Origin of the sequence: Micromonospora sp. NPDC049282 (assembly GCF_043197045.1) — a bacterium.
GTDB lineage: Bacteria > Actinomycetota > Actinomycetes > Mycobacteriales > Micromonosporaceae > Micromonospora.
On sequence record NZ_JBICSL010000028.1, the window covers coordinates 1 to 54,394 of the forward strand.

The 54,394-nt window shown below is 73.8% G+C and carries 59 protein-coding genes and 2 pseudogenes (1 of these 61 cut by a window edge); 26 read left to right on the top strand and 35 right to left on the bottom strand.

Annotation, left to right across the window (positions count from 1 at the left end):
- The 4 genes and pseudogenes from ACGFI2_RS29075 to ACGFI2_RS29090 form a co-directional block, all read right to left on the bottom strand.
- Nucleotides 1–196: pseudogene (locus ACGFI2_RS29075) on the bottom strand (RNA polymerase sigma factor SigF); the annotation flags it as partial.
- A 153-nt stretch (nucleotides 197–349) separates the two neighbouring features.
- The gene (locus ACGFI2_RS29080; protein WP_393522953.1) at nucleotides 350–1,000 is read right to left on the bottom strand and encodes a GerMN domain-containing protein; all 651 of its coding nucleotides are present in this window, start codon (nucleotides 998–1,000) and stop codon (nucleotides 350–352) included.
- Nucleotides 997–2,346, bottom strand: a complete 1,350-nt coding sequence (locus tag ACGFI2_RS29085) for a sensor histidine kinase (RefSeq protein WP_393522956.1) — start codon at nucleotides 2,344–2,346, stop codon at nucleotides 997–999. The genes ACGFI2_RS29080 and ACGFI2_RS29085 overlap by 4 nt, the downstream gene beginning before the upstream one ends.
- Entirely contained in the window at nucleotides 2,343–3,017 is a 675-nt protein-coding gene (locus ACGFI2_RS29090; protein ID WP_393522959.1) for a response regulator transcription factor, read from the bottom strand. Before ACGFI2_RS29090 ends, ACGFI2_RS29085 begins: the two co-directional genes overlap by 4 nt.
- Before the next feature lie 150 nt (nucleotides 3,018–3,167).
- On the opposite strand from ACGFI2_RS29090, the gene ACGFI2_RS29095 reads away from it, so the two are divergent.
- The 5 genes from ACGFI2_RS29095 to ACGFI2_RS29115 all read left to right on the top strand — a co-directional run bounded on the left by ACGFI2_RS29095 (nucleotide 3,168) and on the right by ACGFI2_RS29115 (nucleotide 6,301).
- Nucleotides 3,168–3,539: an STAS domain-containing protein gene (locus ACGFI2_RS29095; RefSeq protein ID WP_393522962.1), complete on the top strand. Its 372-nt coding sequence runs from the start codon at nucleotides 3,168–3,170 to the stop codon at nucleotides 3,537–3,539.
- A 9-nt stretch (nucleotides 3,540–3,548) separates the two neighbouring features.
- The gene (locus ACGFI2_RS29100; protein WP_393522965.1) at nucleotides 3,549–3,863 is read left to right on the top strand and encodes a GlsB/YeaQ/YmgE family stress response membrane protein; all 315 of its coding nucleotides are present in this window, start codon (nucleotides 3,549–3,551) and stop codon (nucleotides 3,861–3,863) included.
- Nucleotides 3,860–4,396, top strand: a complete 537-nt coding sequence (locus tag ACGFI2_RS29105) for an STAS domain-containing protein (protein ID WP_393522968.1) — start codon at nucleotides 3,860–3,862, stop codon at nucleotides 4,394–4,396. Before ACGFI2_RS29100 ends, ACGFI2_RS29105 begins: the two co-directional genes overlap by 4 nt.
- A gap of 23 nt (nucleotides 4,397–4,419) precedes the next feature.
- Nucleotides 4,420–4,707 (top strand): BON domain-containing protein, encoded by a 288-nt coding sequence (locus ACGFI2_RS29110; RefSeq protein WP_393522971.1) that lies wholly within the window; start codon nucleotides 4,420–4,422, stop codon nucleotides 4,705–4,707.
- A gap of 142 nt (nucleotides 4,708–4,849) precedes the next feature.
- Nucleotides 4,850–6,301, top strand: a complete 1,452-nt coding sequence (locus ACGFI2_RS29115) for a cellulase family glycosylhydrolase (protein ID WP_393522973.1) — start codon at nucleotides 4,850–4,852, stop codon at nucleotides 6,299–6,301.
- 56 nt (nucleotides 6,302–6,357) lie between these two features.
- On the opposite strand, the gene ACGFI2_RS29120 is transcribed toward ACGFI2_RS29115, so the two are convergent.
- Nucleotides 6,358–7,260: a diiron oxygenase gene (locus tag ACGFI2_RS29120; protein WP_393522976.1), complete on the bottom strand. Its 903-nt coding sequence runs from the start codon at nucleotides 7,258–7,260 to the stop codon at nucleotides 6,358–6,360.
- 48 nt (nucleotides 7,261–7,308) lie between these two features.
- On the opposite strand from ACGFI2_RS29120, the gene ACGFI2_RS29125 reads away from it, so the two are divergent.
- From ACGFI2_RS29125 to ACGFI2_RS29140, 4 genes are all read left to right on the top strand, one after another.
- A complete protein-coding gene (locus ACGFI2_RS29125) occupies nucleotides 7,309–8,025 on the top strand; it encodes a TetR family transcriptional regulator (protein WP_393522978.1) in 717 nt (238 codons plus the stop codon).
- Complete coding sequence (locus tag ACGFI2_RS29130; protein ID WP_393522981.1) at nucleotides 8,022–8,279, top strand: DUF4873 domain-containing protein; 258 nt, start codon at nucleotides 8,022–8,024, stop codon at nucleotides 8,277–8,279. Before ACGFI2_RS29125 ends, ACGFI2_RS29130 begins: the two co-directional genes overlap by 4 nt.
- 60 nt (nucleotides 8,280–8,339) lie before the next feature.
- Entirely contained in the window at nucleotides 8,340–8,972 is a 633-nt protein-coding gene (locus tag ACGFI2_RS29135; protein ID WP_393522984.1) for a YdcF family protein, read from the top strand.
- An 83-nt stretch (nucleotides 8,973–9,055) separates the two neighbouring features.
- The gene (locus ACGFI2_RS29140; protein ID WP_393522987.1) at nucleotides 9,056–9,877 is read left to right on the top strand and encodes a glycosyltransferase family 2 protein; all 822 of its coding nucleotides are present in this window, start codon (nucleotides 9,056–9,058) and stop codon (nucleotides 9,875–9,877) included.
- Here the strand turns inward: ACGFI2_RS29140 and ACGFI2_RS29145 are convergent.
- Both ACGFI2_RS29145 and ACGFI2_RS29150 read right to left on the bottom strand, forming a co-directional pair.
- Entirely contained in the window at nucleotides 9,776–12,361 is a 2,586-nt protein-coding gene (locus ACGFI2_RS29145; RefSeq protein ID WP_393522990.1) for a discoidin domain-containing protein, read from the bottom strand. The genes ACGFI2_RS29140 and ACGFI2_RS29145 overlap by 102 nt on opposite strands.
- Before the next feature lie 237 nt (nucleotides 12,362–12,598).
- A complete protein-coding gene (locus ACGFI2_RS29150; protein ID WP_393522992.1) occupies nucleotides 12,599–13,513 on the bottom strand; it encodes a winged helix-turn-helix transcriptional regulator in 915 nt (304 codons plus the stop codon).
- 70 nt (nucleotides 13,514–13,583) lie between these two features.
- On the opposite strand from ACGFI2_RS29150, the pseudogene ACGFI2_RS29155 reads away from it, so the two are divergent.
- Nucleotides 13,584–13,804: pseudogene (locus tag ACGFI2_RS29155) on the top strand (MFS transporter); the annotation flags it as partial.
- Between the two features lie 100 nt (nucleotides 13,805–13,904).
- Here the strand turns inward: ACGFI2_RS29155 and ACGFI2_RS29160 are convergent.
- Entirely contained in the window at nucleotides 13,905–14,978 is a 1,074-nt protein-coding gene (locus ACGFI2_RS29160; RefSeq protein WP_393522995.1) for a DUF4037 domain-containing protein, read from the bottom strand.
- A 99-nt stretch (nucleotides 14,979–15,077) separates the two neighbouring features.
- On the opposite strand from ACGFI2_RS29160, the gene ACGFI2_RS29165 reads away from it, so the two are divergent.
- Nucleotides 15,078–16,001: a 5'-3' exonuclease H3TH domain-containing protein gene (locus ACGFI2_RS29165; RefSeq protein ID WP_393522998.1), complete on the top strand. Its 924-nt coding sequence runs from the start codon at nucleotides 15,078–15,080 to the stop codon at nucleotides 15,999–16,001.
- Between the two features lie 471 nt (nucleotides 16,002–16,472).
- Here ACGFI2_RS29165 and ACGFI2_RS29170 read toward each other — a convergent pair whose 3' ends face one another.
- Nucleotides 16,473–17,411, bottom strand: coding sequence for an MHYT domain-containing protein (locus ACGFI2_RS29170; protein WP_393523001.1), 939 nt, complete (start codon nucleotides 17,409–17,411; stop codon nucleotides 16,473–16,475).
- Nucleotides 17,412–17,577: 166 nt separating this feature from the next.
- Entirely contained in the window at nucleotides 17,578–20,370 is a 2,793-nt protein-coding gene (locus tag ACGFI2_RS29175) for a DEAD/DEAH box helicase (RefSeq protein WP_393523004.1), read from the bottom strand.
- Between the two features lie 86 nt (nucleotides 20,371–20,456).
- Between ACGFI2_RS29175 and ACGFI2_RS29180 the strand changes: the two genes are divergently transcribed.
- Nucleotides 20,457–21,221 (top strand): HAD family hydrolase, encoded by a 765-nt coding sequence (locus ACGFI2_RS29180; protein WP_393523007.1) that lies wholly within the window; start codon nucleotides 20,457–20,459, stop codon nucleotides 21,219–21,221.
- A 27-nt stretch (nucleotides 21,222–21,248) separates the two neighbouring features.
- Complete coding sequence (locus ACGFI2_RS29185; protein ID WP_393523009.1) at nucleotides 21,249–22,178, top strand: DMT family transporter; 930 nt, start codon at nucleotides 21,249–21,251, stop codon at nucleotides 22,176–22,178.
- Here ACGFI2_RS29185 and ACGFI2_RS29190 read toward each other — a convergent pair.
- Complete coding sequence (locus ACGFI2_RS29190) at nucleotides 22,141–23,067, bottom strand: diacylglycerol kinase (protein WP_393523118.1); 927 nt, start codon at nucleotides 23,065–23,067, stop codon at nucleotides 22,141–22,143. The two genes, ACGFI2_RS29185 and ACGFI2_RS29190, sit on opposite strands and share 38 nt — an antisense overlap.
- Nucleotides 23,068–23,162: 95 nt before the next feature.
- Here ACGFI2_RS29190 and ACGFI2_RS29195 point away from each other — a divergent pair, with 95 nt between their 5' ends.
- Nucleotides 23,163–23,909 (top strand): hypothetical protein, encoded by a 747-nt coding sequence (locus tag ACGFI2_RS29195; RefSeq protein WP_393523012.1) that lies wholly within the window; start codon nucleotides 23,163–23,165, stop codon nucleotides 23,907–23,909.
- 58 nt (nucleotides 23,910–23,967) lie between these two features.
- On the opposite strand, the gene ACGFI2_RS29200 is transcribed toward ACGFI2_RS29195, so the two are convergent.
- Both ACGFI2_RS29200 and ACGFI2_RS29205 read right to left on the bottom strand, forming a co-directional pair.
- Complete coding sequence (locus ACGFI2_RS29200) at nucleotides 23,968–24,459, bottom strand: fasciclin domain-containing protein (RefSeq protein WP_393523120.1); 492 nt, start codon at nucleotides 24,457–24,459, stop codon at nucleotides 23,968–23,970.
- Complete coding sequence (locus tag ACGFI2_RS29205; RefSeq protein WP_393523014.1) at nucleotides 24,396–25,094, bottom strand: hypothetical protein; 699 nt, start codon at nucleotides 25,092–25,094, stop codon at nucleotides 24,396–24,398. Before ACGFI2_RS29205 ends, ACGFI2_RS29200 begins: the two co-directional genes overlap by 64 nt.
- Nucleotides 25,095–25,239: 145 nt before the next feature.
- Here ACGFI2_RS29205 and ACGFI2_RS29210 point away from each other — a divergent pair, with 145 nt between their 5' ends.
- Nucleotides 25,240–26,124 (top strand): ABC transporter substrate-binding protein, encoded by an 885-nt coding sequence (locus ACGFI2_RS29210; protein WP_393523016.1) that lies wholly within the window; start codon nucleotides 25,240–25,242, stop codon nucleotides 26,122–26,124.
- A 168-nt stretch (nucleotides 26,125–26,292) separates the two neighbouring features.
- On the opposite strand, the gene tatC is transcribed toward ACGFI2_RS29210, so the two are convergent.
- From tatC to ACGFI2_RS29235, 5 genes are all read right to left on the bottom strand, one after another.
- Complete coding sequence (gene tatC / locus ACGFI2_RS29215; RefSeq protein ID WP_393523019.1) at nucleotides 26,293–27,246, bottom strand: twin-arginine translocase subunit TatC; 954 nt, start codon at nucleotides 27,244–27,246, stop codon at nucleotides 26,293–26,295.
- A gap of 20 nt (nucleotides 27,247–27,266) precedes the next feature.
- A complete protein-coding gene (gene tatA / locus ACGFI2_RS29220; RefSeq protein ID WP_393523021.1) occupies nucleotides 27,267–27,626 on the bottom strand; it encodes a Sec-independent protein translocase subunit TatA in 360 nt (119 codons plus the stop codon).
- A gap of 185 nt (nucleotides 27,627–27,811) precedes the next feature.
- Nucleotides 27,812–28,060 carry a hypothetical protein gene (locus tag ACGFI2_RS29225; protein ID WP_393523024.1) on the bottom strand — a complete coding sequence of 83 codons (249 nt, stop codon included), beginning with the start codon at nucleotides 28,058–28,060 and terminating at the stop codon, nucleotides 27,812–27,814.
- Nucleotides 28,061–28,070: 10 nt separating this feature from the next.
- Nucleotides 28,071–29,078 (bottom strand): helix-turn-helix transcriptional regulator, encoded by a 1,008-nt coding sequence (locus ACGFI2_RS29230; protein WP_393523027.1) that lies wholly within the window; start codon nucleotides 29,076–29,078, stop codon nucleotides 28,071–28,073.
- On the bottom strand, nucleotides 29,075–30,073 hold the full coding sequence (locus ACGFI2_RS29235; protein WP_393523030.1) for a helix-turn-helix transcriptional regulator: 999 nt from the start codon (nucleotides 30,071–30,073) through the stop codon (nucleotides 29,075–29,077). The genes ACGFI2_RS29230 and ACGFI2_RS29235 overlap by 4 nt, the downstream gene beginning before the upstream one ends.
- 105 nt (nucleotides 30,074–30,178) lie before the next feature.
- On the opposite strand from ACGFI2_RS29235, the gene ACGFI2_RS29240 reads away from it, so the two are divergent.
- On the top strand, nucleotides 30,179–31,168 hold the full coding sequence (locus ACGFI2_RS29240; RefSeq protein ID WP_393523033.1) for a cation diffusion facilitator family transporter: 990 nt from the start codon (nucleotides 30,179–30,181) through the stop codon (nucleotides 31,166–31,168).
- A 43-nt stretch (nucleotides 31,169–31,211) separates the two neighbouring features.
- Nucleotides 31,212–32,297, top strand: coding sequence for a DUF3866 family protein (locus ACGFI2_RS29245; protein WP_393523035.1), 1,086 nt, complete (start codon nucleotides 31,212–31,214; stop codon nucleotides 32,295–32,297).
- Nucleotides 32,298–32,318: 21 nt separating this feature from the next.
- Here ACGFI2_RS29245 and ACGFI2_RS29250 read toward each other — a convergent pair whose 3' ends face one another.
- The 9 genes from ACGFI2_RS29250 to arc form a co-directional block, all read right to left on the bottom strand.
- Nucleotides 32,319–32,543: a hypothetical protein gene (locus ACGFI2_RS29250; RefSeq protein ID WP_393523037.1), complete on the bottom strand. Its 225-nt coding sequence runs from the start codon at nucleotides 32,541–32,543 to the stop codon at nucleotides 32,319–32,321.
- Nucleotides 32,544–32,603: 60 nt separating this feature from the next.
- A complete protein-coding gene (pafA, locus tag ACGFI2_RS29255) occupies nucleotides 32,604–33,962 on the bottom strand; it encodes a Pup--protein ligase (protein ID WP_393523040.1) in 1,359 nt (452 codons plus the stop codon).
- 124 nt (nucleotides 33,963–34,086) lie between these two features.
- A complete protein-coding gene (gene prcA, locus ACGFI2_RS29260; protein WP_393523042.1) occupies nucleotides 34,087–34,920 on the bottom strand; it encodes a proteasome subunit alpha in 834 nt (277 codons plus the stop codon).
- Nucleotides 34,921–34,983: 63 nt separating this feature from the next.
- A complete protein-coding gene (gene prcB / locus ACGFI2_RS29265; protein WP_393523044.1) occupies nucleotides 34,984–35,823 on the bottom strand; it encodes a proteasome subunit beta in 840 nt (279 codons plus the stop codon).
- A complete protein-coding gene (locus ACGFI2_RS29270; protein WP_393523046.1) occupies nucleotides 35,742–35,924 on the bottom strand; it encodes an endonuclease domain-containing protein in 183 nt (60 codons plus the stop codon). The genes prcB and ACGFI2_RS29270 overlap by 82 nt, the downstream gene beginning before the upstream one ends.
- Before the next feature lie 83 nt (nucleotides 35,925–36,007).
- Nucleotides 36,008–36,214: a ubiquitin-like protein Pup gene (locus tag ACGFI2_RS29275; protein WP_393523049.1), complete on the bottom strand. Its 207-nt coding sequence runs from the start codon at nucleotides 36,212–36,214 to the stop codon at nucleotides 36,008–36,010.
- A gap of 107 nt (nucleotides 36,215–36,321) precedes the next feature.
- Nucleotides 36,322–37,839 (bottom strand): depupylase/deamidase Dop, encoded by a 1,518-nt coding sequence (gene dop / locus ACGFI2_RS29280; RefSeq protein WP_393523052.1) that lies wholly within the window; start codon nucleotides 37,837–37,839, stop codon nucleotides 36,322–36,324.
- A gap of 158 nt (nucleotides 37,840–37,997) precedes the next feature.
- Nucleotides 37,998–38,777 (bottom strand): hypothetical protein, encoded by a 780-nt coding sequence (locus ACGFI2_RS29285; protein ID WP_393523055.1) that lies wholly within the window; start codon nucleotides 38,775–38,777, stop codon nucleotides 37,998–38,000.
- 94 nt (nucleotides 38,778–38,871) lie between these two features.
- Nucleotides 38,872–40,653, bottom strand: a complete 1,782-nt coding sequence (gene arc / locus ACGFI2_RS29290) for a proteasome ATPase (RefSeq protein ID WP_393523057.1) — start codon at nucleotides 40,651–40,653, stop codon at nucleotides 38,872–38,874.
- A 177-nt stretch (nucleotides 40,654–40,830) separates the two neighbouring features.
- Here arc and ACGFI2_RS29295 point away from each other — a divergent pair, with 177 nt between their 5' ends.
- A complete protein-coding gene (locus ACGFI2_RS29295; protein WP_091058143.1) occupies nucleotides 40,831–41,124 on the top strand; it encodes a ferredoxin in 294 nt (97 codons plus the stop codon).
- 54 nt (nucleotides 41,125–41,178) lie between these two features.
- Here the strand turns inward: ACGFI2_RS29295 and ACGFI2_RS29300 are convergent, their stop codons facing one another.
- The 3 genes from ACGFI2_RS29300 to ACGFI2_RS29310 form a co-directional block, all read right to left on the bottom strand.
- Entirely contained in the window at nucleotides 41,179–41,751 is a 573-nt protein-coding gene (locus ACGFI2_RS29300; RefSeq protein WP_393523059.1) for a hypothetical protein, read from the bottom strand.
- Between the two features lie 152 nt (nucleotides 41,752–41,903).
- The gene (locus ACGFI2_RS29305; protein WP_393523062.1) at nucleotides 41,904–42,848 is read right to left on the bottom strand and encodes a tRNA (adenine-N1)-methyltransferase; all 945 of its coding nucleotides are present in this window, start codon (nucleotides 42,846–42,848) and stop codon (nucleotides 41,904–41,906) included.
- Nucleotides 42,845–43,996 (bottom strand): M50 family metallopeptidase, encoded by a 1,152-nt coding sequence (locus tag ACGFI2_RS29310; RefSeq protein ID WP_393523123.1) that lies wholly within the window; start codon nucleotides 43,994–43,996, stop codon nucleotides 42,845–42,847. The genes ACGFI2_RS29305 and ACGFI2_RS29310 overlap by 4 nt, the downstream gene beginning before the upstream one ends.
- Nucleotides 43,997–44,068: 72 nt before the next feature.
- Here ACGFI2_RS29310 and ACGFI2_RS29315 point away from each other — a divergent pair, with 72 nt between their 5' ends.
- The 5 genes from ACGFI2_RS29315 to ACGFI2_RS29335 all read left to right on the top strand — a co-directional run bounded on the left by ACGFI2_RS29315 (nucleotide 44,069) and on the right by ACGFI2_RS29335 (nucleotide 50,228).
- Nucleotides 44,069–44,986, top strand: a complete 918-nt coding sequence (locus tag ACGFI2_RS29315; RefSeq protein WP_393523065.1) for a RecB family exonuclease — start codon at nucleotides 44,069–44,071, stop codon at nucleotides 44,984–44,986.
- Between the two features lie 78 nt (nucleotides 44,987–45,064).
- On the top strand, nucleotides 45,065–45,946 hold the full coding sequence (locus ACGFI2_RS29320; protein WP_393523067.1) for a sensor histidine kinase: 882 nt from the start codon (nucleotides 45,065–45,067) through the stop codon (nucleotides 45,944–45,946).
- Nucleotides 45,947–45,971: 25 nt separating this feature from the next.
- Complete coding sequence (locus ACGFI2_RS29325; protein WP_393523069.1) at nucleotides 45,972–46,655, top strand: response regulator; 684 nt, start codon at nucleotides 45,972–45,974, stop codon at nucleotides 46,653–46,655.
- Between the two features lie 256 nt (nucleotides 46,656–46,911).
- The gene (locus tag ACGFI2_RS29330) at nucleotides 46,912–47,679 is read left to right on the top strand and encodes an ABC transporter ATP-binding protein (RefSeq protein WP_393523072.1); all 768 of its coding nucleotides are present in this window, start codon (nucleotides 46,912–46,914) and stop codon (nucleotides 47,677–47,679) included.
- Complete coding sequence (locus tag ACGFI2_RS29335; RefSeq protein ID WP_393523074.1) at nucleotides 47,679–50,228, top strand: ABC transporter permease; 2,550 nt, start codon at nucleotides 47,679–47,681, stop codon at nucleotides 50,226–50,228. Before ACGFI2_RS29330 ends, ACGFI2_RS29335 begins: the two co-directional genes overlap by 1 nt.
- A gap of 54 nt (nucleotides 50,229–50,282) precedes the next feature.
- Here the strand turns inward: ACGFI2_RS29335 and ACGFI2_RS29340 are convergent, their stop codons facing one another.
- From ACGFI2_RS29340 to ACGFI2_RS29350, 3 genes are all read right to left on the bottom strand, one after another.
- Nucleotides 50,283–50,918: an HAD family hydrolase gene (locus ACGFI2_RS29340; RefSeq protein WP_393523076.1), complete on the bottom strand. Its 636-nt coding sequence runs from the start codon at nucleotides 50,916–50,918 to the stop codon at nucleotides 50,283–50,285.
- Between the two features lie 115 nt (nucleotides 50,919–51,033).
- On the bottom strand, nucleotides 51,034–51,783 hold the full coding sequence (locus ACGFI2_RS29345; protein WP_393523078.1) for a neutral zinc metallopeptidase: 750 nt from the start codon (nucleotides 51,781–51,783) through the stop codon (nucleotides 51,034–51,036).
- A gap of 83 nt (nucleotides 51,784–51,866) precedes the next feature.
- Nucleotides 51,867–52,184, bottom strand: coding sequence for a hypothetical protein (locus tag ACGFI2_RS29350; protein WP_393523081.1), 318 nt, complete (start codon nucleotides 52,182–52,184; stop codon nucleotides 51,867–51,869).
- A 55-nt stretch (nucleotides 52,185–52,239) separates the two neighbouring features.
- Here ACGFI2_RS29350 and ACGFI2_RS29355 point away from each other — a divergent pair, with 55 nt between their 5' ends.
- Nucleotides 52,240–52,656 carry a hypothetical protein gene (locus ACGFI2_RS29355; RefSeq protein WP_393523083.1) on the top strand — a complete coding sequence of 139 codons (417 nt, stop codon included), beginning with the start codon at nucleotides 52,240–52,242 and terminating at the stop codon, nucleotides 52,654–52,656.
- Between the two features lie 9 nt (nucleotides 52,657–52,665).
- On the opposite strand, the gene ACGFI2_RS29360 is transcribed toward ACGFI2_RS29355, so the two are convergent.
- On the bottom strand, nucleotides 52,666–52,872 hold the full coding sequence (locus ACGFI2_RS29360; RefSeq protein ID WP_393523086.1) for a hypothetical protein: 207 nt from the start codon (nucleotides 52,870–52,872) through the stop codon (nucleotides 52,666–52,668).
- Between the two features lie 54 nt (nucleotides 52,873–52,926).
- On the opposite strand from ACGFI2_RS29360, the gene ACGFI2_RS29365 reads away from it, so the two are divergent.
- Nucleotides 52,927–53,496 carry a hypothetical protein gene (locus ACGFI2_RS29365; RefSeq protein ID WP_393523089.1) on the top strand — a complete coding sequence of 190 codons (570 nt, stop codon included), beginning with the start codon at nucleotides 52,927–52,929 and terminating at the stop codon, nucleotides 53,494–53,496.
- A gap of 9 nt (nucleotides 53,497–53,505) precedes the next feature.
- Here ACGFI2_RS29365 and ACGFI2_RS29370 read toward each other — a convergent pair whose 3' ends face one another.
- Nucleotides 53,506–53,685, bottom strand: coding sequence for a hypothetical protein (locus tag ACGFI2_RS29370; RefSeq protein WP_393523091.1), 180 nt, complete (start codon nucleotides 53,683–53,685; stop codon nucleotides 53,506–53,508).
- A gap of 274 nt (nucleotides 53,686–53,959) precedes the next feature.
- Here ACGFI2_RS29370 and ACGFI2_RS29375 point away from each other — a divergent pair, with 274 nt between their 5' ends.
- On the top strand, nucleotides 53,960–54,394 hold the 5' portion of the coding sequence (locus ACGFI2_RS29375) for an HNH endonuclease family protein (RefSeq protein WP_393523093.1). It continues 225 nt past the right edge of the window; the window shows 435 of its 660 coding nt (coding positions 1–435); its start codon is at nucleotides 53,960–53,962; its stop codon lies beyond the right edge, outside the window.

The following is a 54,394-nucleotide window of genomic DNA, read 5'->3' on the forward strand; positions in this document are numbered from 1 at the left end:
CGCTGTAGCGGGCGGCCAGGTGGTTGGCCAGCGGCAGCCACGCCTCGATGACCTGGTTGCGCAGGGCGGCCCGCCGGGGGTGGCCCGCCGGCAGTGCGGCAAGCGCCGCGATCAGCTCGCCGGCGCGGTTCTCCTCACCGGTCTGCGGCGCGCGGTGCACCTCGGTGACGGACGGTGCCATGGTCATCGTGGTCATGCTGCCCTTCCTGTCCTCGGAGAACGGGGTGGACTCCCACACCGGTCGTGCGAGCAACACTAGACCAAAGTTCATCGGCAAATCAACCGAACGGCCGATGGATGTTTAGTTTCATATTCGGACATAACCCCCGGCGCGGCGCGGAGATCCCGGTCAACGGAGCATCAGCGGCCGGTAGTCGGCGGCGGTCAGCGGCAGCGCCGAGACACTCCCGTCGGCGCGCGGCACCTCCAACGGCTGCCCGTCGCGCCGGAACGCCACGCTGTACACGTCCGGCCGCTGGGTGAGGCTGCACACGATCTGACCGAAGGCGAGCACCTCGTCGTTGCGGCCGGCGTCCTGCCCGGCCTGCCGCACGTCGATGGTGGCGACGGTGCCGGACAGCGTCGCCCCGGCCACCACCACGCTGCCCGGCAGCGCGGTGGCCAGCCCGCTCCGCCGCTCCGCGCGGTCCGGCCCGGCCAGCAGGTGCTGCAGGTGCGTGTCCACCCCCGGCAGGCCGTCGACCCGGCGGTTGACCACCGCCAGCCCTTCGTCCCGCACGAAACAGAACGGTTCCCCCGCCCGACCGTCCGGGTCCGCGGTCGACGTGCCCGCCGGCGTCGGGAACCGGCCTGGCGGCTCGCGCACCAGCCGGGGCTCGTCGTCCACCGGGACGCCGCAGCCGGCCAGCAGGACGACCGCGAGCAGCGCCGGAACCAGTCGCCGGACCCGGGGTCCACGCGTGGCGGACCGGCCGGGAACCAGTCGCCGAACGTCGCGGACCGCCCCCGGCGGCCGCTCGGGAACCGGCCGCGCGGTCATCGGACCGCCCCCGGCAGCTCGACCCGGAACCGGGCGCCCGGGTTCCGGTCCAGCGCGGCGGCGGTCCCACCGTGCGCCGCGGCGTGCTGGGCCACCAGGGCGAGTCCCAGGCCGGTGCCGTCGGTGCCGGCCCGGGCGTGCGCCGCCCGGCCCCGGACGAACCGGTCGAAGATGGCCTCCCGGTCCGCCGTCGGCACGCCCGGCCCGTCGTCGTCGACCTCCAGCGCACCCACTCCGTCCACCGCGTCGAGCCGGACGGCGACCGGACCGCCGCCGTAGCGCTCGGCGTTCTCCAGCAGGTTCGACAGGACCTGGGCGAGCCGACGTCGGTCGACCCACCACTGGTGCGGAACCCCGCCCCCGACCTCCACCAGGCTCTCCGGCAGCGACCGCTCCCGGCAGGCGGCCCGCGCCAACTCGACCACGTCGACCGTCTCGCGGTGCGCGGGTTGCTCGGTGCGGGCGAGCTGGATCAGATCGTCGACCAGGCGCTGGAAACGGGCCACCTCGTCGGCGACCAGACCCGCCGCGGTCGCGGTCCGCTCGTCCTGGTGTTCCTTCCGGCGGTTCAGCACACTGGCCGCCGCGGCCAGCGTCTGCAGCGGGGAGCGCAGTTCGTGGCTGACGTCGGCGGCGAAGCGCCGGTCCCGGTCGATCCGCTGCACGAGCTTGTCCACCATCTCGTTGAACGAGCTGGACAGCCGGGTGAGATCCGGGTCGGTGGTGGGGTCGAGCCGGGTCGCGAAGTCGCCGGCCGCGATCCGCTCGGCGGCGTCGGCGACCGCGGTGAGCGGTCGCAGGCTGTTGCGGGTGGCGTACCAGCCCAGCGCCGCGCCGGCACCGGCGATCATGATGGCGACCGCGGTCAGCGCCAGCCCGACCACCTGGAACGTGTCCTCCACCTCACGCAGCGAGGTCAGCTCGTAGTAGCCCAGCTCCCCGGGGAGCGGCACGCCGACCAGCAGCGTCGGCTGCCCGTCGAGGCGGATCCGCTGTATGGCGGGCTGCCCCTCGGCGACCACGCGTTGCAGCTCCACCGGCACCGAGCTGGCGCCCACGTCGGCGGTGCGGGCGTACCAGCCGGTGCGCAGGTGCAGCAACGGGCGGCGGGCGCTGCCGGTGTCCAGCGAGCGCAGCACGGCCACCACGTCCGGGGTGCCGGTGTCGAGGCCGGAACGGACCACCGCGGCGTCGTAGTACGCGGCCCGGACCGCGGCGCGCTCACGCTCGTCGAGCAGCGAGCGGCGAGTCAGGTCGTACGAGAAGAGGGCCATCAGCGCGGCCAGCAGCAGGGCCCCGACGGCGAACGCGGCGGTGACCCTGGCACGCAGTCCCGGGCGGCTCATCGTTGCAGCTTGTAACCGAGGCCGCGAAGCGTGACCAGGTGGCGGGGATTGGCCGGATCCGGCTCGATCTTCTGCCGCAAGCGGCCCACGTGCACGTCGACCAGCCGTTCGTCGCCGGTCTCGTAGCCCCACACGCGGCTCAGCAGCTGCTGGCGGGACAGCACCCGGCCGGCGTGCTCGGCCAGCTCGCACAGCAGCCGGAACTCGGTGCGCGTCACCGGCACCGGCTGGCCCGAGCGGCGGACCTCGCCGGCCTCGGCGCTGATCTCCAGATCGCCGAAGAACTGGGCCGGCGCCGGGCCGACCACGGTGCGCACCCGCCGGCGCAGGGCCCGCAGCCGGGCCGACAGCTCCTTGATCGCGACCGGCTTGACCACGTAGTCGTCGGCGCCGGCCTCGAGTGCGGCGACGATGTCATGGGTGTCGTCACGGGCGCTGATCACCACGACCGGGACGTCGTCGTCGCGTCGCAGCTGGCGGATGCAGTCGAAGCCGTTCATACCGGGCAGCATCAGGTCGACGAGCACGTAGTCGGCCGGGCTCTCCCGCTGCCGGCGCAGCCCCTCCTCCGCGGTCGCCGCCCCGTCGGCGTCGTAGCCCTCCTCCTCCAGGGCGAGCTGCAGCGCGAGCCGGATACGGTCGTCGTCCTCGATCACCAGTACGGCCGTCATACGGGCATCATGACCGGCTGGTCACGGGTCGCCCAATCGCGTCGGCCGTTCACGGTTTTTGTCATCGAACCGTCATCCAACCGTCCGGTGACCTCCACGGTCGCCGCAGAGAGTGGGAAGCGCCCCGGAACCCGTCACGGAAGCGACCCGATGACCAGCCTCCTGCCGTCCTCCCCGCCGGACTCCATCGTCCCGCACGTGCGGGTGGAAATCACCGATGAGCTGGACCTCGACGGGCTGTCCGAGGTCGCCCACGTGCTCGACCAGGTCCTCGCGCTGCGCCCCCGCGAGGTGACGATCGACCTCGCCGGGTGCCGCCACGTGGACGCCGCCGCGATCGCGCTGCTGCTGGACGTGCGCCACCGCCTGAGCCGACGTGACGGCACGCTCACCCTGAGCAACCCGCATCCGCGGATCCGGCGCATCCTCGCCACCGCCGGAGTGGACGTCGCCGTTCCCGTCGTCGACTCGCCCCGCGCCGCCGCACGCGGCCGGGCCCGGGTCACGTCCGTCCCGCGCTGAGGAGGAGTGGTGACCGTCAGCACGCTCGTCGGGGCACTCGTCGTCGGGCTCGCGATCGGCGCGGTGGGTCGCCTCGTGATCCCGGGCCGAAAGGCCGCCCCGGTCTGGCTGACCCTCTCGCTCGGCGTGGCCGCCGCCCTGCTCGGGGCGATCGTGACAGGGCTGGTCGACCGCCGCCCGGCGGGCTCGCCGCTGCTGCCCCTGCTGGTGCAGTCCGGCTTCGCCGCCGTGGCGGTCGTCCTGGCGGTGCTCGCCGCCGGGCGGACGGCGGCGGACCCGCAGGCGCCCCAGGACCCGGGCGCCCGGCGGAAGGAGGAGGTGTGACGGTCGTACCGGTGGAACACCTGATGATGCTGATCTGCGACGGCTGCGGCGACAGCGTGACCGGCGCCGGCACCACCCTCCCGGACGCCGAGGTGGTGTGGACGCTGGTGTTCGAGCACGACTGGGTCGGCTCGCCGTTCGCCTCCGGGCCGCACCACTGCCCCCGGTGCAGCGTCCGCGCGGCGGTCGCCGACCACGGCCTGGGCATGGACGACCTGGAGCAGATCGGCGGCCCGAGCGCCGCCCCGGAGGAGGCCTCGGCCGAGGCGGTACGCCGGGCGCTGGCCCACCGGTCCGTGCGGGGCGACCGGGTGCTGGTCGACCTCGCCGGGCTGGAGGTGATCGATTCCGCCGGCCTCGGCCTGCTGGTCCGCGCCCACCAGGAGGCTCGGCGCGACGGTCGGCAGCTCTGCCTGGTGGCGCCGTCGCGGTTCGTGCTCACCGTGTTGCACACCATGCGGCTCGACGGTGTCTTCGGCGTCGTCGACGGCCGCGCCCCGGCGTCGGGTGCCGCGCCCGGCGGGCGGTCATGAACGAAGAAGAAGGAGCCTCCGCAGTGATGATGCCCTGGCCGTACCCCGAGTTCCCGTTCACCGGCGGGCCGGAGCCCGACGACGCGGACGGGCGGCTCTCCTCGCTGGTCGCCCAGCGGCTGAGCGCCGACTGGACCACCCGGCGGCAGCAGATCACGGTGACCGTGCAGAACCGGGTGGTGATCCTCGCCGGGATGGTCGCCGATCCGGAGACCCGCCGGGTCGCCGCCGAGCTGGCCTGGGACGTGCCGGGCGTCTTCGACGTGTGCAACGCGCTGCGGCTGTACGGCGGTCGCCGCACCCGGCGCTGACCTGGCCGGCGGCGGTTGCACGTATCGGCGTCCACCTCTACCCTCGGCGTGGGAGCGCTCCCCAGGGCGCCACGTCGGGCTTTCCGGGCAGGTTCACGACGGGCACCGTCCGATCATCACCCACAAGATGGGACCTTCCCGCATGTTCTCGATCCCTCGCCCGTCCCGGCGGCACCTGCTCGTCGGCGGCGCCGTCGGCGCGCTCGCCCTGGCGGCGACCGCCGTCCTGCCGCCGACGAACGCGATGGCGGCGACCGGCTGCGCCGTCACCTACACCACCAACTCCTGGCAGGGCGGCTTCACCGCCAACCTGACGATCAAGAACCTGGGCGACCCGGTGAGCAACTGGACCCTGGGCTTCACGTTCCCCGACGGGGGCCAGCGGCTGGTGCAGGGCTGGTCGGCCACCTGGCAGCAGAGCGGCTCCGCGGTCACCGGGCGCAGCCTGGACTACAACGGGTCGCTCGGCACCGGGGCCAGCACCACCGTCGGTTTCAACGGGTCGTGGACCGGGTCGAACCCGAACCCGACCTCGTTCACGCTCAACGGCACGGTCTGCACCGGCGGCACCAGCACCTCGCCGCCCAGCACGCCGCCGCCCACCACACCGCCGCCCACCGAGCCCCCGCCGACGACCCCGCCGCCGCCGACCGGCACCACGCCGGTGGCGATCAACGGGCAGCTGCGGGTCTGCGGGGTCAACCTCTGCAACCAGTACGGCCGGCCGATCCAACTGCGCGGCATGAGCACCCACGGGTTGCAGTGGTTCGCCAACTGCTACACCGACACCTCGCTCACCGCGCTGGCCGACGACTGGCGGGCCGACCTGCTGCGCATCTCGATGTACGTGCAGGAGAAGGGCTACGAGACCAACCCGGCCGCCTTCACCAACCAGGTGAACACGCTCGTCGACAAGGCCGAGGCCCGGGGCATGTACGCGTTGATCGACTTCCACACGCTGACGCCCGGCGACCCGATGTACAACCTGGACCGGGCCAAGACCTTCTTCGCGAACGTGGCCTCGCGCAACGCCGCCAAGAAGAACGTGATCTACGAGATCACCAACGAGCCCAACGGGGTGAGCTGGTCGACCATCCGCAACTACGCCGAGCAGGTCATCCCGGTGATCCGGGCCAACGACCCGGACGCCGTGGTCATCGTCGGCACCCGGGGCTGGTCCTCGCTGGGCGTGTCCGAGGGCGGCAACTCCGACGAGATCGTCAACAACCCGGTCCGGGCGGACAACATCATGTACACGTTCCACTTCTACGCCGCGTCCCACCGGGACGACTACCGCAACGAGGTGCAGCGGGCCGCCTCCCGGCTCCCGCTGTTCGTCACCGAGTTCGGCACGGTGACCTACACCGGTGACGGCGCGGTCGACACGGCCAGCAGCAACGCCTGGCTCGACCTGCTCGACCGGCTGAAGATCAGCTACGCGAACTGGACGTTCTCCGACGCGGCCGAGGGCAGCGCGGCGCTGCGGCCGGGCACCTGCGCGGCGGGCGCCTTCACCGGCCCCTCGGTGCTCACCGAGTCCGGCACGTACATGCGTAACCGGATCCGCACCCCCGACAACTTCCCCACCTCCTGACCGGGCGGCCGGCGGCGACCCTCCCCCCTTCGGGTCGCCGCCGGCCCGCCCCCGTCTCAGGACGCGATCAGGCCGGAGCGCCGCCACAGCACGCGGCCGGGGCCGGCGATCAGCCCGAGGTCCGTCAGGTGCTCGGCGATCCGCTGGGCGGACCAGCGCAGGGTTGCCTGCCAGTGCGGGTTGGTCCGGGCCGCGGCCAGGCCGACCGCCGGCGGGATGCCGACCGCCGCGTACGCCCGCGGGTTCACCAGCCGCCGGCTGATCGAGTGCGCGGCCCGGCCGATCACCAACCGCGCGTAGCCCAACGCGACCGGGCCGGCGGCCTCGACCTGACGGGCCAGCTCGTCGCGGGCGAAGCGGACGTGCCGGGCCTCCTCCACCACGTGGATCCGGGACACCATGCGGATCAGCGGCTGCACCGACTCGTCGGCCATGGCCTCGCGCTGGAACGAGTCGAGGATCTCCTCGGCGATCAGGATGGACGCGTACATCTGCGGGCCGGTGGCGGTCGCCTTCAGCCAGCGGCCGAGCAGGTGGTCGACCGGGTCGGCACGGTAGACCGGACAACCCATCGCCTCGATGAGCCGACCGAACATGATGGAGTGCCGGCACTCGTCGGCGACCTCGGTAAGCGCGTACTGGGCGTGCCGGCTGGTCGGGTCCGCGTCGTAGTAGTGCCGGATCAGCATCTGCATCAGGATCGTCTCGAACCACAGCCCGGCGCTGGCCGCGCCGGCCACCTCGTGCTTGGTCAGCTCGATCCGCTGGTCCTCGGTCATCTCCGCCCACAGCGACGTGCCGTAGAGGCTGCTGCGTCGCGGCGGCATCCAGTAGGCGCCCGGTACCGGGGGCGCCGACCAGTCGAGGTCCACCATCGGTTCGTAGCTGGTCCGCACCGAGGCGGTGAGCAGGCGGTCGGCGACCGCCTCGCGGGGGAATCCGGCCGGCGTCCGCTCCATGACCCCTCCAGGTTGACGTAACTTTCAGTAACTGTTACGAGTAGTAGCATGCGACGCACCTCCACCGATGTCAATGGCTCCGACGGCTCGTCGGAGCCGCCCGAGCCCCGGCGCACCGGCCGGCGGGACCGCTGGGCCGATCATCGCGAGCAACGCCGGCAGGAGCTGATCGGCGCCGCCGTGCAGGCGCTGCTGCGATTCGGCCCGGCCGTCGACATGGACCAGGTGGCGGCCACCGCCGGGGTGAGCAAACCCGTGCTCTACCGCTACTTCGCCGACAAGGCGCAGCTCTGGCTGGCGGTCAGCGAGGTGGTCGCGGCGCGCGTGGTGGACGCCATCGCGCCCGCCGTGGCGCAGGTCCGCGAGGAACGGGCGCTGGTCGAGGCGACCATCGACGCCTACCTGAGCGTGGTGGAGTCCGAGCCGACCCTCTACCGCTTCCTCGTGCACGAGGCCGGCCACCCCGGCATCCAGCAGGTGGTCACCGGCACCAGCCGGCAGGTCGCCACCGGGCTGGCCCGGGTGATCGGCGACCGGCTGCGTGCGCTCGGCCTCGACGCCGGGCCGGCCGAGCCGTGGGCGTACGGGCTGGTCGGGTTCGTCCAGGCGGTCGGCGACTGGTGGACCACGCACGGCCAGCCGATCCGCCGCGAGGCGCTCACCGACTACCTGACCACGCTGCTGTGGAGCGGCATCGAGGGGGTCCGGCGCGGCGCCGACCTGCCGCCGGAACTGACCCGCGCGCACGAGCGGATCGAGCGGTGAGCTGGCAGGGCCCGGCCGAGGTGGCCGGCACGCCGGTGCGGCTGCACGCCGCCGGCCGGTGGGAGCCGGTCGACGGCCGCTACCACTGGGCCGGGCGGATCGAGCCGGAACCCCGGGTGGCGCGGCTGCTGCGCGCCGGCCGGCGCGACGTCGAGGTCCGGATCGGCGAGCGGGTCACCCGCGGCCGCCTCACCGAGGTCGACCCGTGGGGCGGCGTGCGGATCACCGGCGTCGGCGTGCCGCCCTGGACGTAAGGCGGGGCCCCCTTGTTAACACCCGTGTGTTGACAAGGGGCCCCGCCTTAACCTGGGGCCATGATCGCCACCGTGCTGCTCGTCTTCGGTCGCGGAGTGGTGGCCGGCGACGGCGGCTACCGGCTCACCGCGGAGAGCGTCGCCCGCACCCGGGCCGCCGTCGCGTACGTCCACGCGCACTCGGCCGACTTCCGGGCCGCGACCGGCGCGCGCGTGGTGTTCACCGGGGGCTGGCCGCACGGGCCGGCCGGGGCGCCCGACCCGCCGGCGGACCACCGCGAGGGCGAGCTGATGCGGGCTCTGGCCCGCGACGCCGGTCTCGACGCGTACGCCCGGCTGGACGCCGAGACCCGTTCCCGCACCACCCTGCAGAACCTCGCGCTCACCGTGCAGGACGGGCTGCTCGACGCGGCCCGGTTCACCCCCGAGCACCCGCTCGGGCTGGTCTCCCACCCGTGGCACCTGCCCCGGATCCGGCTGCTCGCCGGTCGCGTCCTCGGGCTGCGCGGCCCCGAACTGCTGGACGTGCCGGTGACCGGCCCGGATCCGGTGCCGGCCCGGCGGGAGCGGGCGGCCCGGGTCGCCTGCCGGATCGGCTATCTCGGCCTGCGTACCCCGGAGGCGCTGTTGCGGCGCGAGCGCGGGCTGACCCGCGCCGCGCACCGGGTCGAACGGCTCCTCGGCGGTCGTTGACCACGGTGGATTCGCGGACCGCCGCCGGGGGTACGACGGTCCGCGATCGACCCGGCGGGCCGTGCCGGCGGGCGAGTTCACCCATGGGAGGTTCCGTGATCGCGCTGGTGCCGGTGTACCGGCCGGGTGACCGGCTGCCGCCGCTCGTCACCGACCTGACCGCCGCCCTGCCCGGCGCGTCCGTGCTGGTGGTCGACGACGGCAGCGGCCCGTCCGCCGCCGCGGTGCTCGACGCGGCCCGCGCCCGGGGCGCCACCGTGCTGCGCCGCCGGGTCAACCGGGGCAAGGGCGTGGTGCTGCGCACCGGTTTCCGGTACGCCACGACGCACCGCCCCGGCGACGGCGTGGTGTGCGTGGATGCCGACGGCCAGCACGAGGTGTCCGACGTGGTCCGGGTGGCCGAGCGGATGCGCGACACCGGCGCGCAGACGCTTGGCGTGCGCCGGTTCGACGGCGAGGTGCCGGCTCGCAGCCGGTTCGGCAACGCGGCGACCCGGGCGGCGTTCCGGCTGGCCACCGGTCGCGACGTGCGGGACACCCAGACCGGCCTGCGCGCCTACCCGGCCGGGCTGCTGAGCTGGCTCGCCACCATTCCCGGCGACCGGTTCGAGTACGAGATGAACGTGCTGCTGGAGTCGGCCCGGGCCGAGCTGCCGATCGAGCAGGTCGACATCGCCACCCGCTACCACGCCGGCAACTCGGGGTCGCACTTCTCGGCGCTGGCCGACTCGGTGCGGATCTACCGGCCGCTGGTCGGCTTCGCCGCCGCCCGGGCGTTCTCCCCCGGGCGGCGACGGGCCGGATCAGGGATAGCTGACCAGGTTGACCGGGACGGTGGCGGTGCCCTGCGCGGTGGCGCCGGTGTCGTTGACGACGTGGGTGATCGACCCGTTGCCGCCCAGTGAGACGGTGAGCAGGTCGTGGAACCGCACGCCGGCCCGGGTGGGCGCCTCGAAGGCGTGGTAGGCGGCGATCGTCGGGTCGACGTTGAAGTAGCAGTAGCTGCCCATCCCCCAGCCCTCGAACGAGGTCACGGTGTCGGCGACCTTGAACGCCGCGTAGCCGACCCGTGAGCCGTTCGTCCAGGCGGCCGCGTTCGGCGGGTCGTAGGGCAGCTCGTTCTGGAAGAAGATGGTCCGCCCGTTCTCGCCGTTCCAGATCACCTCGTGTTTCTGGTAGTGCTCGACGAAGAGCCCGAGCGCGGTGACGTTGTCGCCGTTGACGATCAGGCCGGTGTCGGCGGTGTTCACGGTCCAGCCGATGCCGGTGCCGTGGTCGCCCCGCCAGGCCCAGATGTGGTCGATCAGCGTGTCGTCCTGGTTGACCACCAGGCTGGTGGTGGCCTTGCCGGCGTGCGCGCCGCCGATGCGGAAGAAGACGTCCTGCACGGAGGTGGGGTTGGCGGCGTGGCGCGCGCTCGACCCGGCCGGTCCGACCTGGAGGAGCACCGGCGAGTTCACCGCGCCGGCGTCGAACAGCAGCCCGGCCAGTCGGACGCCGTCGACGTCCGCGACCGTCATCGGCACCACGCCGTTCTGCGGCACCAGCGTCGGGTAGCCGATGCCCAGGACCACGGTGCCGGCGCGGTTGACCGCGATGGTCTGGTCGACGGCGTAGACGCCGGGGGTGAACAGCAGGTTGAGCCCCTGGGCCAGGGCGGCGTTGATGGTCGCGGCGGAGTCGCCGGGCTTCGCCACGTAGAACTGGCTCAGCGGGATCGACGTGCCCGGGGTGGACCCGCCCAGCCAGGACGCCCCGCTGGCGTTGGTCCGGGTGGACGGGACGAACACCTGGTAGTTGCCGACGCTGTCGAGGTACAGGTAGGGCACGTCGCGGCTGACCGGGGTCTGCGCAAGCGTGGTGTACGGCGGGTTCGGGAAGCTCGTCGCGGGCGCGCCGACCACGCCGGAGTTGGTCACGTTCCAGACCGCGTTGAGGTAGCCGCCCACGTTGCTGTCGCGGGTGTACCACTGCTGCTGCGAGTAGGGCTGGACGACGCCGGTCACCCGGCTGTCCGCGACGTAGCCGCCGCTGGCCCAGCCGTAGCCGTTCGGGGCCAGGTTGAGATCGCCCTGGATGTCCATCCGGCGGAACGGCGCGGCCTGTGACACCGCCCAGCGGGTGAACCCGGCCGACGGGAAGACCCGCATGTTCGACGCCGACCGCCAGAAGTTCTGGGTGGCGTTGCCGTTGAACCAGCCGGCGTCCACCGTGACGTCGCCGTGGATGCGCACGTCACCGGGGTTCCGGCCGAGCCCCATGATGGAGGTGTAGAAGCCGATCTGCGCGTTGATGCCGGAGTAGTCGCCCGGCTTGAACGCCAGCGCGTACCGCTGGGTGCCGAACTGGTTGGACTCCTGGGTGCGGAAGACGGCATCGAGCTGCGCCTGGATGCTGGCGGCGGACATCGACGGGTCGAACGTGATGACGTTGGGTCCGAGCGGCCCGCCGCCCGGCACGGTGCCGCCGCCGGTGGTGTTGACGACGACCTCCCACAGCGAGTAGCCGTAGCCGGTGGCCCGCGCGGTGCCGTACACCCGCAGGTAGCGGCCGGATCCGCTGACCGTCACCGCGTCGGTCCCGCCGTCACCGGTGGTGGTGCTGTGCACGGTGGTCCAGGTGGCGCCGTCGGTCGAGGTCTGGATCTGGTACGCCCGCGCGTACGCGGCCTCCCAGGTCAACACCACCCGGCACACGGCGCGGACGCTGCCCAGGTCGACCTGGAGCCACTGCGGGTCGGCGGCGGCGCTGGCCCAGCGGGTGCCGGGGTTGCCGTCGACCGCGGCGGAGGCGGGGGTGCCGGCGTTCTCGGTCGACGAGGCGGTCGCCGGCCGGCCCTGCGCCGCGTTGGTCGCGGTGTCGCAGCCGCTGCCGCTCCCGGTGCTGCCGTAGACCTGGAACTCCCAGAGGGAGTAGCCGTAGCCGGTGGCCCGCGCGGTGCCGTACACCCGCACGTAGCGGCCGGTGCCGCTGACCGTCAGGTCGTCGGTGCCACCGTCACCGCTCGTGGTGCTGAACACGGTGGTCCAGGTGGCGCCGTCGGTCGAGGTCCGCACCTGGTACGCCCGGGCGTACGCGCCCTCCCAGGTCAGGCTGACCCGGGAGACGGCGGCGGTGGCGCCGAGGTCGACCTGGATCCACTGGGGATCGGCGAACGCGCTGGACCAGCGGGTGCCGGCGTTGCCGTCGGTGGCGTTGGACGCCGGGGTGCCGGCGTTCTCGGTGGAGGAGGCGGTGGTGGGTCGGCCCTGTGACAGCAGTGGGTCGGCGGCCCGGGCCGGGCCGGGCGGCGCGACCAGCGCCACGGCGGCGAGCAGGGCGGTCAGCGCGGCGAGCAGCGGCCGGGTCGACCGGCGGCGTGCGGACGACAGGAGCGGTACGGGTGACATGGCATCTCCGGGACGGGTGGAGTGCGGCGGCGGGGAGAGGGTGCTCGGGCGGGTCGAGGGTGCCTGCCCGTGCGCTGGACCTTCCCCGTACGCAGTGGCACATGTCAATTCCTCGAGGCGCTCCCGACGGCTTTTTTCGCGCCTTGTGAAAAGTCCGGAACGAAGCGGTCCCACACCTGGGGCGCGTTCGTGGACAAGAGATGGATGTGGATAGATATGTGCGATCCGCGCCGGAGTTCAGGCCCCGGCCGGGGAGCCCACAGCCGGCGCGGGCGGGCCGGCACGGTGGCGCACCTCGGCCAGCATCTCGTCGACGGAGCCGGCCGGATCGGTGATCGGGAACTGCGCCGCCCGCACCACCGCCGACGGATCGACAAGCAGGGTCAGCCGCTTGAACCGGACCACCCCGCCGGCCCGGAAGGTCGGCAGCAGCAGGCCGGCGGCGAGCCGGGCGTCCTCGTCGGCGACCAGCGGATACGGCAGCCGGGCGTGCGCGGCGAAGGCGGCCAACTGGTCCGGGCGCTGGGTGCTGACGCCGCGCACCTCCGCCCCGGCGGCTCGGAACGACGCATGGCGATCGGCGTACGTGCGTGACTCCAGCGTGCACCCGACGGCGCCGGGGATGTCCGCCCAGGCGGGTGGCAGCCCGGGCGCGCCCGGCGCGAAGGCGCCCGGGAACAGGTAGAGCACGGTCCAACGGCCGGGCACGGCCGGCGACTCCACGGCGCCGTCGTGGCGGGTCAGCTCCAGCGGGGGCAGCCGCCGGCCGACGAGCCGGTGCACGCGACGCGCCTCGGCCGAGCCGGCGTCCGCGGTCCCGGTCAACTCGCCGTCGCCCATCACATGCCGGGTCCCCCAGTCCTGGAGCGCGACCAGCACCGGCAGCAGGCCCTCGCCCTTGGCGGTCAGCAGGTAGTCGTGGCGCGGGGGATGCAGCGAGTAGGGCTCGCGCCGCAGCACGCCCTGCGCCACCAGGCCGCCGAGCCGCTCGGTGAGCGCGCGCCGGCTCACCCCCAGCTCGCGCTGCACGGCGTCGAACCGGGTCGTGCCGCCGGCGATCTCGCGGACGATAAGCACCGCCCACCAGTCTCCGAGCACGCCGAGCGCCTGCGCGATGCCGCAGTCCGCGTCCCCGAGTTCGGCCCGCTTCACATGTCACCCCCAGGACGACTATAGTCCGTTCCAGATTGGAACTCACTGGCCCGGATCGGGGGTTGACGGAATGTCCGTCGAGCAGCGGGCCGGGATGTTCTGGCGCTGGTGGGCTGCCTTCACCGCCAGCTCCCTGGGTCCACGGTCGGCGCGGTGGCGTTGCCGCTCACCGCGCTGACCGTGCTGGACGCGTCCGCGTTCGAAATGGGGCTGGTCACGGCCGCCGGTTACCTGGCCTGGCTGGTGATCGGCCTGCCCGCCGGCGTGATCGTGCAGCGGCTCCCACTGCGCGGTCTGCTCTCCCCGGTCCGGCGCCTCCGCGACCTGACCGACCTGCGCGTCGGCGCGCCGGCCGCCCCGGAGCCGGTCGCCGCGCCCTGAGACGCCGCGCTCAGGCCGGCAGCACCGCCGCCGCCACCCGACGGACCCGGTCGTGGTGGGTGAGCACGTCGGCGTTGTCGACGTACTGGTCCACCGCGCCCACCGGCGGCCGGCCACGCAGCTCCGGATCGATGATCGCGGCGCGCAGCGCCTCGACGAACCGCCCCGCGTCCAGCACCAGGAACGGCCGGTCGTGGAACGGCCGCGCCGCCGGGTCCACGGGCGCGGCCAGCCCGGCGTCGTTGGTCCAGCCGGCCACCGTCTCCAGGGCACGTACCAGACCGGCCTGCCGGTCCGCCCAGTCGCCGCCGCCGAGCGCGGCAGCCAGCGCGTCCACCATCGGCCCCGCCGCCGGCAGGCCGGCGAAGACCGTGCCCAACCACTTCGGGTACGGGGGCCAGCGGCGGCGCAGCAGCAGACCGAGACGCATCAGGTCGCCGGCCAGCCCGGCGGTGACCACCCGGCTGCCCACCTCGTCGCCCACCTCGGCGCAGCGACCGGCCAGGTGCTCGGCCTGCGCCACCCGCTGCCAGCACGCCGCCAGCACGTGCCGCCAGACGTCGTCCGGATACCACGCCAGCCGGGCCCGGACGTCGGTGAGCGCGCCGCCCAGCCCGTCGTGGAACACCGCGCCGCCGGTCAGCTCCGCCAGCCGCTGGGTGGGCGTGGCCAGCCAGTCCGCCGTCGACAGGCCGGCGCGCGGGTCGACGCCCAGCCGGCCCCGCAGCCACGACCCCAGTTCGTCGACGCTCACCCCGTGCCGGTCGCCGCCCGCGCGGACCACGCCGAGCCGGACCGTCGGCCCACCGGCGAACCGGGCCGGCCAGCCGAGGAACTCCGCCGGCAGCTCCGCGCCGAGCACGGCCCGGACCTCCGGGACGCGGGTCGCGTCCGCCACGAAGATCTGCGTACGGGGACCCCAGTCGTGGTCGGTGGAGCGTGGCGTGTCGAGACCGAGCAACTCGGAGCCGCCGTCGAGCAGGCCGGCGGAGTACGGCAGGCCGGGCAGCCGGCGGGCCAGCAGCGGGGCCACCACCTCGTCGTGGAACCGGCGGGCCAGGATCAGGCCGGGTACGAACGTCACCGCGCCATTCTGCGCACATCGGCGCCGGCCACGCCTGCCGGTTCCCGGCCCCGCGGCCGCCTCCCCACCCCGCCTCCGGGGTGTGCCACGCTGTCCCGCGTGGCACACCGACCCCCGATCCTGCTGATCGACTCCCCCAGCCTCTACTTCCGCGCCTACTTCGGCATCCCCGAGTCGGCCGCGAAGACCGACGAGGGCCAGCCGGTCAACGCCGTGCGCGGCTTCCTCGACATGCTCGCCCAGTTGGTGCGCACCCGCCGGCCGGACCGGATGATCTGCGCGCTGGACCACGACTGGCGGCCGGCGTGGCGGGTGGAGCTGCTGCCGTCGTACAAGGCGCACCGGGTCGCGCCCGAGGGCGGCGAGGTCGTGCCGGACACGCTGTCCCCGCAGGTGCCGATGATCCTGGAGGTCCTCGACGCGCTCGGCATCCCGGCGGTCGGCGCCACCGGTTACGAGGCCGACGACGTGCTGGGCACGCTCTCGGTGACCCAGCCCGGCCCGGTCGAGGTGGTTTCCGGCGACCGCGACCTGTTCCAGCTCGTCGACGACACCCACCCGACCCGGCTGCTCTACATCGGCCGGGGCGTGGCCAAGCTCGACGACTGCGACGACGCCGCGGTGCGCGCCCGCTACGGTGTGCCGGCCGACCGGTACGCCGACTTCGCCGCGCTGCGCGGCGACCCGAGCGACGGCCTGCCCGGCGTGCCCGGGGTGGGCGAGAAGACCGCCGCCCGGCTGGTCGACCGCTACGGTGGGCTCGACGGCATCCTGGCCGCGCTCGACGACCCCGGCTCCGGCTTCGCACCGGGCCTGCGCGGCAAGCTCGACGGCGCCCGCGACTACCTGGCCGTGGCGCCGAAGGTGGTCCGGGTCGCCACCGACGTGCCGCTGCCCGGGCTGGACCCGGCGCTGCCGACGGCCCCCGCCGACCCGGACCGGCTGCTCGAACTGGCCCAGCGCTGGAACCTGGCCGGCTCCTGCCGGCGCCTGGTCGACGCGCTCGCCGCCCCCCGCACCTGAACCCCGTGCCGCCACCCGGCGCCGCGGCACGCCCCTGTCCGGGCACACCCCAGCCACGGCACGCCCACGCTGGGGCTTGCCCCAGCCCTGGCCTGTCCGGGTGCCCGCCGATTCGCGCCAGCCATGCCCGATTCGGCCGTCCGCAGCCCAACTTCCCCTCCCAACGCCCGACGATCCCAAAGACCGAGATCGATCTTCCGCTATGCGGAAGAGGCAGAGATCTTGGTGCGGAAGTGCCCCCATAGGGGCCAATTCCTTCCAAGATCTACATCTGCTACCCACCGCGGTCTGCGCGACGGCGCGTGGTGGCGTCCACCGGCGCGGTCCGGGCCGGTCTGCGGGTCCGATACCGCCAGTTCGCCCGTACCGGCGAGCCGACCCGGACGGCAAGCCACCCGAGGACAGGTGCGGCGAGGGTGGAAGGCCGGACCGGTGGGTCGCCGACGCCGGAGAACGCCTCGCGGCCGGGCGTCAGCTGCGGGGGTCGCTCTTCCGGCGGGACGGGAACTGGGCGCCGGGCTGCGCCAGCGTCGAGCGGGCCCGCAGGCCCACCGGATCCGGCGCCGGCTGCTCCGGCACCGCGCGGGTGGCCCGCAGGCCGACCGGGTCCGGCGCCGGCTCGGCCTCGGCCGTCGCCGGCACGCCGTCCAGCCGTGCCGCCACGTACGCGGCCCCGGCCCGGTCGTCGTCGGACGGCGCGGCCAGCAGCGCGTAGACCAACCCGACCACGCCGAAGACCACGGCGAGCACGATCGGCACCAGCAGTCCGCTGACCTCGGTGCCGGTGGCGCCGGCACGGCTCTCGTGCAGGTGCACCGACAGCGCGCTCATCCCGGTGAAGTGCATGCCGTTCACGGCGATGCCCATGACCAGCGCGGAGGCGATGATGGCGAGGCCGCGCCGGACGGTCATCGCCAGCCAGAGCGCCACCGTGGCGGCCACCAGCGCGACGACGACGGAGAGCGTCACCCGCAGCGGGTCGTAGCCGAGGGTGCCGTCCAGCCGCATGGCCGCCATTCCGGTGTAGTGCATGGCGGCCACCCCGGCGCCGGTGAAGAAGCCGCCGGCGAGCAGCCGGACCGCGGTGAGCCGGCCGGTGCCCACGATGGCCAGGCCGATGCCGACCGCGCCCACCGCGATCACCGTGCTGGCCGCGGTCAGCGGCACGTCGTAGCGGATGCGGGTGCCGCTGACCGCGAAGCCGAGCATGGCCATGAAGTGCATCGCCCAGATGGCGGTGCCGCCCAGCGCCCAGGCCGCGAGCAGACCCCACCAGGCGCGCTGGCCGGCGCCGGTGGCGGTCCGGATGCGGCCGGCGCAGACCAGGCCGAGCGCCGAGCCGAGCACGGACAGCGCGTAGCTGAGCGCGGGTGTGATCCACCCGTACTCAAAGTGATTGATCTCGCCCACGGTGACCTTCCCCCGATCCGCTACCGGCGCGTAAGCGTCGCGCCCCGGCAATGATCCGGCAGCGCCTGACCAGGCAGGACACCACCCCCCGAAATGTTCGGGGGGTGGTGTCGCGATGACACAGCGATGCGTCGACTTTCCTGGCGCCGGTGACCGGAAGTGATCGTCAGGCGGAGGCGTGGTAGGCCAGCACGCCCCGGTTGACGGCCGAGATCGCCTGTCGCGCGGTGGCCCGAAGCTCGGTCGAGGCGCCGCCCGAATCGGCGATCTGGCCCAGCAGGTCCACCACCTGCCGCGCCCACCGGACGAAGTCGCCGGCCGGCATCTCGCCGTCGATCTGGTGCCCGCTGGCGAGCACCTTGGCGAGCGCCTCACCGCGCGCCCAGCGGTAGATCGGCCAGGCGAAGCCGAGATCCGGCTCGCGGGTGACCGTCAGGCCACGCGCCGCCTCGTCCGCCTCGATGTCACTCCACAGCTTGAGCGTCTCGTCGACCGCGTCGCCGACCGCGCCACGGGGCAGCGACGCCCGCTCGTCGAGGTCCCGCCGCGCCTCGAAGACCACCACCGACACGGCGGCCGCCAGCTCGGCCGGGGAGAGCCCGTCCCACAACCGGCGGCGCAGGCACTCGGCGACCAGCAGGTCGGCCTCGGTCCAGATCCGGGCCAGCATCCGGCCCGCGTCGGTGACCTCGCCGTCGGGGGCCAGGTAGCCGCGTGCGGTCAGCAGCGCGACGATCCGGTCGAACGTCCGGGCCAGCGAGCCCGTCCGACCGCTCACCCGCTGGCGCAGCTCCTCGGTGTCGCGCTCCAGCCGGCGGCGACGCTCCGCCCACCGGGCGTGCTCCTCCCGGTCCGGGCAGGCGTGGCAGGGATGCCCGCGCAGCTCGACGCGGAGCTGGCTGAGCCGGTGGTCCTCCCCCACCGCCTGGCGGGAGCGCCCGCCGCGCCGGCCACCGTGCCGGTCCAGCCCGGTGCCGCTGACCTCGGCGGCCAGGTCGCGCCGGGCCGCCGGCGACCGGTGGTTGAAGTGCTTCGGCACCCGGATCCGGGCGAGCACCTCGGCCGGGCTGGTGAAGTCGCCCGGGCTGACCCGCCCGGCCCACCGGTCCTGGGTGAGCACCAGCGGGCGGGGCTCGCCGAAACCCCCGGTGGCCGGGTCGAGCACCACGGCCAGTCCGGCGCGCCGCCCCGACGGCACCCGGATCACGTCGCCGACCCGCAGCCGCTCCAGCGAGGCGACGGCCGCCGCCTTGCGCTGGGTCTGCCCCTGCCGGGCGATGGCCCGCTCCCGGTCGGCGATCGCCACCCGCAGCGCGAAGTACTCGTCGAAGTCGCCCTGGTGGCAGGCGGCCTCCGCGCCGTACGCCTCGATCGTCTCGGTGTTGCGCTGCACCTGCCGGGCCAGGCCGACCACCGACCGGTCGGCCTGGAACTGCGCGAAGGAGGACTCCAGCAGCGCCCGGGCCGGCTCCGCGCCGACGCTGCCGACCAGGTTGACGGCCATGTTGTAGGACGGCCGGAAGCTGGACCGCAGCGGGTAGGTGCGGGTGGAGGCGAGACCGGCCACGTGCCGGGGGTCGGTCTCCGGTGACCAGACCACCACCGCGTGGCCCTCGACGTCGATGCCCCGCCGGCCGGCCCGGCCGGTGAGCTGGGTGTATTCGCCCGGGGTGAGGTCGACGTGGGCCTCGCCGTTGAACTTGACCAGCCGCTCCAGCACCACGCAGCGGGCCGGCATGTTGATGCCCAGGGCCAGCGTCTCGGTGGCGAAGACCGCCTTGACCAGGCCACGGACGAACAGCTCCTCGACGACCTCCTTGAACGCGGGGAGCATGCCGGCGTGGTGGGAGGCCAGCCCGCGCTCCAGGCCGTCGAGCCACTCCCAGTAGCCGAGCACGGTCAGGTCCTCGCCGGGGATCGCGGTGATCCTGGACTCGACCACCTCGCGGATCTCGGCGCGCTCCTCCGCGGAGGTCAGCCGCAGCCCGGCGGCGAGGCACTGCTGGACGGCGGCCTGGCAGCCGGCCCGGCTGAAGATGAACAGGATCGCCGGGAGCAGCCCCTCCCGGTCGAGCCGGTCGACGATGTCGGGACGGATCGGGCCACGCCACCGGGGGCCGCGCCGGCCGCCGCCGGGGCCCGCGCTGCGCCCCTCGCCCAACTCCAGTCGGCGCATCGTGTCGCGGGTGTGGCGCAGCAGCTCGGGGTGCACGTCGTGCTTGCGGGCCGCGTCGGCGTCGTGGAACAGGTCGAACATCCGCTTGCCGACCAGCATGTGCTGCCAGAGCGGCACCGGCCGGTGCTCGGAGACCACCACCGTGGTCTCGCCGCGCACCGTGACCAGCCAGTCGGCGAACTCCTCGGCGTTGGACACGGTCGCCGAGAGCGACACCAGCGTCACCGACTCCGGCAGGTGGATGATCACCTCTTCCCAGACCCCGCCGCGGAAGCGGTCGGCCAGGTAGTGGACCTCGTCCATCACCACGTAGGCCAGGCCCTGGAGGGTGGCCGAGCCGGCGTAGAGCATGTTGCGCAGCACCTCGGTGGTCATCACCACCACGGGCGCGTCGCCGTTGATCGCGTTGTCGCCGGTGAGCAGGCCGACCTGCTCGGCGCCGTAGCGGTCGACCAGGTCGTGGTACTTCTGGTTGGACAGCGCCTTGATCGGCGTGGTGTAGAAGCACTTGCGCCGGGTCACCGGCCCGCCGTCGTCGGCCGGCGAACCGGGCGCGCCGCGCAGCGCCAGGTGCACCGCGAACTCGCCCACCACGGTCTTGCCGGCGCCGGTGGGCGCGCAGACCAGCATCCCGCTGCCCCGCTCCAGGGCCTCACACGCCTCACGCTGGAAGTCGTCGAGGTCGAACCCGAGATCACGGGAGAATTCGTCCAGGGCCGGGAAGGCGGAGGCCTGCGCGGCCCGGCGGCGCGCCGCGGCGTACCGCTCGGCGGGGCTCGACATGCACCCAAGATTAATCGGTACCGCCGACGACCACCGGTCAAGGCCGTCCGGCAGGGCGGTCCGGGCGGGTCGGTAGGGTGCACGACGTGCCGGACCGTACCGAACTGCCCCACGCCTCGAGCGGCGCCGACGACGCCGTCCGCCCGGGTCCGTCCCGCCGGCCCGTGGAGGCGGTGCTCTTCGACTTCCACGGCACCCTCGCCCAGGTGGAGGAACCGCTGGCCTGGGTGCTCGCCGCCGCGGCCGCCTGCGGGGTCGAGCTGGACCGGATCCGGGCCACCTCGCTCGCCGACCGCCTGCTCACCGCCGGCCGGGCGGGCGGCCCGCGGCCGGCCCGGGTGCCGCCCCGGCTGGCCGAGCTGTGGGCCGACCGCGACCTCTACCCGCACGCACACCGGGGCGCCTACACCGGGCTGGCCGAGACCGTCGACGTCGGCATCGACGGGTTCGCCGACGCGCTCTACGAGCGGGTGCTGGTCCCCGAGGGTTGGCTGCCGTACCCGGACACCGCCCCGGTGCTCGGCGCGCTCGCCGCCGGCGGGGTGAAGGTGGCGGTGGTCAGCAACATCGGCTTCGACCTGCGGCCCCTCTTCGCGGCCTGGGGCCTCGACGGGCTGGTCGACGCGTACGCGCTGTCGTACGAGGTAGGGCGCTGCAAGCCGGACCCGGGCATCTTCCTGCGGGCCTGCGGGATGCTCGGCGTCGACCCGGAGCACACCCTGATGGTGGGCGACACCCCGGCCGACGCCGGCGCGGTAGCGGCCGGCTGCGGGGTGCTGGTGCTGCCCGCCGCCGACGCCGGCCGGTCGAACGGGCTGGGCGCGGTGCTCGACCTGGCCGGGGTCGGATGATCGGGCGCCCCGGCTAAGGTCAGGGGCGTGACCGCCAGCCACCCCTTTCCGCCGCGGTCGCCGGGCCGGCTCGGCGGGGTCGCGCTGGTGCTCGGCGGGGCGCTGTCGGTGCAGTTCGGCTCCGCGCTGGCCGCGCTGCTGTTCCCGCGCACCGGGGTGGCCGGCGCGGTCACGCTGCGGCTGGCCCTCGGCGCGCTGCTGATGCTCGCGGTGTGCCGGCCCCGGCTGCGCGGGCACCGGCGCGACGACTGGTCGGCCGTGGTCGCGTTCGGGCTGGCCCTGGCCGGCATGAACTCCATCTTCTACCAGGCGATCGAGCGGATCCCGCTCGGTCCGGCCGTCACGCTTGAGGTGCTCGGCCCGCTGGCGCTGTCGGTGGTCGGCGCGCGCCGGGCGGCGGCCTGGTGCTGGGCCGGGCTGGCGCTGGCCGGGGTGGCCCTGCTCGGGCAGGGCGGGTTCGACCGGCTCGACCCGCTCGGCGCCGCGTTGGCGCTGGCCGCGGGCGCCATGTGGGCGGCGTACATCGTCTGCTCGGCCCGGGTCGGCGCGCGGTTCCCCCGGGCCGACGGGCTGGCCCTGGCGCTCGCCGTGGCCGCGCTGGTCACCCTGCCGATCGGGCTGGTCGACGCGGGCGGCCGGCTGGCCGACCCGGCGGTGCTGGGGCTCGGCGCCGCGCTGGCGCTGCTCGCCTCGGTGCTGCCCTACAGCCTGGAGCTGGTGGCCCTGCGGCGGCTGCCCACCGCGACGTTCGCGGTGCTGATGAGCCTCGGCCCGGCGGTCGCCGCGCTGGCCGGCTGGCTGGTGCTCGGCCAGGCGCTGCACCCGGTCGAGGTGCTCGCCATCGGGCTGGTGGTGGCCGCCAGCGTCGGCGCGGTCCGGGCCGCCGCCGGCCCGCCGCCGGTCGCGCCGCCGCCGGTGCTCAGCGGAGCAGCCGCAGCGCCGCCGGCACGGCGGTGACGGTCACCGGCAGGGCGAACGCGCGCTCGCCGTCGGCGTACGTGGTGATGCCCTCGGCGGCCAGCTCCACCGTTCGGGCCCGGTAGGCGCGCACCAGCGGGTGCGTCACGTGGGTGCCCCGGTAGATCCGCGGCTTGACCCGCATCAGCGTGCGCCGGTCGAAGCGGCCGCCCACCACCACGTCCAGCAGGCCGTCGGTCGGGTCGGCGTCCGGGCAGATCCGCATGCCGCCGCCGTAGCTGGCCGCGTTGCCGACCGCGACCAGCACCGCGTCCACCTCGTGCGGCACCCCGTCGAGGGTCAGCCGGTAGCGACGCGGCCGCAGCCGGGCCAGCTCGGCCAGGATCGCCAGGTCGTACCGGCGGGGGCCGCGCGGCCAGCGCATCCGGTTGGCCCGCTCGTTGACGATCGCGTCGAACCCGGCCGCGAGGACCGCGCCGTACCAGCGGTCGTCGCCGCCGGGCCGGGACAGCCGGGCCAGGTCGACCGGGCGGCTGCGGCCGGCGGCCAGCGCGTCGGTGATCACCTCGACGGCCGCGCGGGGTTCGGCCGGGAACCCGGTCTCCACCGCGAAGTCGTTGCCGGTGCCCGCCGGCACCGGTCCGAACGGCACGGCCGTGCCGGCGACCGCCTGCATCGCGCGGTGCACCGTGCCGTCCCCGCCGACCGCCACCAGCGCCCCGGCGCCGCCGGCCACCGCGGCGTGGCACGCCGCTTCCGCCTCCTGCGGGGTACGCGCGCGCAGCAGCTCGACCGGGCGGCCGGCCCGGCCGAGGCGCGCCAGGATCTCCGGCAGCAGGCCCCGGTGCCGCCCTCGGCCGGCGGTCGGGTTCGCGAGCACGGCCACCGGGCCGGACGGGACATGATCGAGCGCGGTCACGGCGAGCACCGTACGGCACGAGTCGCGCCACCCACCAGGGGAGACACCCACACCGGGCACCGACGGGGTCACGGCGCGGGCGGCCGTGCGGAATACTGCCCGCCATGCGTTCCCGCACGTTGATCGCCGTCCTCGCCCCGGTCGCACTCGCTCCCTTCCTGCTGGCCGGCTGGGTGTGGTGGGGGCAGCGGGCGGACGAGGCGCCCTGGCACGACGACGCCGTCGCCGACGCCACCGAGACGGTGGACCGGATCGAGGCGCGGTTCGACCGCGACCACCTGTTCAAGGCCGAGGACTACGCGCACACCGCCGGGCAGGAGCAGGCGGTGGAGGTGCTCCAGGTGCGTGGCGAGACGCACTGGCAGACCGGGGTGACGTTGGTGCTGCGGGTGACCGGGCACGGCTCCGGCGTCAACGACTGGGGCGAGACGGTCGAGGGCACCGAGACGGTCTGCTTCCGGCTGAACCTCGGCCCCGAGCGGGACGACCGCGACGACGACGTCGACTGCCCCGCCGGGAAACCGCAGCCGGTCGCCCGGGACCCGTCACTGACCGGCGTCGACGACCGTCTCCGGCAGGCGCTCACCCGGTCCGGCCCCGACGAGGCCGCGGTCCGCGCCGCGGTGGCCGGCCTGAAACTCGACCCGGCCGTACGGCAGGAGATCGCGGTCGAGGGCGGCACGGTCGGCGTGGCGCTGCGGGCCAGCCAGTACGACTGCCTGCTGGCCCGCGTCGGCCCGAAGCGCGCGGCCGAGACGTGGCGGCCCTCGCACGTCCAACTCGCCCCCGGCGAGCTGAGCTGCTCGGCCGGGTTGGCGTTCAGCAGCCGGTTCGGCCACTCCGTACGCTGACGGTCGACACGCCGACGGCGCCCGGCACGGGGCCGGACGCCGTCGGGCGGAAGACGCGTCAGGGCAGGTCGATCGGGCGCAGCACCCGGTCCACCGCGTGCGCGATCTGCTTGTTGCCCTTGTTGATGTCGTAACGGACCACCCGCGCGTCGCGGTCGTTCGTGTCCGCGTCGACCAGCCGCACCTGCCGGCCGTACCAGCAGTGCCGCACGTCGACCTCGACGTCGGCGCCGAGCGCGGTCGACAGCTCCGCGCCGTCGGCCGTCAGCGCCGCCCTACGGTCGATCGTGGCGCCGGGCACCACGTGGTAGAGCAGCACGTCCTCCACGGTGTCCACGCCCAGGCCGGCGACCGCGTCGAACGCGGCCTTCTCGCCGGGCAGCGTCCTGGCGGCGGTGAGGTCGCGGACCAGCTCGCGGAACGCGTAGTCGTTCGGCACGAACGCGGTAAGCGCGCCGACGGATGCACCCGCCGGCGATTCACCCGTCAGCGCACCACCAGCCGCCGGCTCACCGCGGCGACCCCGTCGCCCTTGACCTTGAGCGTCCAGTTGCCGGCGGCGCCCAGGGTGACCACCGTCTCGGCGGTGCCGTTCGGCTCGGCCTTCAGCTCGGCGATCCGCTTGCCGGCCGGGTTGAGCACGTACAACGTCCGGGCGCCGGCGGTCTTGTTCGTCACCTTCAGCGAGAGCTTCTCGCCGGGCTCGGCGATCAACCCGTCGGCGCCGGTGAGCGTGTCGCCGGTCAGCTCGATGGCGACCGCCCGGTCGTACGCCGTCTCGGCCGCGGCGCTGGCCACGTTGCCGTCGTCGGAGACGGTGATCCGGGTGCGCACCCCGTCGCCCTGCCGGCCGGGCTTGCAGGCCACCTCGTAGGAGCCGGTGGCCAGCGTGGCGCGCAGGTCGCCGGTGCGGCCCGCCGGGACGTCGGCCACCTCGGCGACCACCTTGGTGAAGCCGTCGCCCTCCCGGCCGTAGACGTAGACCCCGGTGGCCTGCTGCCCCCGGTTGGTCACGGTGAAGGTGACCGTGCCCGGGGTGAACAGCGTGGTGGTGACCTCGCAGCTGGTGTCGGTGGCGGTCACCGGGACCTGCTCGCCCTTGGGTGCGGGCTCGTCCTCACCGCAGGCGGTGAGCGTGGTGGCGGCGCAGAGGACGGTCAGGACGGCGGCGGTACGGCTTTTCATCGGGATCTCCGGAGCGGAGGTCAGCGTGCTGACCGGGACGGGGGGTGGGACTCGGCAGAGTCAGCAGAGTCTAAGCGGGTCGGCTGTCCCGGCAAGGCCCGAGGGCGGCTCGAATGTCCGGCTCCGGTGCGGCGATGATGGCGGCATGCGACTGGTCTCCCTCCTCCCCTCCGCCACCGAGATCGTCTACGCCCTGGGTCTCGGCGACGATCTGGTCGGGGCGACGTTCGAGTGCGAGGTGCCGGCGGCGTACCGGGCCGGCGTCACGGTGGTGGTCGGCGGCCGGGACACCCGTGGCATGAGCCCCGGCGAGATCGACGGGTACGTCCGGGAGCGGCTCGCGGCCGGGGCGGACCTCTACACGCTGCACGCCGGCGCGTTGGCCGGGCTGGACCCGGACCTGATCCTCACCCAGGACCTGTGCCGCGTCTGCGCGCTGCCGTCCGGCCGGGTGGCCGACGCCGTCGACCATCTCGGCGCGCGGGCGGAGGTGCTGTCGCTCGACCCGTACACCCTGGACGACGTGCTGGGCACGATCCGCGCGGTGGGCGCGGCGGCCCGGGTGCCGGACCGCGCCGAGGCCCTGGTGGACGGCCTGCGGGCCCGGCTGGCGGCGGTCGGCGCGGCGGTGGCCGGCCGGCCCCGGCGGCGGGTCGCCGTCGTCGAGTGGGTGGACCCGCCCTTCGGCGCCGGGCACTGGATCCCGGATCTCGTCGACGTCGCCGGCGGCGCGCCGGTGGCCACCCACCCCGGGGCCCGGTCCACGCCGACCACCTGGGCGGACCTGCGCGCGGCCGAACCCGAGGTGGTGCTCGTCGCGCCGTGCGGCTTCCACCTGGACGGCGCCGCCGACCAGGCGGCCGGGGTGGTCGGGCACTTCCCCGGCGCGGAGGTGTGGGCGCTGGACGCCGACGCGCTGATCGTGCGCGCCGGCCCGCGCCTGGTCGACGGCGTCGAGGCGATCGCCGCGATCCTGCACCCCGACGCGGTCCCACCCCTCGCCCCCGCCGCGGCCCGCCGGGTGGCCTGACCCCTGGCCCGTTCATGATCCACACCAGCTCGCCGAGATGGCTGCATCGCCGAGCCGCGGACACCGCCACCTCGGCGAGGTGGAGTCGATCAAGTCGATCGGCCTCCACACGCGCGAACGCCGCCCCCCTTGGACGGGGACGGCGTTCGGGTGGAGCTGCGGGGACGGTCAGGTCATGTCGTCGTAGCGGCGTTCGATCGGCGCCGGGGCGGCGATCGGCTCGGGCGCCTCGACCGGGGCGGACGCCTCGACCCGGGCGCCCGTCGGCACCGGCTCGTTCGACAGGTCCAGCGGCGACACCTCGTCGTCGGCGATGCCGGCGTAGACCTCGCGCCCACGCCCGCGCCGCTTGTCGTTGAGGAACGCCAGCCCGACCGCGCCGAAGTAGAGCGCGGAGAGGCAGATCGCCAGCGCCGTCATGCCGAACGGGTCGGGCGTCGGCGTGACCACCGCGGAGAACGCGAAGAACACGAAGATCGCCACCCGCCACCAGCTCAGCAGCCGCTTGGCGCTGGCCAGGCCGACGAAGTTGAGCATCAGCACGATCAGCGGAAACTCGAACGCCACCCCGAACAGCAGGATCAAATTCGTGACGAAGCCGAAATAGCGCGTGATGTCGAGCGTGGTGGTCACGTCCCCGCCGCCGGAGACGTCGAGCAGGAACTCCAGGCCCTTCGACGTCACGAAGTAGGCCAGCACCGCCCCGCCGGCGAACAACGGCGCCGCCAGGGCGGTGAAGAAGTAGGCGTAGCGCCGCTCGTGCCGGTGCAGGCCGGGCGCGATGAACGCCCAGAGCTGGTAGAGCCAGATCGGCGCGGCGACGATCAGGCCCACCCAGAGGGAGACCTTCATCTGCAACAGGAACAGGTCGGCGGGGCCGAGCTGGACGAAGCTGCAGTTGCCGTTGACCAACCGCGCCTTGTCCAGGTCGCAGTAGGGCTTCTGCAGCACGTGCATCACCGGTGCGGAGAACCAGAAGCCGACGCCGAAGCCGACCAGGATCGCCAGTGAGGCCCGGAACAGGCGGTTACGCAGCTCGCGGATGTGCTCGATGAGCGTCATCGAGCCGTCGGACGCACGCGCGAACGAACCCGGCCCGCGCTTCTTCAACCCGAAGGCCACGGTGGTGAGGCCCCTTCGGATCAGTTCTCGCGGACGCGCTGCACCGGGTCGACCGGCGGTTGCTGCGGCTGCTGCGGCTGCTGCGGCTGCGGAGCGTACTGCTGCTGCTGCTGAGGCTGCGCGAACTGCTGCTGGCCCTGGGCGAACTGCTGCTGGCCCTGGACGTGCTGCTGCTGCGGCGGGAGCGGCTGGTAGCCGGCCTGCGCGTCGGCCTTCTCGGCCAGGTCACGGTCGTCGTCCTGCAGGCTCTTGGTCTCGGCCTTGATGATCCGCAGCGAGCGGCCCAGCGAGCGGGCCGCGTCGGGGAGCCGCTTCGCGCCGAAGAGCAGGATCAGCACGACCACGAGTACGGCGATGTGCCACGGCTTGAGGGCACCCATGGGAAGCTCCAGTCGCTCTGTGTCGGTGGTGAGGTGGGTCGCCGCCCATCGTACGTGCGTCGCAGCGGCTTGCCACCCCCGCCGGGTCTGCTGGTGCCGGCCCGGTCGGTGAAGTCTCGGCCAATCCGAAGTATCCCGTCAACCACCCGTCCCGGCGCATTCGGGTGGGAAACGGCAGGCGTCGATCACGCCCCGCGCTTGGCCTTGATCAACGTGATCCGCTCCTGCGCGACGGCCGCCCGCTCCTGGAGCGCCTCGGCCCGCGCCTGCAACTCCTCGGCGGCCGAGCGCAACGACTCCGCCTCGGCCGCCCGGCGCTGCAACGCCACCGCCGACCGGCGCAGCCGGGGCAGCCGCGTCACCACCGGACGGACCGCCAGGGCCAGCACGACCAGCGCGAACAGCACGACCCCGAGCACGATCCAGATCAGCACGGCGGTCAGCCTATCGGGTGACGCCGGTCGCCGCCGGATCGGCGGTGCCGGTGGGGACCGCGTACGCGTCGAGCGCGGCGACCGCCTGGACGCGGACCTGCTCGGCCAGCTCGGCCGGGGCCACCACGGTGGCCTCCGGGCCCAGCCCCAGCACGAACCGGCGGGCCCAGCCCAGGTCTGTGACCCGCAGCGACACCAGCCACTGCTCGCCGTCGGCCTCGACCCGCTCGCACGGGTAGTACTCGGTGATCCACCGCTCACCCCGGCCGATCCGCAGCGTGATCAACGGCAGGTCGGCCGAGGGCCGGAAGACGCCGTCGCTCAGGTCGTGCGGGCGGGCCTGCGGCGGCACCACGGCCCGCTCCGGCAGCTCGGTGACCGCGTCGATCCGGTCGGCACGGAACAGCCGGACCGCCTCGGCGCGACGGCACCACGCCTCCACGTACGCCCGGCCGCCGACCATCAGCATCCGCAGCGGGTCGATGGTGCGTTCGGTGGTCTCGTCCCGGGCCGGCGTGTAGTAGGTGATCCGCAGCGCCAGACCCCGCTCGACCGCGGCGCGCAACTCACGCACCCGGGCGTTGTCGCCGGGCAGCCGCACCTCGACCGGCGCGCCGGCCAGGTCGCCGGCCGCGCTCTCGATCTTCGCGAGGGCTCGCTCGACCGCCTCCCGGTTGGCCACCCCGGGCGTCTCGGCGAGCATCCGCAGCGCCACCACCAGGGCCAGCGCCTCGTCCGGGGTCAGTCGCAGCGGCCGGTCGATGCCGGCGTCGTAGGTGATGGTCACCCGGTCGCCGTCGAACGCCATGTCGATCAGGTCACCCGGGCCGTAGCCGGGCAGCCCGCACACCCAGAGCAGCTCCAGATCCTCCCGGAGCTGCTTCTCGGTCACCCCGAGGTCGTGCGCCGCCTCGGCGATCTCGATGCCGGGACGGGCCAGCAGGTAGGGCACCAGATTGAGCAGCCGGGCCAGCCGGTCGGCCGAGGCGCGGCCGGCACGGGCCGCCGGCCGGGTCACCGTGCGCCCCCGGTGACCGTCAGCTCGTCGTGCCGGGCGGCGACCTCCTTCAACCGCTGGATGACCGCCTCCCGCACCTCCGGCGGCTCCAGCACCCGCACGTCCGGGCCGTAGCCGACGATCTGGCCGGCCAGGAAGTCGGCGTCGGCGTACGGCAGCACCAGCCGGTCGCCGTCCGGGCCGGCGCTGCTCTCCACCGCCCAGCGGCGCAGCCCGGCGGCGCGCCCCGGCACGACCAGCACGGTCGCCCGGCCGGTCCGCTCCACCGGCCCCGACCAGCGGGCCACGTGGCTGATCAGGTCCACCCCGGCGGGCGGCTGGTAGGCCCCCGGCTCGCCGGTCGCCCGGACCGCGCCCACCACCCGGGAGAGCCGGAAGCAGCGGGTCGCCGCCCGGTCCAGGTCGTGGCCGACCACATACCACCGACCACGCCAGCAGACCACGCCCCACGGCTGCAGCCGGCGGCGCGTCGGCGCGTCCCGGTCCGGCACCCGGTAGTCGAAGCTGACCTCCCGCCGGTCCCGCGCGGCGGCGGTCAGCGGCGCGAACGCCGGGTCGACCGTGACCATCGGCTCCAGGCCCAGGGTGGCCTGCGGGTCCACGTCGATGCCGGCGGCGCGCAGCTTCGCCAGCCCGGACGACGCGGCGGCGGCCAGCCCGGCGTGCTGCCACAGCCGCGCCGCGATGCCCACCGCGGCGGCCTCGTCCGGTTCGAGCGGGATGTCGGGCAACGCGTATTCCCGGTGGGCGATCCGGTAGCCCGGCTCGGCGTCGAAGACGCTTGCCGTCCCGGTCTCCAACGGCACGCCCAGCTCCCGCAGCTCGGCCTTGTCACGCTCGAACTTGCGCTGGAACGCCTCGTGGTCCTTGGCGTCCTCCGGGTCGTGCTCGTAGCCGGGCACGGTCGCGGCGATCTGGGCGGCGGTCAGGAAACGCCGCGTGGACAGCAGGCAGATCACCAGGTTGACCAGGCGTTCGGTACGGGTCCGGGACACGTACCGAACGCTAGCAGCCCGCGCGTCCGACGCGGGCACCCGCGCGGGCGCGGCGCGGGTCCGGCTCGGCGGGCGGCCCACCGGCGCCGGTCATAGGGTGAACGCATGGCGGAAGCGGAGGTCAAGACCGAGAGCGTCGGCACCGTGGTGGTGGCCGGCGCGGCGAACCTCGCCATCGCGATCGCCAAACTCGTCGCGGGCCTGCTCTCCGGCTCCGCGGCGATGCTCTCCGAGGCCGCCCACTCGGTCGCCGACACCACCACCGAGCTGCTGCTCTATCTGGCGCTGCGCCGCGGCGCGCGGCCCGCCGACCCCCGGCACCCCTTCGGGTACGGCAAGGAGAGCTACGTCTGGGCGTTCCTCGCCGCGCTGTTCACGTTCGTGGCCGGCGCCGGCTTCGCCATCACCCACGGCGTCACCACCATCCTGGTGCACGAGCACACCGGCAACTACCTGGTCGCGTACGTCGTGCTGGCGATCTCGTTCGCCATCGAGTCGGTGTCGCTGGCCCGGGCCGTGCGCCAGGTGCGCGGCGAGTCGCGGCGCTGGCGCACCACGCCCCGCCGCTACCTGCGGCTGACCGCCGACACCACGGTCAAGGCGGTCTTCCTGGAGGACAGCGCCGCGCTGATCGGCCTGCTGATCGCCGCCGCCGGGCTCACCCTGTCGCACCTCACCGGCGACGAGCTCTACGACGGGATCGCCTCCATCCTCATCGGCGTGCTGCTGCTGGTGGTCGCCGCCGTCCTGGCCCGCAGCAACATCTCGCTGCTGGTCGGCCGCGCCGTGCCGGAGCGGATGCACCGCCGGATCGAGCAGGAGCTGGCGCAACTGCCCACCGTCGACCGGGTCGACACGCTGATGACCATGCTCCTCGGCCCGGACGACATCCTGGTCGCCGCCAAGGTCGACTTCCGCGACGACGCCACCGGCGCCGAGATCGAGGCCGCCGCCGACGAGGCCGAACGGCGGCTCACCGGACACTTCCCGGAGATCGCGTACGTCTTCCTCGACCCGACCCGGTCCCGCGGCGCCGGCAGCCGGGCCCGGACCACCCAGGACGAGCCGGGCCGGCCGGTCGACCAAGGGGCCTGACCCGGCCGCCGGCCGGCCGGACGCCGGCCGATAGCGTGCCCGCATGGTGCGATGGCGGTCCGGCACGGTCACGACGGTACGACGGCGGTGGGCCGGCGCCGTCGAACTCGACGTCGAACTGCCCGACGGCGCCCGGATGCGCGCCCTGGCCTACCCGGCGCTGGTCGGCGAACCCGAGCCCGGCGACCGTGTGCTGCTCAACGCCGGCGCCCTGCTGATGGGCCTCGGCACCGGCGGCTACGCGCTGGTCGTCGCGCTGCCCGACCGGCTCCCCGCCGACCCGCCGCAGGCCAGGGACAACCGCGACGCCGGGCACCTGGTCAAGGCCCGCTACACCCCGCTGCAGCCGATCCTGCTCGGCGTGGACGAGGAGGCCTCCCCGCACCACGCGCGGCTGGCCGCGGCCGAGTCCGTCGACGGGATGCCGGTGGTCACCGCCGACCTGCACTCCGCCCTGCCGGCGATCCTGGCCGGCGTGCACGCCGACGCCCCGCGCGCCCGGGTGGCCTACCTGCTCACCGACGGCGGGGCGCTGCCGGCCTGGTTCTCCCGGACCCTGGCCGGGCTCGCCGGCCACCTCGCCGGCACGGTCACCGTGGGGCAGGCGTTCGGCGGCGACCTGGAGGCCACCACCCTGCACAGCGGCCTGCTCGCCGCCCGACACGTGCTCGACGCGGACCTGGCGATCGTCGCCCAAGGGCCGGGCAACCTCGGCACCGGCACCCGCTGGGGCTTCTCCGGGGTGGCCGTCGGCGAGGCCGTCAACGCCGTCGCCACGCTCGGCGGGCGCCCGGTCGGCTCGCTGCGCGTGTCCGACGCCGACCCCCGGCCCCGGCACCGTGGCGTCTCCCACCACAGCCTCACCGCGTACGGCCGGGTCGCGCTGGCCCCCGCGGACCTGGTCGTGCCGGACCGCCTCGAGGCGCCGCTGGCGGCGGCCGTGGCGGCGGCGCTGGCGCCCCTGACCGGCCGGCACCGGATCGTCACGGTGCCCACCGACGGCCTCGACGCGGCGCTGCGGGCCAGCCCGGTCGGCCTGTCGACGATGGGTCGCGGCCTCGACGCCGACCACGCCTACTTCCTGGCCGCGGCCGCCGCCGGCCGGTACGCCGCCGGCCTGCTCGGCTGAGCCGCCCCCGCCGGCCCGGCCTCAGCCGAAGTAGAGGATCAGCCCGACCCAGGCGACCACGATCAGCACCAGCGCGACCGCCAGCGCCCAGGTGGGCACCTTGTGGTCACCGCGGCGGTTGCGGTCGAGCTCGGCGCGGATCTTCTCCCGCCGCCGGTCGATCCAGTTGAGCTTCTCGGTGCCGCCGTCCCGCTCGCGGCCGGAGGTCTGGCCGCGCTCGCGGCCCTGCGGTTCGGAAGTGTCCATGGCGACGCCAGCGTACCGGTGCCCGGGCGGCCGGCGCCGGGCACCGGCCGCCCACCGGCGTCACATGCTCGCGATCAGCCGCTCCACCCGCTCGTCGTAGGCCCGGAACGGGTCCTTGCAGAGCACGGTGCGCTGCGCCTGGTCGTTCAACTTCAGGTGCACCCAGTCGACGGTGAAGTCGCGCCGCTTCTCCTGCGCGTGCCGGATGAACTCGCCGCGCAGCCGCGCCCGGGTGGTCTGCGGCGGCGTCTCCTTCGCCTCGAAGATCTCCGGGTCGGTCGCCACCCGGTCCACCTCACCCCGGCGCTCCAGCAGCCCGTACAGGCCCCGGCCGCGCCGCACGTCGTGATAGGCCAGATCCATCTGCGCCACCCGCGGGTGCGACAACGGCAGGTCGTGCTTGCGCTGGTAACGCTCGATCAGCTTCAGCTTGCTGACCCAGTCGATCTCCCGCGCCACCGGGTCCAGGTCGCCGGTCTCCACCGCGCGCAGCACCCGCGCCCACAGGTCCACCACCCGCTTGGCGGTCTGGTCACCGCCCCGGCGCTCCACGAACTCCGTCGCCTTGGCCAGGTATTCCTGCTGGATCTCCAGCGCCGAGACCTCCTTGCCGGAGGCCAGGCGCACCTTGCGCCGGCCGGTGATGTCGTGCGAGACCTCGCGGATCGCCCGGATCGGGTTCTCCAACGTCAGGTCCCGCATCACCACGCCGGCCTCGATCATCCGCAGCACGATGTCGGCCGTGCCGACCTTCAGCAGCGTGGTGACCTCGTTCATGTTCGAGTCGCCGACGATCACGTGCAGCCGGCGGTAGCGCTCCGCGTCCGCGTGCGGCTCGTCGCGGGTGTTGATGATCGGCCGGCTGCGGGTGGTCGCCGAGGAGACGCCCTCCCAGATGTGCTCCGCCCGCTGCGACAGGCAGTAGACCGCGCCGCGCGGCGTCTGCAACACCTTGCCCGCGCCACAGATCAACTGCCGGGTGACCAGGAACGGGATCAGCACGTCGGCCAGCCGGCCGAACTCACCGTGCCGGGACACCAGGTAGTTCTCGTGGCAGCCGTACGAGTTGCCGGCCGAGTCGGTGTTGTTCTTGAACAGATAGATCTCGCCCGCGATGCCCTCGTCGTGCAGCCGCTTCTCCGCGTCGACGAGCAGCCCCTCCAGGATCCGCTCACCGGCCCGGTCGTGAGCCACCAGGTCGGTCACCGAGTCGCACTCCGGTGTCGCGTACTCCGGATGCGAGCCGACGTCCAGATAGAGGCGGGCCCCGTTGCGCAGGAACACGTTGCTCGACCGGCCCCACGACACCACCCGCCGGAACAGGTACCGCGCGACCTCGTCGGGGGACAGCCGGCGCTGCCCGCGATAGGTGCAGGTGACGCCGTACTCGGTCTCGATGCCGAAGATTCGCCGTTCCATGATGAGACATTAGCCGCCCGGAGGCCCCGATGGGCAGCGCGCGGCGTCAGCATCGCGCGGTGGAGCCGCCCGGACAGTGTCGGACCCCGCCACTTCGGGAAGGGGCGGGGTCCGGCAACGGGTCTCACTCGCCGGGCTTGTCCTCCCGGTTGCCCTCCAGGTCGGCGGATCCGGCCGAGGTGGTCGGCTTCTTCGCCTCCTCGGTCGGCACCGTGGGGGTCTTCGCCCGCCCCGGCGCCGGCGCGACGTCCCCCTCCGAGTCACCGTCCAGCAGCGCGGACAGCGGCGCCCCGGTGATCCGCCGGAACGTCCGGCCCACCCGGCCCCGGTCCAGGACCGCCACCTCAAGCTGGTTGGCGGCGATCGTACGGGCCGCTCCGCCCTCACCGCCGACGCTGCTCAGCGCCTTCATCGCGGCGCGGACCGCCTCGGACAGCGACATCTCCGGGCGGTGCTCGTTCTTCAGCACCCCGGTGATCGCCTCGGCCTGGCCACCCATCGCCATCCGGCCCGGCTCGTCGTTGACCGAGCCGTCGTAGGTCACCCGGTAGAGCGAGTCGTCCTCCGGCGTGGCGCCCACCTCGGCCACGCAGATCTCCACCTCGAACGGCTTCGACTGCTCGGTGAAGATGGCGCCCAGCGTCTGCGCGTACGCGTTCGCCAGCGCCAGGCCGTTGACGTCCCGCCGGTCGTAGCTGAGGCCGTTGAGGTCGGCCATCCGCACGCCCGCGCGGCGCAGATTCTCGAACTCGTTGTAGCGACCGACCGCGGCGAAGCCGATCCGGTCGTAGATCTCGCTGACCTTGTGCAGCGTGCTGGACAGGTTCTCGGCGACGAAGAGCACGCCGCCGGCATAGCTCAGGACCACCGCGCTGCGGCCCCGGGCGATGCCCTTGCGGGCCAGCTCGGAGCGGTCGCGCATGATCTGCTCGGGCGAGGCGTAGAACTGCATGGCCACGGCGGCGGTTCTCCTTCGTGCCTGTGGTGCGGGACTGCTGACTCGGTGGGCGTCGGAGCGGGGTCAGCCGCCGGGGTTCTCCATCCGGCCGGACACCACGCCCTCCGCGATCGTCGCCGTCTCGGCGTCGGTGAGGCGGTGGGTGCCGTCGGCCGTCGCGGTCATCACCACCGGGTAGATCCGCCGGGTCAGGTCGGGGCCGCCGGTGGCGGTGTCGTCGTCCGCCGCGTCGTAGAGCGCCTCGACGGCCAGCCGCGTCGCGTCGTCGACCGACAGGCCCGCCCGGAAGCGCTTCTTCAGCGCGGACTTGGCGAACAGCGAACCGGAGCCGATCGCGTCGTAGCCGGTCTCCTCGTAGGGGCCGCCGGTCACGTCGAAGCTGAAGATCCGGCCGGCCCGCACCGGGTCGCTCGCGGCCAGGTCGAAGCCGGCGAACAGCGGGACCACGGCCAGGCCCTGCATGGCGGCGCCGAGGTTGCCGCGGATCATCGAGGCCAGCCGGTTGGCCTTGCCGTCGAGCGAGAGCATCGCGCCCTCGATCTTCTCGTAGTGCTCCAGCTCCACCTGGAACAGTCGCATCAGCTCGATGCCGATGCCCGCGGTGCCGGCGATGCCGACCAGCGAGTAGGCGTCGGCCGGGTGGACCTTCTCGATGTCGCGCTGGGCGATCAGGTTGCCCATGGTGGCCCGGCGGTCGCCGGCCATGACCACACCACCGGCGGCCGAGATGGCCACGATCGTGGTCGCGTGCGGCGCCATGTCGGCGGCCATGCCGGGCGGCAGCGGCCGACGGCCGGGCAGCATCTCGGGGGCGGCCTTGCTCAGGAATGTGGTGAAGGAGGACGTCCCCGCGTTGGTGAACACATCTGGAAGACGCCCGGATGGATCAAAACCCGCTGCCACGTGGTTCCTCTCAGGTATGTGATCGCCCCGGCCAGGTTGTTGGGGTCGTCCCGGAACTGGCCGAGACCGCCGTTGCAGTTGAAGCAGAGTATCCCGCGCACCCATCCGGTGCGATCATCGCGGGCCGAACCGCGGCGTCAGGTGGACCGGTCGCTACCGACCTCCAGCGAAACGGACATGTGTCTCATTCTCCGCCTTTCTGCACATATCCCCTCACGAACTCCTCGGCGTTCTCCTCCAGGACGGAGTCGATCTCGTCGAGCAGGTCGTCGACGTCCTCGGTCATCTCGGCGTGCCGCTCGGCAACCTCGGGGTTGGCCTGAGCGGTGACCTCCTCGACCTCCTCGTGGGACTTGCCGGACTGGGTCTGCCCACCCTCTTGTGCCGCCATGGTGGTGCCTCCTCCACGATCGCCTGCGATCAACTTACCTCGCGTGGGCGACGAAAGGCCCGCCGCGCGCCGGGTTCCGGCACTCGACGGGCCTTCCGGCATCCTGGTCAGCCGCCGGTGAGCATCTCCAGCAGGTCCTTGGCGCTCTCGCACCGGTCGAAGAGCTGGCCGACGTGCGCCCGGGTGCCCCGCTCGGGCTCCATCATCGGCACCCGGACCAGCGACTCCCGGCCCACGTCGAAGATGACCGAGTCCCAGCTCGCGGCGACCACCTCCGAGGCGTACTGGGCCAGACAGCGGCCGCGGAAGTAGGCCCGGGTGTCCTCCGGCGGCTCGGTCATCGCGGTGCGGGTCTGCTCGTCGGTGAGCAGCGTCTTCATCGAGCCACGCTGGACCAGCCGGTGGTAGAGGCCCTTCTCCGGCCGCACGTCGGAATACTGCAGGTCGACCAGCTGCAGCTTGTGCGAGCCCCAGCCGAGCTTCTCCCGCTCCCGGTAGCCCTCGAGCAGCCGCAGCTTGGCCACCCAGTCCAGCTCGTCGGCGCACTCGAAGGCGTCGCGGCCGAGCCGGTCGAGCACGCTCTCCCAGCGGTCGAGGACCTCGGCGGTCTGCGCGTCCACGTCCTGGCCGTAGCGGTCGTCCACGAAGGAACGGACCCGGTCGAGGTAGGCCCACTGCACGTCCAGGGCGGTGAGCCGGCGTCCGTCGCGCATCCGCATGAGGTGCTTCAGCGACGGGTCGTGGCTGACCGCGCGCAGCTCGCCGACCGGATCGGCGATGCCCAGGTCCGCGCCGAGCGCCTTCTCCTCGATCATGGCGAGGATCAGCGAGGTGGTGCCGACCTTGAGGAAGGTGGAGATCTCGGAGAGGTTGGCGTCGCCGATGATGACGTGCAGGCGACGGTACTTGTCGGCGTCCGCGTGCGGCTCGTCGCGGGTGTTGATGATGGGCCGCTTCAAGGTGGTCTCCAGCCCGACCTCGACCTCGAAGAAGTCGGCCCGCTGGGAGATCTGGAACCCGCTCTGGCCGCCGTCCTGGCCGATGCCGACGCGGCCCGCGCCGCAGACGATCTGCCGGGTGACGAAGAACGGCGTCAGGTACGCCACGATGTCGGCGAACGGCGTCTGCCGGCGCATCAGGTAGTTCTCGTGGGAGCCGTAACTGGCGCCCTTGTTGTCGGTGTTGTTCTTGTAGAGGTGGATCGGCTGGGTGCCCGGGATGGTGGCGGCCCGCCGGGCCGCCTCGGCCATCACCCGCTCCCCCGCCTTGTCCCAGCGCACCACGTCGAGCGGGGTGGTCACCTCGGGGGTGGAGTATTCGGGGTGGGCGTGGTCGACGTAGAGCCGGGCGCCGTTGGTGAGTATCACGTTGGCCAGCCCGAGATCCTCGTCGGCGAGCGCCTCGGCCGGGTCGTACGCCGCCCCGGAGTAGGTGAACCCGCGGGCGTCGCGCAGCGGCGACTCCTCCTCGTAGTCCCAGCGTGCCCGTCCGCCCCGGTTGAGTTCCGGTCGTGCTCCGTAGGCGTTGACCACCTGTGAGGAGGTGACCATCGGGTTGGCTCCGGCCTGGCCGGGCACGGAGATGCCGTACTCGACCTCGGTGCCCATGATCCGTCTGACGCTCATCGACCTACCCGCTCCGCTCGCCGTCGGGGTCCCCGTCACGTCGAGCGTAGTCGGCGTGTGGACGGTAGGTGGCGTGCCGGGCCCGGGGCGGAGGTGATCCGGCGGCACGCCGGATGGTCGGAGCAGGGCTTTCGCACCGACCATCCGGGCGCGGCGGGTCAGAAGAAGCGGTACATCTCGGCCGCCGCCGCCTCGGTCTGCGACGCCTTCGGAGCGGTGATGGTGACCGGCTCGCCGAAGCTGTGCATCTTCATCTCGTTGTCGACCGCCCCGGCGGCCGTGTCGAACGTGTAGGTGAGCAGGGTGAGCCGGCCCGCGTCGTCCAGCGTGGCCGTGAACGGCACCGCCTTCGTCTTGAGCACCTTGAACGCGTTCCGCAGGGTCGCCCGCTCGCTCTCGCTGGACGCGGCCGCGACGGCCTTGTCGGGGTCGGCCACGCCGGTGTAGCGGCCGTTGCCGGCCGACTGGGCGGAGACGACACCGCCGAGGATGCCGGCCTGCGCCCGGATGTCGAGGCCCTGGGCCAGTTGCCCCTCCGGACGGAGCCGGGCCCGGTCCAGCTTCAACCAGGGCTTGCCGTCCTTCTCGTCCTGCTGGACGTAGACGGCGTCGGCGGTGACGACCATGCTGACCGGCTCGGGCGTGGTCATGTCCAGCGTCATCCCGCCGGTGGCGGGTTCGAGGGCCGACCGCATGGTGACGGTCTGGTTGCCCGCCTTGATGGTGACGTCCATCCTGACCGTCTTCTCCAGGCTCCGCTGGAAGCCCTGCCGAATCGCGGCGGGCGCCTCGGCGGCGGTCGGCGCGGAGGCGGACGGCGCGGAGGCGGACGGCGCGGAGGGGCCGTCGGTGGCGATGTCGCTGGTGGTGGTGGTTCCGCAGGCGGTGAGCAGGGCCGCGAGGCAGACGGCCAGGGCCCGGGCGAGTGATCTACGCACGGGTGCAGACCCTAGCGGGCCGGATTCGCTTCCGTCGCCCCGGAGACGACCGACCGGGACGGCGCCTGCGCGGCGCCGCCCCGGTGGGCCGATCTCAGAGGTACTGGCCGGTGTTGCTGGCGGTCTCGATGGACCGGCCGGCCTCGGCGCCCTTGCCGCCGGAGACGAGCGTGCGGATGTAGACGATCCGCTCGCCCTTCTTGCCGGAGATGCGCGCCCAGTCGTCGGGGTTGGTGGTGTTGGGCAGGTCCTCGTTCTCCCGGAACTCGTCGACGCACGCGTCGAGCAGGTGCTGCAGCCGCAGCCCTTTGCGCCCGGAGGTGAGGAACTCCTTGATGGCCATCTTCTTGCCCCGGTCGACGATGTTCTGGATCATCGCGCCGGAGTTGAAGTCCTTGAAGTAGAGGACTTCCTTGTCGCCGTTGGCGTAGGTGACCTCGAGGAAGCGGTTCTCCTCGGTTTCCGAGTACATCCGCAGGACCACGGCGTCGATCATGGCGGCCACGGTGGCCTGCGGATCGCTGCCGTGTTCCGCCAGGTCGTCGGCGTGCAGGGGCAGGCCGGCGAGGATGTACTTGGAGAAGATGTCCTTGGCCGCCTCGGCGTCCGGCCGCTCGATCTTGATTTTCACGTCGAGTCGGCCCGGGCGCAGGATCGCCGGGTCGATCATGTCTTCCCGGTTGGAGGCGCCGATGACGATGACGTTCTCCAGGCCCTCCACGCCGTCGATCTCGCTGAGCAGCTGCGGGACGATGGTGTTCTCCACGTCCGAGGAGACGCCGGAGCCGCGGGTGCGGAAGACGGAGTCCATCTCGTCGAAGAACACGATCACCGGGGTGCCCTCGCCGGCCTTCTCCCGGGCTCGCTGGAAGATCAGCCGGATGTGCCGCTCGGTCTCGCCGACGTACTTGTTGAGCAGCTCGGGACCCTTGATGTTGAGGAAGAAGCTGGTGTGCCGCTCCTTCCCCTCGCGCTCGGCGATCTTCTTGGCGAGGGAGTTGGCGACCGCCTTGGCGATCAGCGTCTTGCCGCAGCCGGGCGGACCGTAGAGCAGGATGCCCTTCGGCGGTCGGAGCTGGTGCTCGCGGAACAGGTCGGCGTGCAGGAAGGGCAGCTCCACCGCGTCGCGGATCTGCTCGATCTGCGACTGGAGGCCACCGATGTCCCCGTAGTCGACGTCGGGCACCTCCTCCAGGACCAGCTCCTCGACCTCGCTCTTCGGGATCCGCTCGTACGCGTACGCCGAGCGGGGCTCGATCATGAGCGAGTCGCCGGCCCGGATCGCGCTGCCGATCAGGGTCTCGGCGAGGTGCACGATCCGCTCCTCGTCGGAGTGGGACACCACCAGCGCCCGGTCACCCGGAGCGCCGTCGGGACCCGCGAGGATCTCCTTGAGCATCACCACCTCGCCGACCCGCTCGAAACCGAACGCGTCGACGATGTTGAGCGCGTCGTTGAGCAGGACCTCCTGGCCTCGGCTCAGCTCGTCGACCTCCAGCGAGGGCGAGACGGCGACGCGGAGCTTGCGCCCGCCGGTGAACACGTCCACCGTGCCGTCGTCGTGCCTCGCCAGGAAGACGCCGTAGCCGCTCGGCGGCTGTGCGAGACGGTCGATCTCCTCCTTGAGCGTCACGATCTGCGCGCGAGCCTCCTTGAGGGTGCTCACGAGCCGCTCGTTGTTCTCGTTCAGCCGTGCCAACTGCGCCTGGGTGGCCGCCAGCCGCTCTTCGAGCTGCCGGACGTGTCGGGGGCTTTCGGTCAACTTGCGTCGCACCAGAGCGAGTTCCTCTTGCAGGAACGCGACCTGCGTGGAGAGATCGTGGGCTTCCTTCTCCCACCGTGCGGCGCGCGAGTCCGCGTCGTCGCTGCGTGCCACGTCCCACCTCCCCGGGGGGCTTGAACGTTCTGAGCTAACACTAGCCGCTATGAGCCCGATTCGGTCCTCCGCAACGCGCTCGTCACCGAAGCTTGATCGCCAAGGGCTGGTCGACGGGCGGGTACGGGCGTTCGGGTACCGTCGGAGTCCGGGACGGGAGAACATGGGGGGTGCTTCGTGACCGACGTCGCGACGGACCAGCTGCAGGTCTGGGTGGACCAGGAACTCTGCACGGGTGACGGGCTGTGCGTGCAGTACGCGCCGGAGGTCTTCGAGTTCGACGTCGACGGCCTGGCGTACGTCAAGGGCGCCGACGGCGAGCTGCGGCAGGCCCCGGGCGCCCGGGTGGACGTGCCGGAGCACCTGCGCCTCGAGGTGATCGACTCGGCGAAGGAGTGCCCGGGCGAGTGCATCCACGTGGTGCGGGGCAGCGACGGCGTCGAGGTGGCCGGCCCGGAGGCCGACGACTGAGCGTGGGACGGGTGCGGAGGGCCGGGGACGCTGTCCCCGGCCCTCGCCGTCGTCTCAGAGCATGGGACGGCCGACGACCGAGGCGACCAGCCGGGCGAACTCCTCCAGCCGGGTGATCTGCCCGGCGCCGCCGTCGTCGAGCGTCTTGCCGAAGCGCAGCGCGTCGTGCCGTGGCGTGCCGGCCACCTCGTCGCTCGGCGGCGCCTCGTCCAGCGAGCTGAGCAGCAGGTAGACGTCGATGCTGTCGACCCGGACGGTGCCGTCGTCGGCGCGGGTGAGCCGGCGCCGGCACCCGACCTCGGTCACGGTGGAGACCGGCACCACCCGCAGCGACGAGGTCATCGCGCCGGGTGGCCCCTCCCCCGGCGGGACGTCCTCGCCGTGCCAGAGCACCAGCCGGCTGCCGTCGCAGACGACGACCTCCTGCCACACCCCGTTGACCTCGTTGACGAAGCGTTCCAGCGTGAACCCGAGCACCGAGGCGCCCCGCAGCACCCCGCCGAGCGCCTCCAGCGCGATGTCGGGATCACGCAGGTAGGCCCGGGCGGCCGACTCCAGGTCCGCGTAGGGCGACCAGTCGGGGAAGACGGCGGGCATCTCGCCGTTGCCGTAGCCGGGACTGCTCACGCCACCTCCCGTCGGCCCGCACCGCCGTCGCCGGGACGGGCGCCCCGCCCGGCGCGCGCCCCGATCCGCTCCCTCATGCTTACCGTCTCCGGTGTCGTCGTCCCCACGGGCACACATGATCCGCCCGCCCGTGGCGCTTTGCGCGGCGGGGGTCAGGACTGCTCGGGTTCCTCCGCCGACCGGGCCGCCGCCGCGGCGCGCAGGGCGTCGCGGCGCTGCGCGTACGCCTCGGCGCCCTTGCTGGGCTTGCGCCGGCGAGGCGGCGCGGTGACCCCGGGGGCGAGCTTGCGCGCGGAGACCAGGAACGCGGTGTGCGCGATCATGCGGTGGTCCGGCCGGACCGCCAGCCCCTCGGCGTGCCAGTCGCGGACCATCGACTCCCAGGCGCGCGGCTCGGTCCAGCCGCCGCGCTCGCGCAGCGCCTCGACCAGCTCGGACAGCTGCGGCGTGGTGGCCACGTAGCCGATCAGCACGCCGCCGGGGACCAGCGCCCGCTCGACCATGTCGAGCATCTCCCACGGGGTCAGCATGTCCAGGATGATCCGGTCGAAGCCGGTCTCGGCGCACCCGGCGACGTCGCCGACGTGCAGCCGCCAGGCCGGGTGCGGGCCGTTGAAGAACGCCTCGACGTTGCGTCGGGCGATCTGGGCGAAGTCCTCGCGCAGCTCGAAGGAGTGCAGCTCACCCTCGGTGCCGACGGCGCGCAGCAGCGAGCAGGACAGCGCGCCGGAGCCGGCGCCGGCCTCCAGCACCTTGGCGCCGGGGAAGACGTCGCCCATGGCGACGATCTGCGCCGAGTCCTTGGGATAGATCACCTGGGCGCCGCGCGGCATGGAGAGCACGTAGTCCGACAGCAGCGGCCGCAGGGCCAGGAAGGCGGTGCCACCGCCGGCGGTGGTGACCACGCTGCCGTCGGGCAGGCCGATCAGCGTGTCGTGCTTCAGGATGCCCCGGTGGGTGTGGAACTCCTTGCCGGGCTCCAGCGTCACGGTGTGCATCCGGCCCTTCGGGTCGGTCAGCTGGACCCGGTCGCCGGGCCGGAACGGCCCGCGGTGCACCGGAGGCAGCGCCGGGACGGTGGAGAGCTCTGCGGTCACGTGTTCGTCTTCCGTTTCGGTTCGAGAAGCTGGGCGAGATCCGCGATGTGCAGCACGCCGACCACATCTTCGCCTGCCGTCACCGGGTACTGCGCGCCCGGGTGGGTGCGGACGGTCTCCAGCACCCGCTCGCCGTCCGCGCCGACCGGCAGGGTGGGCAGGTCGGCCAGGCGGCGCGCCACCTCGTCCACCGCGAGCCACGGCCGCCGTTCCGGGGGTACGGCGGCGGCCCGGGCCGGGTCGACCAGCGCCACCGTACGGCCGGCGGAGTCGACGACGGCGAGCGCGGCGTCCGGCGTGCCCGCCTCGTCGCGGCGGCGCTGCGCCTCGGCCAGCGGGGTGCCGGTGGGCACCGGCAGCAGCGGGCGGGCCATTCGGGCCAGGTCGACCAGGTGCAGCCGGCGGCCGATGCGGGCCAGCCGGACGGACTGCCCGGCGCCGCGCCACAGCGTCAGCGCGACCAGCAGGAGCAGCGGCAGGGCCAGCGGGGCGAGCGCCCGGCGCAGGGTGAGCGCCACCACCAGGGCCAGCGTGCCCAGGGCGACCGCCCGGCCGACCCAGCCGGCCACCTCGGTGCCCCGGTGCCGGTCGCGGGTGAGCGCCCAGACCGCCGCGCGCAGCGCCCGCCCGCCGTCGAGCGGCAGGCCGGGCAGGCTGTTGAAGATCGCCACCACCACGTTGCTGACCGCGAGCTGGAAGGCGAGCTGGTGGCCGAGCGTGCCGGCGGGCAGCGCGAGGGTGGCGGCGACCGCGCCGGCGCCGAGCACCGCGGACACGGCCGGGCCGGCCAGCGAGATCAGCAGTTCGATCCGGGGGGTCGGGGCGTCCCGGTCCATCTCGGTGTAGCCGCCGAGCAGTTCCAGCGTGATTCCCCGCACACCGATGCCGAAGCGGCGGGCGGTGAGCGCGTGGCCCAGCTCGTGCAGCAGCACCGAGCCGAGCAGGGAGACCACGAAGCCGAGGCCGACCAGGTAGCCGCCGAGGTGGCCGAGGTCGAGCTGGCGGCGGGCCAGCGCCGCGTAGAGCACGGTGACCACGACGGTGAGCAGCAGCATCGAGGCGTCGGCGCGCAGCGGCACCCCGAAGACCCGGCCGAGGCTGAGCCCGCGCCGGCGCGGTGGTGTGGTCCGCTGGTGCACTCCGGCGATGCTACGCGGGGCGGATCATGGTCCGGTGCGGCGACGGTGGCCGTGTCACACCGGTGGCCTAACCTTCCGGACATGACGGCGGAATCGGTGATCGACACGCAGGGCGACCAGACGGCGGCGCAGGCGCCGGCCACGGTGCGGGCGTCGCTGTCGCCGTCGCGGGCCGCCGACTTCAAGACCTGCCCGCTGCTCTACCGGTTCCGCAGCATCGACCGGCTGCCCGAACGCCCGACGGTCGAGCAGGCCCGGGGCACACTGGTGCACGCCGTGCTGGAGCGGTTGTTCGACCTGCCGGCCCCGGCACGCACCCCGGAGTCGGCCGGCGACCTGGTCGCCCCGCAGTGGGACCGGCTGGTCACCGAGGAGCCGGAGCTGTCGACGTTGTTCGCCGACGGCGACGCGGCCGGGGTGGACGGGTTCCTCCGCTCGGCGGCGGCGCTGCTCGAGGGCTACTTCGCGGTGGAGGACCCGCGCCGGCTGGAGCCGGCCGAGCGCGAGGCGTTGATCTCCGCGGTGGTCGACGACGAGTTGCTCATCCGGGGCTACCTCGACCGCCTCGACGTGGCGCCGGACGGGGCGCTGCGGGTGGTCGACTACAAGACCGGCGGCGCACCGCGCGAGGCGTTCGAGGCGCGGGCGCTGTTCCAGCTGAAGTTCTACGCCCTGGTGCTGTGGCGCACCCGGGGCGTGGTGCCGCGGGTGCTGCGCCTGCTCTACCTCAAGGACGCCGAGGTCTGCGACTACGCCCCCGACGCCGAGGAGCTGGTCCGCTTCGAGCGCACCGTGGTGGCGTTGTGGCGGGCGATCGAGCAGGCCACCGCCCGGCAGGATTTCCGGCCCCGGCCGAGCCGGCTCTGTGACTGGTGCAGCCACCAGTCGCGGTGTCCGAGCTTCGGCGGCACCCCGCCGCCGTTCCCGGTGGCCGCCGCCGCGCCCGACCCGCTCGTGGACGCCCGCTCCCGCCCGGCGACCCCGGGGGCCGACGAGTGAGGCTCCTCCTCGCGGAGGAGACGCGGTTCGGCTGCGGCGACGACGAGACGGGTCGCCCGGCCGCCTAGCGTCGCAGGCATGACCGACCGGCTACCGGCCCGCCGGGTGCGCGACACGCTGCTGACCGCCGCGCTGGCCTACGCGCTGGGCCGAGCGGCGCAGGCCCGGCGGGCGGCCCGGGCGCGCCGCCCGGCCGCCGGCGAGCGCCGGGAGCGGCCCCCGACCGACGAGTCCGGGTGGACGGCGGCCGGCGACGAGTCCGGGTGGACGGTGGCCGACGACGGGGCCCGGCAGACGGTGGCCGCCGACGGGGCCGGACGGGCGGTGGCCGACGACGAGCGCCGCCGGATCGCCGGCGAGCTGCACGACCTGGTGGCCCACCAGGTCGCCGCGATGGGGGTGCTGGCCACCGGCGCCCGCCGGGCCCTGCGCCGCGATCCCAACGCGGCCGACGGGGCGATGGCCGCGGTCGAGGACACCGGCCGGGCGACCCTGCGGGAGCTGCACCGCCTGCTGCGCGTGCTGCGCGCCGACACCGGTCCGACGGCCGAGCTGGCGCCGCAACCCGGCCTGGCCGGCATCGCTGCGCTGGCGCGCGCGGCCCGCGACGCCGGGCTGCCGGTCACCGTGCGGACGCAGGGCCCGCTCGGGCCGGTGGCGGACGGGGTGGCGCTGACCGCGTACCGGGTCGTGCAGGAGGCGCTGCGCAACGTGCTCCGGCACGCCGGCCCGGCCACCGCCCTGGTCCGGCTCGCCGTCGGCGACGGCTCGCTGACCGTGGAGGTCACCGACACCGGGCGCGGCCCGACGCCACCCGACCGGATCGGGCACGGCCTGGTCGGCATGCGGGAGCGGGTCGCCCTCTACGGTGGGATCCTGCGGACCGGACCGGCGCCGGGCGGCGGCTTCCGGGTGTACGCCCGGATCCCGCTGGACCCGGCCGGCACGGTCCCGGACTGACCACCGGCACGACGAGGGGACACCCATGACCGAGGCCGCCGCGCCCCGACCGGTGCGGGTGCTGCTCGCCGACGACCAGCCGCTGCTGCGTACCGGGTTCCGGATGGTGCTCGGCGTGGAGGACGACCTGGACATCGTGGGCGAGGCGGGCGACGGGGTGGAGGCGGTGGAGCTGTCCCGACGGCTGCTGCCCGACGTGGTGCTGATGGACATCCGGATGCCGCGGATGGACGGGGTGGCCGCCACCCGGGCGATCGTGGACGCCCGGCTGCCGGTGCGGGTGCTGGTGTTGACCACGTTCGAGCTGGACGAGTACGTGGTCGGGGCGTTGCGCGCCGGGGCGAGCGGGTTCCTGGCCAAGGATGTGCCGGCGGAGGACCTGGTCACCGCGATCCGCACCGTGGCGGCCGGGGAGGCGGTGGTGGCGCCGCGGATCCTGCGCCGGCTGCTGGACCGCTTCGCCGACGTGCTGCCGGATCCGGCGGCCGGCCCGCCGCGGGTGTTGGACCCGCTGACCGACCGGGAACGGGAGGTGCTGGTCCAGGTGGCGCGCGGGCTGTCCAACGCGGAGATCGCCCGTGAGCTGTCGGTCAGCGAAACCACCGTCAAGACCCATGTCGGGCACATGTTGACCAAGCTGAGGCTGCGCGACCGGGTGCAGGCGGTGGTGCTGGCGTACGAGACAGGGCTGGTGCGGCCCGGCAAATAGGTGGCGGCGCTCACGTACCGTGACCAACGGCGGCGGCGTGTGGTTGACCATGACGTGACGTGAGGTCCTACCGTCGGCGCCGCCGGCCGGTCAGGGATCACCCTGAGCCGGTCTGGGGGGCGACCCCGACCAGAAGTTAGGCACGGATTCCGCCCGGGGTCGGACGGATCCGCGACCGGCGGCACCGAGGATGGAACTGCCGCACCGGCCAGCGGGGGCGGTGCGGATCGAAAGCCAGACGGAAGAGGTAGATGACGTGACCGCGACGGTAGGCCGGCAGGCGCAGGCCGCGGCCCGGGCGAACGACGTGTGGAAGGTGTACGGCAGCGGCGAGGCGCAGGTCATCGCGCTGCGGGGGGTGAGCGCCGAGTTCGAACGCGGCCGGTTCACCGCGATCATGGGGCCGTCCGGCTCCGGCAAGTCGACGCTGATGCACTGCCTCGCCGGCCTGGACTCGGTGACCCGGGGCACCGTGATGATCGGTGAGACGACGGTCACCGGGCTCAACGACTCCGGCCTGACGAAGCTGCGCCGGGACAAGGTGGGCTTCATCTTCCAGCAGTTCAACCTGCTGCCCACGCTCACCGCGCACGAGAACATCGTGCTGCCGCTGTCGATCGCCGGGCGCAAGCCCGACCCGGCCTGGTACGACACGGTGATCGACACGGTCGGCCTGCGGGACCGGCTCGGGCACCGCCCGGCGCAGCTCTCCGGCGGTCAGCAGCAGCGGGTGGCGTGCGCCCGGGCGCTTGTCGCGCGTCCCGAGGTGATCTTCGCGGACGAGCCGACCGGCAACCTGGACTCCCGCTCCGGCGCGGAGGTGCTCAACTTCCTGCGCGACTCGGTGCGTGAGCACGGCCAGACCATCGTGATGGTCACCCACGACCCGACCGCCGCCGCGTACGCCGACCGGGTGGTCTTCCTCGCCGACGGGCAGATCGTCTCGGAGCTGATCGAGCCGACCGCCGAGACGGTGCTGGACACCATGAAGAAGCTGGACGCCCCGGTCGAGGTGGGCAACTGATGTTCCGGGCAACGCTGAAGAGTTTGCTGGCCCGCAAGCTGCGCCTGCTCCTGTCCGGCCTGGCGGTGGTGCTCGGCGTCATGTTCGTCTCCGGCGCTTTCGTGCTCACCGACACGCTCGGGCGCTCCTTCGACGCGGTCTTCTCCGACGCGTACGCCGAGATCGACGTGAACGTCGCGGCGAAGCCGAAGGTCGAGCTTTCCGAGGCCGAGGGCGAGCAGGTGGCCGCCCCGGTGCCGGCGTCGCTGGTCGACCGGGTGAAGGCGGTGCCGGGCGCGGCGGACGTGCAGGGCGTGGTCGCCGCCGACGGCGCGCGGCTGATCGGCAGCAACGGCAAGGTGGTCACCTCGTTCGGGCCGCCGCAGCTGGGCGAGAACTGGCTCGGCGAGGGCGACCTGGTGAAGCTGCGCGAGGGGCGCGGCCCGCAGGCCGACGACGAGATCGTGGTCAACGTCGCGCTGGCGAAGGCGGCGAACGTGAAGGTGGGCGACCGGGTCGGCGTGCTGACGCTGTCGCCCAAGAAGGAGTTCACCCTGGTGGGGGTGTTCGGCTACAGCGGTGGCCGGGACTCCGTGGGCGGCGCGAACGAGGTCGCCTTCACCACTCCGGTCGCGCAGCAGCTCATGCTCGGCAAGCCGGACGTGTTCACCAACATCAGCGCGCGGGCCGCCGACGGCACCACGCCCGAGGCGCTGCGCGACGAGGTGTCCCGCGCGGTCGGCGCCGACTACGACGTCAAGACCGGCGAGCAGCTCGCCGACAGCGCCTCGGCGAGTTTGAAGGAGGGGCTGTCCTTCTTCAACAAGATCCTGCTCGGTTTCGCCGCGGTGGCGCTGCTGGTGGGCACGTTCCTGATCCTCAACACCTTCTCGATCATCGTGGCCCAGCGCACCCGTGAGCTGGCGCTGATGCGGGCCATCGGCGCCAGCGGCCGGCAGGTCATCGGCTCGGTGGTGCTGGAGGCCGTGGCGGTCGGCCTGATCGCCTCGGTGCTCGGGCTCGCGGCCGGCATCGGGGTGGGCGCGTTGCTGGCGTACCTGTTCGGTCAGCTCGCCGGCGGTCTCACCCTGGCCGGGCTCGGCGTGCCGCCCTCGGCGGTGATCGGCGCGTTCGCGGTGGGTCTGCTGATCACGGTGGTCGCGGCGCTGTTGCCGGCGTTGCGTGCCGCGCGGATCCCGCCGATCGCGGCGATGCAGGACGTGGCCACGCCGGACCGGCCGTTGACGAGGGTGACGATCGGCGGCGCGGTGGTCACCGGGATCGGGGCGGTGCTGCTCTTCCTCGGCCTCAGCGGCAACGCCGGCGGCAACACGCTGGCGACCATCCTCGGCGGCGTGCTGTTCGCGTTCATCGGGGTGGCGCTGCTGACGCCGCTGATCAGCCGGCCGGTGGTGTCGCTGCTCGGCACGCTGTTCGCCTGGTCGGTGCCGGGGAAGCTGGGCCGGCTCAACTCGGGCCGCAATCCGCGCCGGACCGCGATCACCGCCGCCGCGCTGATGGTCGGCATCGCGCTGGTGACCGGCGTGACGGTGATCCTGGACTCGGCGAAGGGCAGCATCGGCGCGCTCGCCGAGGACACCATCAAGGCCGAGCTGGTGATCTCCGGCTCCTCGTCCGGGCCGCGCCCGGCGAGTTTCGACCCGGCGGTGCTGGAGAGGACCGCCGCGATCCCGGGGGTGCGGCTGGTCGACGGCGAGTACGGCGACATGGCCACCGTCGGCGGCGAGCGGACCTGGGTGGCGGCGTCGAGCGACGTGGCCGCGCTCCAGCAGATCTTCGGGGCGAAGGCCACCGCCGGTGACATCAGCCGGCTGGCCCCGGACCAGATGCTGCTCAGCTCGGACACCGCGAAGTCCCGCAACCTGTCGGTCGGCTCGACCGTTCCGGTGCAACTGTCCCGCGGCGACACCCGCACCTACACGGTCAGCGGCATCTACGAGAGTTCGCAGCTGACCAATCCGGTGGTGCTGCCGCCGCAGGCGGCGGCCGACTTCGCCATCCCGCAGCCCATCCAGGGCTTCGTCCAGCTCGCCCCGGGCACCTCGGTCGCCGCGGTGCAACCGCAGGTCGAGCGGCTGCTGGCGGACAGCCCCGAGGTGTCGGTGGCGGACCGGGCCGCGTTCATCAAGCAGCAGACCAGCCAGCTGGACACCCCGCTGCGGATGATCCAGATCCTGCTGGCGCTGGCCATCGTGATCGCGGTGCTGGGCATCATCAACACGCTCGCGCTGTCGGTGCTGGAGCGGACCCGTGAGCTGGGTCTGCTGCGGGCGATCGGCCTGCGTCGGGCGCAGACCATGCGCATGATCACCGTCGAGGCGGTGGTGATCTCGATCTTCGGCGCGCTGCTGGGTGTGGTGGTCGGCACCGGTCTCGGCGCGGCCGTGGTCCGGGCCCTGAAGGACGAGGGCATCACCGACCTGGTCCTGCCCTGGGGCCAGATGGTGACGTTCCTGATCCTGGCCGCGATCATCGGCGTGGTGGCGGCGGTGCTGCCGGCGATCCGCGCCGCGCGGATCAACGTCCTCGGCGCCATCGCCCACGACTGAGATGAAAGGAGGGGCCCCTTCGTATCGCCTGGCGATAAGAAGGGGCCCCTCCTTTCAGTCGAGCAGGGCGGCGAGCAACTCCAGGTCCGCCGTGGTGAGGCTCTCCACCTGGTGCACCCCGTCGGTCGCAGGCAGCGGCACCTCGGCCGGCACGGCAAGCACCGCCGCCCCGGCGGCCAGCGCGCTCGCCACGCCGGTCGGCGAGTCCTCGATCGCCACGCACCGCTCGATCGGCACGCCGAGCAGCTTCGCGGCGGTCAGGTAGGGCTCCGGGTGCGGCTTGGCCTCGCCCACCTCGTCGCCGCAGACCACCGCGTCGAAGCTGTCGCGCCCCAGCGTGTCCAGGGCGACCTCGACGAGCGACCGGCCGCTGGAGGTGACCAGCGCGGTGGGGATGCCGGCGGCGCGTACCGCGCGCAGCAGCGCCAGCGCGCCCGGACGCCAGCGCAGCCCGGTGCGGAACAGGTCCAGGATCCGCGCGCTGATCCAGTCGGCGCTGGCCTGCGGGTCCCGCTCCGGCTGGCTCAGGTCGTCGTGCACGATTCGCATCGCGTCGGCCATCCCGGTGCCGACGATCGCGCGGCGGGCCGCGTCGGACAGGGTGCCGCCGTAGACGGCGGCCAGCTCCTGCAGGGCGACGTCCCACAGCTTCTCGCTGTCGACCAGGGTGCCGTCCATGTCGAAGAGCACGGCGGCGGGGTGTGGGCTGCTCAGCGGGGGCCTCCTTCGGTACGCGTACCCCGCCGATCCTGCCAGCCGCCCGCCGCCGGACCGGCGCCCTCCCCGATCAGGGTGACCTGCGGCATCAACGGAGGCCGCAGGCGTCCAGCGAGTTCTCGTAGCCGGCGAAGAACTTCTCGGAGCGCTGTTCGGCGGTGCCGTGCGCGCCCTCGGCGAACCAGGGCTGGTCCGGGTCGTCGCCGACGGCCAGCAGCCCTTCCCGGAACTCGTCCAGGTCGCCCTCCTCCAGCTTGAGGGTCCCGGCACGCACGCTGTCGCCGAGGTACGCCCCGGCCATGCAGTCGGCCTGCAACTCCTGCTGGATGGTGAAGTTGTAGCGGATGCCGAGCCGGGTCTGCACGCCGTGCGCGTACTCGTGGCCGAGCAGGTAGAACAGGAACGCGTCGCCGACCTGCCGGAATGCCGACACCGACCAGTTCACGTCGTAGGCGATGAAGTCGCCGGCCGAGCAGTAGACCGCGTTGTTGCGCGGCAGCCCCTGCCCGCCGCAGGACACCTCGCCGGCCCGGGTGTAGGGCACCACCCGCCGGATCGGCCGGAACCGCTCCCCCGAGGCGCGGAACCGCGCGGTCCAGTACTGTTCGGCGCCCGCGACGGCGTCGGAGAAGTCCTGCTTGAACTCGGCGACGCTCGTGGTCCCGTCCGCCCGGGTGGTCGCCGCGTCCGGGGACGCCGGTTGCCCGCTCGGCCGCGGACCGGGCTGCTGCGGCTCGCCCTGGTCGAGCCCGCCGCCCATGCAGCCGGCCGCCACCACCGCGGCCACCAGCAACCCGGCGAGCGGCCCGAACCCCCGTCGTCCCACCCTGTCCCCCACGACCACCTCCGACTGTCCGACCCCGTACCGCCGCAGTACCCCGGTTCCACCGGCTCTCACGCACCGGCGGCGGCGATCGTTCATCACGTGTCGACGGCGGTGACCAACAGCAGCGCCCGGCCGGGGTCGAGGAACACCTCGGCGGCGCCGGCGCCGTGGTCGGCGCGGCGCTCCCAGCGCGCGGCGGCCGGCACGTACCCGGCCAGCGCCGGCCAGACCTCGGGCGCCGCGCCGGTCACCGGCGCCCAGGTGTACGCGGTGGTCAGGGCGCGCGCGTCGGCCGGCGCGAGCCGCACCACCGCCTGGTAGCGCCGGTCGGTCGGGCCGGGGGCCCGGGAGCAGGCGAAGCTCGGGTAGTCGACCTGCCAGTGGATCTCGGGGTACGCGCCGATCCCCGGCACGTCCTTCTCGGTCCACCACCGGTCGGTGCGGACCCGCCCCGGTACAGTGCCCGCCGTGACTTCCGACGTGGCCCTCGCCGGCGTCGTCCACTGGCGACGCAGTCTCTGGAACGGCCGGCGGTGCGTGCCGGTGCTGATGACCCTCGACCAGGGCTGGCTGCGGGCCCGCGACCGGCACGGCGCCGAGGTGTTCGCCGCGCCCGCCGGCCAGGTGGAGGGCCGGCTGACCCGGCTGGGCACGCTGCTGCTGACCGTGGGCGGCCGGCGCTACCCGATCGTCGGGCGGGGCTCCGACATCTCCCCGTCGCCCAGCGCGGAGCAGCGGCGCGCGCTGGACGAGTTCTGGGCCCACCGCACCCCGCCGACCGCGGACGGGCCCGGCTTCCTCGACGTCGTGTTCAACGAGGGCGCCGCGTTCCGCACCCGGTCCTGGCGGGACGCGCTGGCCCGCGCGGGCGCGGCGGTGCGCTGACCCGCGCCGTCAGCCGGTGAAGCCGTGCCCGCCGCTGTTCCAGCCGTCGTGCTCGGCGCGCGCCCGCTCGGCCGCCCGCCGGTGCCGCTCGGCCCGGGCCGCCCGGATCGCCTCCGGGTCCTCGTCGACGGTCCGGTGCCGGTCCCGCCGCCAGACGTAGCCGACCACGCCCGCCCCGAGCAGGAGCAGGCCCACCGCCACCAGCACCGTCGTCATGCCCGCCACCATAGGGGGCATCGGCCCGCCCGTGGGGCCCGTACGCTGCCGCTCATGATCGAAGTGGACTTCGACGCCCACGAGCGGTCCCGCTGGGCCGGGCGGGCGCAGGCGTACCGGCGCAGCTTCGGCCGGCTCTGCGCGTACCCGGCGGAGGCGCTGCTTGACGCGGCGGCGGTGCGGGCCGGGCGGCGGGTGCTCGACGGCCCCGGCGGGCGGGTGGCGGTGACGCTCTGGCCGTCCCCGCACCCGCCGTTGCAGCGACTGTGGGGCGAGGCGCTCGACGCCGCCGGGGTGGCGCCGCCGACCGACCTGCCGCGGCTGGCGCCCGGGCGGGACTTCCCGCGCACCGGGCCGGGCGTGACCGGGCTGCTGTCCACCGCCGGCCTGGTCGACGCCGGATGCGCGACGCTGAGCTGGACCCACCGCGCGGACCCGGACGACTGGTGGGCCGGGCCGGCGGCCGGCATCAGCGCGATCGGGCTGGTCGTGCAGCGGCAGGAGCCGGCGGTGCGGGCTCGCATCCGCCGGGAGTACGACCGGCTCACCGCCGGCTGTCGGGACGCCGACGGGATGTTGGCGCTGCCCACCGCCGCGCTGCTCGGTTCCGCGACGGTGGAGTGATCCGCCCGGTCAGTCCAGTCCGCGCATGATGTGCGGCTCGCCGTCGTCGTCGCCGAAGCAGCGGTGCAGCACCTGGGCGCGGGCCCACAGGTCCAGGCTGCTCGGCGGCCCGACCTGCGCCGGTCGGGCCGGCGCGACCAGCACGGGCGCGGGGTCCGGCGGCACCTTCAACGTCACCTGGTCGGCCATTTCCGCCCCTTTCGTCGTACCCATGCTCGCCCTGAGGCGTCTCCGCCGCGTCAACCGGACGGCGCGGATGGGGACGCGGCGCTCGGCGTGCCGGCGTCGGCCGTACTCCGGACGGTAGCCCGCCGGGCCGGGCGGCACACCCCTTATTCCCGACCCCGTCGCAGGTAGTGGGGGGATGGTCAACAGATGTTCACGGAAGTTGAGCTGGACCATTACTTCTACGTCTGTCTATATGGAGGCCAGGTAAGAGCCAATCCCATTCGGATGGAGTCCCATGTCCCGCACCCTGCGCGCCACGGCCACCAGCCTCGCCGCGATCGTGGCCACCACCCTCGGCCTCGCCCAGCCCGCCCCCGCCGCCGGTTACTCCGCCTCGCTCACCACCGCGGTCGCCGGCCTGTCCGTCGCCACCGAGGTCCGCACCGGCTACAGCCGGGACCTGTTCCCGCACTGGATCGACGCCGACGGCGACGGCTGCAACACCCGCAACGAGGTGCTCTACGCCGAAGCCACCACGAAGCCCACGATCAGCGGCACCTGCACGCTCTCCGGCGGCCGCTGGTACTCCTACTACGACAACGCCACCTGGACCGCCACCGGCGACGTGGACATCGACCACATGGTCCCGCTCGCCGAGGCCTGGGACTCCGGCGCGCGGACCTGGTCCACCAGCCGCCGGCAGGCGTACGCGAACGACCTGGGCGACGCA

Bases quoted from the DNA above. Each gene is read 5' to 3' on its own strand.
- ACGFI2_RS29080 (WP_393522953.1), bottom strand. From the start codon at position 1,000: ATGACCGCGCGGCCGGTTCCCGAGCGGCCGCCGGGGGCGGTCCGCGAC.
- ACGFI2_RS29085 (WP_393522956.1), bottom strand. From the start codon at position 2,346: ATGAGCCGCCCGGGACTGCGTGCCAGGGTCACCGCCGCGTTCGCCGTC.
- ACGFI2_RS29090 (WP_393522959.1), bottom strand. From the start codon at position 3,017: ATGACGGCCGTACTGGTGATCGAGGACGACGACCGTATCCGGCTCGCG.
- ACGFI2_RS29095 (WP_393522962.1), top strand. From the start codon at position 3,168: ATGACCAGCCTCCTGCCGTCCTCCCCGCCGGACTCCATCGTCCCGCAC.
- ACGFI2_RS29115 (WP_393522973.1), top strand. From the start codon at position 4,850: ATGTTCTCGATCCCTCGCCCGTCCCGGCGGCACCTGCTCGTCGGCGGC.
- ACGFI2_RS29120 (WP_393522976.1), bottom strand. From the start codon at position 7,260: ATGGAGCGGACGCCGGCCGGATTCCCCCGCGAGGCGGTCGCCGACCGC.
- ACGFI2_RS29125 (WP_393522978.1), top strand. From the start codon at position 7,309: ATGCGACGCACCTCCACCGATGTCAATGGCTCCGACGGCTCGTCGGAG.
- ACGFI2_RS29135 (WP_393522984.1), top strand. From the start codon at position 8,340: ATGATCGCCACCGTGCTGCTCGTCTTCGGTCGCGGAGTGGTGGCCGGC.
- ACGFI2_RS29140 (WP_393522987.1), top strand. From the start codon at position 9,056: ATGGGAGGTTCCGTGATCGCGCTGGTGCCGGTGTACCGGCCGGGTGAC.
- ACGFI2_RS29145 (WP_393522990.1), bottom strand. From the start codon at position 12,361: ATGTCACCCGTACCGCTCCTGTCGTCCGCACGCCGCCGGTCGACCCGG.
- ACGFI2_RS29175 (WP_393523004.1), bottom strand. From the start codon at position 20,370: ATGTCGAGCCCCGCCGAGCGGTACGCCGCGGCGCGCCGCCGGGCCGCG.
- ACGFI2_RS29195 (WP_393523012.1), top strand. From the start codon at position 23,163: ATGCGTTCCCGCACGTTGATCGCCGTCCTCGCCCCGGTCGCACTCGCT.
- ACGFI2_RS29205 (WP_393523014.1), bottom strand. From the start codon at position 25,094: ATGAAAAGCCGTACCGCCGCCGTCCTGACCGTCCTCTGCGCCGCCACC.
- ACGFI2_RS29210 (WP_393523016.1), top strand. From the start codon at position 25,240: ATGCGACTGGTCTCCCTCCTCCCCTCCGCCACCGAGATCGTCTACGCC.
- tatA (WP_393523021.1), bottom strand. From the start codon at position 27,626: ATGGGTGCCCTCAAGCCGTGGCACATCGCCGTACTCGTGGTCGTGCTG.
- ACGFI2_RS29240 (WP_393523033.1), top strand. From the start codon at position 30,179: ATGGCGGAAGCGGAGGTCAAGACCGAGAGCGTCGGCACCGTGGTGGTG.
- ACGFI2_RS29245 (WP_393523035.1), top strand. From the start codon at position 31,212: ATGGTGCGATGGCGGTCCGGCACGGTCACGACGGTACGACGGCGGTGG.
- ACGFI2_RS29250 (WP_393523037.1), bottom strand. From the start codon at position 32,543: ATGGACACTTCCGAACCGCAGGGCCGCGAGCGCGGCCAGACCTCCGGC.
- pafA (WP_393523040.1), bottom strand. From the start codon at position 33,962: ATGGAACGGCGAATCTTCGGCATCGAGACCGAGTACGGCGTCACCTGC.
- ACGFI2_RS29275 (WP_393523049.1), bottom strand. From the start codon at position 36,214: ATGGCGGCACAAGAGGGTGGGCAGACCCAGTCCGGCAAGTCCCACGAG.
- dop (WP_393523052.1), bottom strand. From the start codon at position 37,839: ATGAGCGTCAGACGGATCATGGGCACCGAGGTCGAGTACGGCATCTCC.
- ACGFI2_RS29315 (WP_393523065.1), top strand. From the start codon at position 44,069: ATGACGGCGGAATCGGTGATCGACACGCAGGGCGACCAGACGGCGGCG.
- ACGFI2_RS29320 (WP_393523067.1), top strand. From the start codon at position 45,065: ATGACCGACCGGCTACCGGCCCGCCGGGTGCGCGACACGCTGCTGACC.
- ACGFI2_RS29325 (WP_393523069.1), top strand. From the start codon at position 45,972: ATGACCGAGGCCGCCGCGCCCCGACCGGTGCGGGTGCTGCTCGCCGAC.
- ACGFI2_RS29335 (WP_393523074.1), top strand. From the start codon at position 47,679: ATGTTCCGGGCAACGCTGAAGAGTTTGCTGGCCCGCAAGCTGCGCCTG.
- ACGFI2_RS29360 (WP_393523086.1), bottom strand. From the start codon at position 52,872: ATGACGACGGTGCTGGTGGCGGTGGGCCTGCTCCTGCTCGGGGCGGGC.
- ACGFI2_RS29365 (WP_393523089.1), top strand. From the start codon at position 52,927: ATGATCGAAGTGGACTTCGACGCCCACGAGCGGTCCCGCTGGGCCGGG.
- ACGFI2_RS29370 (WP_393523091.1), bottom strand. From the start codon at position 53,685: ATGGCCGACCAGGTGACGTTGAAGGTGCCGCCGGACCCCGCGCCCGTG.